This is a genomic window from Mediterraneibacter sp. 210702-DFI.5.30 (genome assembly GCF_020560115.1).
Lineage (GTDB): Bacteria > Bacillota > Clostridia > Lachnospirales > Lachnospiraceae > Mediterraneibacter > Mediterraneibacter faecis.
Genome location: NZ_JAJCME010000002.1, coordinates 288,358 through 346,028 on the forward strand (window position 1 = coordinate 288,358; position 57,671 = coordinate 346,028).

Consider the following 57,671-nt stretch of genomic DNA (forward strand, 5'->3'; position numbering starts at 1 on the left):
CATTCAAAAATTCCGGATTCTACTACATTCACGTAGTAGAATCCGGCAATCCCTTTTATTATCTTTCCCTGCATATACTTGCTCTCTGTTATCATTGATTCGTGTTCTCTTCTGTCCCGGAATCATTTCCTGAATTTCCACTATCCGGGGCTGATGGTTGAGATCCTTTGCTGACCATATACTGAACAGTTGTTCCTTTTTCTACCTGCGTACCAACGCTGACAGACTGATAGAACACCTGTCCTTCTGGATATTCATCACTATAATCTTCGCCAATATACTCCGGTGTAAGTCCTGCCTGCTTCAACAGTTTTTCCGCTGTATTCTGGTCTTTATAGGAAAGATCCGGTACTGTAACCACCGTCATCTTTGGTCCTTTACTCACCACATATCCGATTGTTGTACCTTTAGATACTTCTTTTCCGGCATCTGTATCCTGTGAAATAATAACTCCTTCTTCTACAGTATCACTGTAATCTTCAGTTGCATTTCCGGACAAACCTGCCTGTGAAAGTGCTGCTTCAGCATCCGACTGGGACTTTCCGGTAAGTTTAGGAACTGTTGCCGGCTGATTTCCCTTGCTTATTACAAGAGTAACTGTTGTTCCTTCTTTTACTTCTGCCCCTTCACTTGGACTGACTGAAACAACTTCTCCCTGTTCCACATCATCACTGTAGACCGGATCACCTTTCTTCACAACAAGATTCTTATCCTGAAGTGCTTTTTCTGCATCAGCTTCTGCCAAACCAACAACACTTGGAATCGTTGTCATCTTAGCTTCTTCACCACTGCTGATCACAACATTGACTGTTGTATGCTTCTTTACTTTCTTTCCATCAGCAGGATCCTGGCTGATAATCTTTCCTTTTGCAACAGTATCGGAAGGCGCAGTTGATTTATGGATTCCGAGATCATATTTGTTCAGTTCTTTCTGAGCTTCCTCATATGTCTTGCCTGTCACATCCGGTACTTTTACCATCTCTGAATCTGTTTGTTGTGTAGTCGTTCCTTTTCCACCTTTAAATACGCCCACTGCATTTCCTACAAGGAACATGATCAAAAGTGCGATCACAACACCGGCAACAACCATAAGAATCTTCATGATCTTCTTCGTGTCTTTATTCACTTCATTCTTCTTACGGCGATCATCATAGCGGCTTCTGCGGCGATCATCATAATCATCGTCATCATCATAACGACTTCTGCGGCGGTCGTCGTAATCATCGTCATCATCATAACGACTTCTGCGGCGGTCGTCGTAGTCATCGTCATCATCATAACGGCTTCTGCGGCGGTCATCGTAATCGTCATAGTCATCCTCGTAATCGTCGTCATAATCATCATTATAATTCTGACGATTCTTCATACGATTCAGTTCATCCTGTGACATAACAACCGTGGTCCGTCCTGTATCCTGAGATGCTGCCGGCATACGTTTTGTCACACCATCAAGAACTACAAAATCTCCATCCGGATCTACCAGTGAGTGCTTCAGATCCTGAAGCAGTTCCTCACAGCTCATATATCGTTTATTCGGCAGTTTCTGTGTACATTTCATAATAATGCACTCCAGACTGTACGGAATATCCGGTACTTCTTCTGCTGGAGACTTAATCACTTCATTCAAATGTTTCAAAGCAACCGTTACTGTCGAATCTCCGTCAAACGGAACATGCCCGGTGATCATCTCATACATCGTGATACCTGCTGAATAGATATCACTCTTCTCATCTACAATACCGCCTCTGGCCTGTTCCGGAGATGTGTAATGTACAGATCCCATCACCGTTGTTGTTACTGCCTGCGTTGCCGTTGATGTCGTAGCCCGCGCGATTCCGAAATCAGTAACCTTAACCTTTCCATCTTTGGAAATAATAATATTCTGCGGCTTAATATCCCGGTGAATGATATGGCAGTTATGCGCTGCCTGAATGCCTGTCACCATCTGAATAGAAATACTGATCGTCTCTTTTGCTGAAAGCTTTCCTTTCTTCTCGATATAATCCTTCAGCGTAATTCCTTCTACAAGCTCCATGACCATATAATAAAGACCACGATCCTGCCCTACATCATAGACATTGACTACGTTTGGATGCATCAATCCTGCTGCTGCCTGAGCTTCGCTTAAAAACTTCTTAATAAACGTCTCATCCGAACGATATGTGCTCTTCAACACCTTGATCGCAACAAAACGATTCAGCTTATGGTCCTTGCCTTTATAGACATCTGCCATTCCGCCAGAACCGATACGACCAAGTATCTCGTATCGTTTCCCTAAAAATACTCCTTCTTTAATCATACACTCACCTCATCTGCAAATGGCTCAAACAATACCACTCCGATGTTATCTGTTCCTCCATTCTCTTTTGCTGCTTCCACCAGCATCTCACCTGCCTCGACGATATCCCGGCTTCCCTGCACAATATGGAAAAGTTCTTCATCTTCCACCATATTACTTAATCCGTCTGTACACATCAGAATGATGTCTCCCCGTTTCAGACGGTGTTCATAAAAGTCCACATCCACATCAGCTTTTGCACCGATCGCTCTTGTGATAATATTCTTATCCGGATGATGCTTCGCTTCTTCCGGCTTAATTCCACCGAGACGAACCATCTCTTCTACAAGAGAATGATCCTTACTTAGCTGTTGGATTCCCTGATTGATCAGATACAGACGGCTGTCTCCCACATTGGCAAAATACAGCATCTGTTCTTTCACAGTAGCGGCAACAACCGTTGTTCCCATCCCCTTCAGATGTTCGTCACCGGATGCTTCTTTGATAATCTCACGATTGGCAGCCTTGATTGCTTTCACAAGAACACGTTCGATATCCTCACCCTCGCTCTTCGCAATCTCTTTGATCATCACTTCCACCGTACACTTGGAAGCATAATCTCCTGCCTGATGGCCACCCATACCATCCGCTACCACGAACAGGTTCTGGAGAATACCCAGTGGTTTTCCCGTCGTAAAGACGTAGTCCTGATTTACCTGTCGCACCATTCCAACATCTGTAATTGAAAATGTCTTCATACCTTCTATTCTCCTTCAGTTTCTACGTAGCGGCGCCTGAGCTGACCGCAGGCTCCGTCAATATCAGAGCCCATTTCCCTTCTTATAGTAACATTTATTCCGCTTTTTTCAAGTTTATTTTTGAAATTCAAAGCACTTTTCCGGCTTGGACGAACAAAATCACGCTCTTTTACCGGGTTGACCGGTATCAGATTGATATGACAGTTCTTATGCTTTAATAAATGAATCAGTTCCTGTGCATCTTCATCCGTATCATTCACACCATGTACAAGACTGTACTCAAAGCTCACTCTCCGGCCGGTTTCTTTGAAATATTCGTCACAGGCTGCGAGTACTTCTGTGATATCATATTTATTTGCAACCGGCATCAATTTTCTTCGTTTTTCCTGATTGGAACCGTGAAGCGAAAGTGCAAGTGTAATCTGTAAATGCTCTTTCGCCAGTTCTTTCATCTTTGGAACTATTCCACAGGTTGATACGGTGACATTTCTCTGACTGATATTCAGTCCATGCTCATCTGTAAGTAAATGAATAAACTTCAGGAAATTATCGTAATTATCCATCGGTTCTCCGGTTCCCATGATCACCACATTCGAAACCCTCTCACCACTTATCTTCTGAATCTGATAGATCTGTCCAAGCATCTCAGACGGAGAAAGATTTCTCACCAGACCTCCGATCGTTGATGCACAGAATGCACATCCCATCCTGCAACCGACCTGGGAGGAAATACAGACAGAATTTCCATGCTTATATTTCATAAGAACACTTTCGACTACATTTCCATCATGGAGACGGAACAGGAACTTGTTCGTACCATCAATCTGGGAAATCTGTCTCTCCAGCATAACAACCGGGAGAATCTCATAATTCTCTTCCAATTTTTCCCTCAAAGCCTTTGAAAGATTCGTCATCTCATCAAAATGATCTACCAGCTTCACATGCAGCCATTCATAAATCTGTTTTGCACGAAATGCTTTTTCTCCGATCGTCGCCATCTCTTTCTGTAATTCTTCATATCCATAAGCACGGATATCCTTCTTCATCTTAAAGTTTTCCTCCTGTATTTCGTTTTTTCTGTGAGTTATTCACATTATTTGCCTGTTTTTTCTATTTTTTCACATTTCCTGAAAATCATGCTTTTTTCTTTAATCTTGCAATAAAGAATCCGTCACACTCGTGAACTCCCGGGAAGAATTGGATACATCCCTTCTCTATCACATCACTTCGTAACTCCTTGCAAAGATTTTCTGTGATATCGTCCAGTTCAAATTGTGGGTATTCTTTCAAGAACCAGTGTACATTGTCCATGTTTTCTCCTGGATTTACGGTACATGTGCTGTACAGCAATGTGCCGCCATCCTTGACGATTGCCTGTGCGCAAGTCAGAATCTTTCTCTGCAAATCTGCAAGTTCTTCAAGATCTTCCGGTTGTACGCGATATTTCAGATCTGGTTTTTTGCCAAGAACGCCAAGACCTGAACATGGAAGGTCTGCAATCACAAGATCCGCTGTTTCCTTATCATACTCATCAAATACAGAAGCGTCCTTGCATACAGCACAAATATTTCCAAGTCCGGAACGGTCGATATTCTGCCAAATCAGATCTGTCTTATATTCAGTCAGATCTCTTGCTTCAACCCGTCCTGTCTTTTCTTCTGTTCCATTCTCTCTCGCCGCCACTTCATCTGCCAGCTGAAGCTTCTCTGCCACATGAAGTGATTTTCCTCCCGGTGCTGCACAGACATCAATTACATGATCGCCGGCTTTTGGATCTGCCAGTTCTCCGACAAACATAGAACTGATATCCTGTACTGCAAAGAGTCCTTCCTGAAAACTTTCCAGACCTTCCAGATAATCATAATCTGAAAGATAAAATGCATAAGGAAGATACGGATGTGCTTCTACTTTCGCTCCTTCTGCTTCCAGTTTTTCTTTCAATACTTCCGGTGTAACCTGGTTCATACAACATCGGATCGTAATCGGCTTCTCTTTCTGAAAATCTGCTGCCATCTTTTCTGTGATCTCTTCCCCATATTCTTTCTTCCATAAAGAAAGAATCCATTCCGGGAGAGAATATTTCACAGACAATCTCTGTACATCTTCTTTTGGATACTCGATCTCGTCCATCTTGCGGACAACATTTCTCAGAACTCCATTCACATATCCCCGCAGACCAGAAAATCCTTTTCGAACCGCAAGCTTTACTGCCTCACTGCACACCGCATGATCCGGTACGCTATCCATATATTTCAGCTGATAGACACTGCTACGAAGAAGATTACGGATAACCGGTTTCATTTTCTTAACCTTTGTCTTAGAAATCTGATTCAAAATATAATCAATTTCTATCATATGTTCCAGAGTACCTTCCACAACTCTGGTAATAAATGCACGCTCACGTTTCTCAAGATATTGATATTTTGACAGAACATCGCCAAGAATCTTATGACTATATGCTCCATTCTCTGTTATTTCCATCAAAATCTCAAGAACGACCTCGCGTTCATTGATCTGTTTTCCCATAAATAATCTCCTATTCTCCGCATTTTGGAGGTTGGCTCTGAACAGTTACAGCATTTTTTCTTTTTGTCAGTCATTCCTTCTTCGTCCATTTGTCAGAATCAACAAACGTAAAAGCTGTAAAATCATTGCGGCCGCACTTGCCACATATGTCATTGCTGCTGCCCGAAGTACCTTCTTCACTCCACCAACTTCGTCTTCACGGAGCATTCCTGAATTTCCAAGTACCTTCACCGCTCTTCTGGAAGCATTGATTTCCACCGGAAGTGTTATAAGATGAAATGCCACAGCTACCATAAAGAGCAGAATTCCGATATCAATAAGGAAGCTGGACATCTGGCCATTCATAAACAGGCCGATAATGATCAACGGCCAGGAAATCATGGAACCGAAATTTACGACCGGCACAAGTGCCCCACGGATTGATAAAGGTGCATACCCTTCAAAATGCTGTACTGCATGACCACACTCATGTGCCGCAACTCCGATTGCTGCTACAGAAGTTGAATTATAAACCGGATCAGAAAGTGCCAGTGTCTTGTTTCTCGGATCATAATGATCGGTCAGATTTCCCGCGATATGAGTCACCTGCACATCATAGATTCCATTTCTTCTGAGAATCTGTTCTGCCGCTTCTCGTCCTGTCATTCCTGAATAACTGCGGATCTTCGAATATTTTGCAAATGTTCCTTTCACCTGGGACGATGCGAGCAGGCTGAGAACCACACCGATCAGTACCAGTATATAAGTCCAGTCATAATAAAATCCATAATACATACTAAAACTACCTCCTGTTATCTATCTGCAGTCCCCCTCCAGAAGTCCTCTTATTCCTGTGTAAATTTAACTCCGCTTTCAATTGTGTATCCCCTTAAGAAAGCTCCTGTATCCATCCTCTTTTTCCCCGGAATCTGAAGTTCCAGAACTCGTAAGACGCCATCCCCTGTCTGAACAGTAAAGGAATCTTTCTCTACACTCAACACTGTTCCAGGCTCTGCTTTTACCGTGCCATCAGCCTCTGCTTTTGCTCTCCAGATCTTCACTACCTTTTTGTCCCAATGTGTGTAAGCACTTGGCCAGGAATTCAGGCCACGCACCAGACGTTCGATCTGTACTGCGGATGTATTCCAGTCAATATTTCCAAGCTTCTTATCGAGCATTCTGGCATATTCTGTCGGGCTTTCTCCCTGCTTCTCGAAAGTTGCCGTATGATCTTCAATAGCTTTCAGAGTCTCTACACAAAGCTTTGCTCCTGCCTCTGCCAGTTTGTCATGCAGGCTTTCTCCTGTCTCATCTTCTGTGATCGGCACTTCAACCTTCTGGATCATGTCGCCTGTATCCAGTCCTTCGTTCATCTGCATTGTTGTAACACCTGTCACTTCCTCGCCATTGATGATAGACCACTGGATTGGCGCGGCACCACGGTATTTCGGAAGTAGAGATGCGTGTACATTAATACATCCGTATGGTGTCATCTCCAGAATTTCTTTCGGAATGATCTGACCAAATGCAATGACAACCATCACATCTGCATTGTATTTTCTCAGTTCTTCTACACATTCTGGATCACGGATCTTCTTTGGCTGATAAACCGGAATTCCATGTTTCAGCGCAGCTTCTTTCACCGGAGTTGGCTGCATCTCTTTACCGCGTCCCTTTGGTTTATCTGGCTGGCTCACTACGAGACATACCTCATGTCCTGCTTCCACCAGTGCCTCCAGTGTTCCCACGGAGAAGTCCGGTGTTCCCATGAAAATTATTCTCATCAATTATTCCTCCACTTCGTATTCCATATCTTCCTCGTTGTAGGCCGGTGAATCATGCAGTTCTCCTTCTACTTTCTCTACATAAAGGTGTCCTCCCAGGTGATCGATCTCATGACAGAACGCTCTTGCAAGAAGTTCTTCTCCTTCTATCTCAAACTCCTCCATATTTTCATTAAGTGCACGTACTTTTACATAATTCGGACGAGTTACAATTCCCCATTTTCCCGGCACACTTAAGCAACCTTCTTCGCCTGTCTGCTCACCGGATGTCTCAACAATCTCAGGATTGATCAAAACGATCGGACCCTCTCCGACATCAATCACTACAATCTGTTTGAGAATACCAACCTGCGGTGCTGCAAGACCCACCCCCATCTTCTCATACATCGTATCAAGCATATCTTCAATTAAAATCTTTGTACGAAGTGTCATCTTCGTCACTGGTTTACACTGTTTTTCAAGAACATCATCGCCCATCTCTCTTACTTCTCTGATTGCCATTATTCTTTCCTCTCTTTTCTATAAATTCATCGGGTTAAAATCGAATTGGATTTTCATTTTCTGAAACCCTGAGTTAATTTCTATATATTGTTCCATCCTGTCTTTTAATACAACTAAGGTTCGGTATTCCGGCGCTTTTACGTAAATCACTCTCCGGTAAATATCTTTGATCTTATCCACTCCCGGACTTGCCGGGCCGATCACATCGAGCTGTGCCTGACCTTTGATCCGCAAAATGTATTCCTTCAGATACTTGCACGCTTTCTCTAAAAGTACCTCATCTTCACATGCTGCAAGTACTGCCATCAGGTTCTCCACCGGTGGATATCCCATCAGACTGCGGTAACGGATTTCTTTCTCATAGAATGCTTCATAATCCTGCGCTGCTGAAGCTTTGATCGCATAGTGTTCCGGATCGTAAGTCTGAATCACGACCTCACCCGGTCTGTCACCTCTTCCGGCACGGCCTGCTGCCTGTGTCAAAAGCTGAAATGTTCGCTCACCGGAACGATAATCATCTGTATAAAGTGACATATCTGCTGCCAATGCACCGACTAATGTGACCTTTGGAAAATCATGTCCCTTTACGATCATCTGTGTTCCCACAAGAATATCCGCCTCTTCATTCGCAAATGCAGATAAAATCTGCTCATGGGAATCCTTTTTCTTCGTCGTATCCATATCCATACGGAGCACTCTTGCCTGTGGAAATCTTGCCTTCACCATGTCCTCGATCTGCTGGGTTCCTGCGCGGAATTCTCCGATATAACGGGAACCGCATTCCGGACACTCCGTCACCTTCGGCTGTTCATAACCACAGTAATGGCAGACCATTTTTCCGCCTTTGTGTACCGACAAGGAGACATTACAGTGTGGGCATTTCACTACATGGCCACATTCTCTGCAGGAAATAAAACCAGAATATCCTCTGCGATTCAAAAACAGCATGATCTGCTCTTTTGCATTCAGTCTGTCTTCAATCAGTTCCTGCAACTTCTCACTCAAGATGGAACGGTTTCCATTCTTCAGTTCCTTTCGCATATCAACTGTATGCACAGTCGCCATCTGTTGCATATGAGAACGATTCTTCATCTCGTAAAGCTGATACTCACCAAGCCTTGCCCGATACATTGCCTCCATTGACGGAGTTGCACTTCCGAGCACAACGCTTGCATCTTCTACTTCTGCCCTGTGGACTGCTACTTCTCTTGCATGATAACGTGGCACCTGCTCACTCTTGTAGGTTGGTTCATGCTCTTCATCAATAACGATCAGCCCCAAATCCGGAAATGGAGTAAAAAGTGCAGAGCGTGGTCCGATCATCACATCGACCTCGCCCCTCTTTGCACGCATCATCTGATCGTAACGTTCTCCGGCAGACAGTCTTGAGTTCATGATAGAAACTCTGTCGCCGAAACAACGGTAAAACCGCATCACTGTCTGATAGGTCAGTGCGATCTCCGGAATCAGAACAATTGCCTGTTTTCCCTGGTCAACAACCGTGCGGATCATCTCCATATAGACTTCTGTCTTTCCACTTCCGGTCACTCCGTGAAGCAGATAAGTTCTCCTTGTTCCACACAGATAGTCTTGCCGGAACCCCTGGATCACATGCTGCTGTTCTTCCGTATAGATGATCTCCTGTTGTGATTTCTTTGCCTGTTTCACCGGATTACGGTATACCTGCTCTGACTCTATCTTCAACACGCCCTGCTCTTCCAATGCCCGGATCACAGGCAGTGTCACATTTAATTTTTTCGTCACCAGCTCATAATCCAGAATTGGGGCTTCCTTCAAAGCTTCCAAAAGCCTTGCTCTTGCTTTCTGATTCTTCTTCTGATAAAAAGCCAGCTTCTCCTGACTCTCTTCCTCAGTAAGCAGCAAACGGAGATGTTTCTTTACCTTCGCATTCTCCTTCTGCTTGATTGGCAGCACTGTCTTAAGCGCCTGGATCATCGTTCCGCCATACTGCTCTTTCATCCACGCCGCCAGCGCAATCAGTCTCGCTTCGATTGCCACACTGTTTCTGGAAATGTCTGTGATCTCCTTCACCTTTGACAGATCATAATTGCAAGTCTCTGATAATGAAGTCACATAACCTTTGATCTGCCGGTTTCCTTTTCCAAAAGGGATAATTACTTCCATCCCCGGATGCAGCTCGTCTTTCAGTCGTTCCGGTATTCGGTACTGAAAGATCTTATCCAGTTTTTCATGTTGTATATCTACAATAACATCTGCAAACACAATCTTATTTCTCTTTTAATTCTTCCAGAACTTCTTTGATCAGCACGCGCTCATCCATCGGATGCTTCACGCCGCAGATCTCCTGATAGTCCTCATGTCCTTTTCCTGCCAGTACAATAACATCACCTGGTTCGCCGTGTTCGATCGCATATTTGATTGCCTCTTTACGATCACAGATTTCCACATATTTTCCATCTGTCTTTGCGATTCCGGTTTTGATATCGTTAATAATATCCTGTGGTTCTTCAAATCTCGGATTATCTGATGTAATGATTGTCAGGTCTGCCAGTCTTCCGGATACCTCACCCATCTCGAATCTTCTGTCTTTAGAACGGTTTCCGCCGCATCCGAACAGACATACAAGACGCTTCGGATTATATTCCTTCAATGTTGTCAGAAGACTTTCAAGACTCATCGCATTGTGCGCATAATCGATCATCAGTGTAAAATCATCAGACACCTTGATCATCTCGATACGTCCTTTTACCTTTGCCTTCTTAAGTGCATCTTTGATCATCTCAACCGGCACCTGGAAATGGCGGCAGACTGAGATTGCAGTCAGTGAATTGTAAACACTGAACTTGCCTGGAACATCGATTTCCACATCAAAGTCCATCACGCCTGCAACATGGTATGCAACACCAAGATATCCTGGTCTGGATACCAGTTCTACATTCTCTGCGCGAAGATCTGCCTCCGGTGAAAATCCGAATGTCTCAATCTTACATGTAGACCCTTTAAATACATCTTTGAAATACTTGTCATCCACATTGGCGATTCCGAGCTTACACTGTTTGAACAAAAGCCCTTTGCATCTCTTGTAATCATCAAAATCCTTATGCTCATTCGGACCAATATGATCTCTTCCAAGATTTGTGAAAATACCGATCTCAAATGGAATTCCCGCTGTTCTGTGAAGCATCAGTCCCTGTGATGAAACTTCCATAACAACACAGTCACAGCCAGCTTCTACCATCTCTGCAAAATATTTATGGATTGTATAAGACTCCGGTGTTGTATTACATGACGGGATCTTCTTGTCTCCGATAATTGCCTCGATTGTACCGATCAATCCAACCTTGTGTCCTGTCTCTTCAAGAATAGACTTGATCATGTAAGTTGTTGTTGTCTTTCCTTTTGTTCCTGTAATACCGATGACTTTCATCTTATCTGCCGGATATCCAAAGTAAGCCGCTGACATCAGAGCCAGTGCATAACGAGTATCCTCTACCTTAATTACAGTCACATTGTCCGGCACTTCGACATCTTTCTCTACAACAACAGCTGCCGCACCTTTCGCCGCAACGTCCGCTGCATATTTATGTCCATCAGATACTGCTCCGCTGATACACACGAAAACAGATCCTTCTTCCACTTTTCTTGAATCATTGATCAGTGTTGTTACTTCCGTAGAATCACTTCCCTGTACTACTGTGTAATCCAGGCGTTCTAATAATTTATCTAATTTCATGATCTAACCCTCCTGTTCTGAACTGGTGTATTGCATCATTGACTTTCAGGCAAATAACGATTGTCTTAACCTTTATAGAATAACATAATCTCAGCACATATGCAAAAAAACCTACATAATCTTTCGTCCTGTTTTCGTCTTTCGAATCAGCCAGACACATCCAAATGACAATAACACAAGTCCCACACTCACTACCGGAATCATGATCCAGGCTGAAAATGTCTCTGGCTTAATATTTCTCTTATAAACATCAAGAAACATGATATGGATCAAATAAATCCCAAAGGAACATCCACAAAATCTGTCAATCCACTTCTTTGCCTGTTCGGACGGATTGAATTCGCTCTTTTTCAATCGTACTAACATAAGAAATGCCATCGATGCTGCCAGTGCAAGCAGTGGATTACCATATTCCAGCAGACGTTCATAATGTTCTCCATCCTGCAAGGTTGCCGCATAAGTCAGCCCATAATTTAATGCCATGCATACTACAAAAATACCTGCCGGAATCATTTTCCCCTTCATCACATGCTTACGATATTTATATATATAATATCCGATAAATACATAATAAGAATAGATTCTGTCCCCCACCATTGGGACGGAATAATACATCTTTTCATCAAAAAATGTGGAAATATAATTGAACAAAACAGCCGCCGTAATCACCACAAGAAATGCGCGTTCCATCCGAAGGTTCATCCCTTTACACATAACCTGGAAAAAAGGAAGTACCAGATAGATCGGAATCATTGCATACAGATACCACAGATGCTGTTCTACCGGCTTATATAATAAATCTTTGATTTGATAAGGATCCCTCATATAAACTGCATTCCAGATCATATATATTACACTCCACACAAGCAGAACAATTAGAAAACGAAAGATTCTTTTTGCATGTTTATGAAGTGATTCCTGTCTTCCAAGCAGAAGTGCTCCTGTAATCATGAAAAAACATGGTACACTTATCCTTGCCAGCAGATTTAATAGCAGTGAAAAACTGTACTCCCCAATCGTAATATCGCCATAGGCTCTGCAGTAATAGTTTGATACATGGATCACAATAACAAATATAAAAGAAATCATTCGAATCAATTCCAGATTATAATTTTTCTCTTTCAATGCACGTTCCTCTTTCTATCTCTTCTGATTTTCATCTTTTTTCTTGTTTCCGTCCGGTTTATAAAATGTGCCTTTCACAACCGCACCCTTTCCATAACGGTTGTTCAGCTGTTCCAATGCAGCATTTAATTTCTTATGTTTCTCATCCGGTTCTTTTGGAAGTTCTATATCAAAGATTGTCAGCTGCTCCGGTGCATTCTCTTCTACTAACTTTGACGTTCGGATTCCAAGCAGACGGACAGGTTCTCCACTCCAGCTTTCACGGAACAAATTACATGCTGTCTCACATAAGATAACCGAATCATTCGTCGGCTTTTGAAGTTGCACCTGATGCGACATATTTCTGAAATCATAGTAGCGTACCTCCATACTCACCATCCCGGCTTTCTTGCCTGCCTTCTTCAGCCTGCTTCCCACGCTCTGTGCAAGCTCACGAAATACATCTCTCGCTTCTTCATAAGTCGTTGCATCCTCTGACAGAGTTGTTGAATTTCCTACTCCCTTTGCCTCTTCCGGTTCATACTGTACCTTATCGTCCCCGATTCCATTTGCGAAATTCCAGAGCATCCGGCCATGACTTTTTAAATGCAGCGTAATTACATTTACATCCGCATGAGCAAGATCTCCAATTGTATTGATTTCAAGTTTCTTGAAGACCTCCACACTTGAACGCCCTGCCATAAAAAGTTCTCCAATCGGAAGCGGCCACATTTTCTGCGGAACCTCTTCCGGAAATAATGTATGGATCCGATCCGGTTTCTGAAAATCCGAAGCCATCTTCGCTAGTAACTTATTACTGGAGATTCCAATATTCACCGTGAATCCAAAACGCTTCTTCACTTCTTCTTTGATCTCCATTGCACCGTCCACCGGTGTTGGATATCGCCCGACAAGCTCTGTGAAATCCATATAACATTCATCGACGCTGACCTGCTCAATCTTCTTCGTATATGTACGTAGGAAATCCATCAGCATCCGGCTCTTTTCCCTGTACATCTTATGATTTGGCGGTGCTGTCACAAGATTCGGACATTTTCGAAATGCATTTACTACAGGTTCACCCGTCTGAATCCCATAGGATTTGGCAAGTGATGATTTTGCAAGGACGATTCCATGACGCGAGCTCTGATCTCCGCCAATAATCGCCGGAATCTCCCGCAGATCCACTTTTGATCCATTTTTCAATTGTTCAACCGCCGTCCAGCTTAAAAATGCTGAATTAACGTCGATGTGGAAAATAATGCGCGCCATGGTAGCCTCCTTTCTAGATTCTGCCTGAGTTCTTTCTTAGTATTAATTCTTGTTGTATGCATATGCATTCTGTCAGTTTCTTATTTTAACATAGAGTCTGCTCTTGTATCAATTACTTCGGTGAACGAAAAAAAGGCTGTGAAAAACTCAATTTTCTAAAAATCTCCAGAAAATTTTCATTTTTCACAGCCCTACATATTATATCGTTACTATACTAGTATTTTATTTCTTCACACCTGCTGTCAGTTTACCGTCCTTCACATCGATCAAGATCGTGTCTCCACGTCCCACATCTCCTGCAAGGATCAGTTTTGCAGCTAATGTCTCTACATTCTTCTGCAAGTAACGTTTCAGTGGTCTTGCACCGTACATCGGCTCATATCCACCTTCCACAACAAAGTCTTTCGCTGCATTTGTCAGCTCAACACTCAGTTCACGTTCTTCCAGACGGCGATTCACATCAGCAACCAGAAGGTCAATGATGGAACGTACATTTGTCTTTGTCAATGGTTTGAACATGATAATCTCATCCAAACGGTTCAAAAATTCCGGTCTGAAATGTGCTTTCAGATCACCCATTACCATCTCCTGACTCTGTTCGTCGATCGAACCATCGTCCTTAATTCCTTCCAGCAGATAGTTTGCACCAATGTTGGAAGTCATGATCAAGATTGTATTCTTGAAGTCAACTGTACGTCCTTGGGAATCTGTGATTCGTCCATCATCCAGTACCTGCAACAATACGTTGAAGACATCCGGATGTGCTTTCTCGATCTCATCGAAAAGTACAACAGAATATGGTTTCCTTCTGACTGCTTCTGTCAGCTGTCCGCCTTCATCGTATCCAACATATCCCGGAGGAGCTCCGATCAGTCTGGACACGGAATATTTCTCCATGTACTCACTCATATCGATACGAACCATGTTGTTCTCATCATCAAACAGGCTCTGGGCAAGTGCCTTTGCAAGTTCTGTCTTACCTACACCTGTAGGTCCAAGGAACAGGAAGGAACCGATCGGTTTTGTCGGATCTTTGATACCTGCTTTGGAACGGATAATTGCTTCCGTTACAAGCTCAACACCTTCATCCTGACCGATGACACGCTTATGCAGTTCATCTGCAAGGTGAAGAGTTTTGTTTCTCTCGCTCTCGTTCAGTTTTGCAACCGGGATACCTGTCCATCTGGAAACGATCTTTGCGATCTCATCGTCTGTAACAGATTCATGCACAAGTGAAAGATCTTTTGCTTTTACCTTCGCTTCTTCCTCTTCCAGTTGTTTCTGCAACTGTGGAAGACGTCCATACTGGAGCTCTGCTGCCTTATTCAGATCGTACTCTCTCTGAGCTTTCTGAATCTCCTTGTTCACATGCTCGATCTGCTCACGGATCTTCTGCACATGCTCTACGGAATTCTTCTCATTCTCCCACTGTACTTTCTTACTTGCATACTGCGCTTTCAGTTCTGCCAGTTCTTCCTGCAAATGTTCCAGGCGCTCTTTACTTAAGCGATCTTCCTCTTTCTTAAGTGCAGACTCTTCAATCTCCATCTGCATCACACGACGGCGAAGCTCATCAAGCTCTGTCGGCATAGAATCAAGTTCTGTTTTGATCAATGCACACGCCTCGTCCACAAGGTCGATTGCTTTATCCGGCAGGAAACGATCAGAAATATATCTGTTCGAAAGTGTAACTGCCGCAACAAGCGCACTGTCAGTAATCTTAACACCATGGAATACTTCATATCTCTCTTTGAGTCCTCTCAGGATAGAGATTGCATCCTCAACGGTTGGCTCATCTACCAGAACCGGCTGGAAACGACGCTCCAATGCAGCATCCTTCTCAATATACTGACGATACTCATCCAGTGTTGTTGCACCGATACAATGCAGTTCACCTCTGGCAAGCATAGGCTTAAGCATATTTCCTGCATCCATCGCACCGTCTGTTTTACCGGCTCCGACGATCGTATGAAGTTCATCGATAAAAAGAATGATCTTTCCGTCACTGTTCTTCACTTCTTCCAGAACGGCTTTCAGACGCTCCTCGAATTCACCACGATACTTCGCTCCTGCTACCAGTGCTCCCATATCCAGCGAAAAGATTGTCTTATCTTTCAGGCCTTCCGGTACATCTCCGCTGACGATTCGCTGTGCAAGTCCTTCTACAACCGCAGTTTTACCTACACCAGGTTCACCGATCAGCACCGGGTTATTCTTTGTCTTACGGGACAGGATACGAATCACATTACGGATCTCTTCATCACGTCCGATGACCGGATCCAGTTTCTGATCTCTTGCTTTCTCAACAAGATCCTGACCGTATTTATTCAATGTATCATAAGTTGCTTCCGGATTGTCAGAAGTAACTCTCTGATTTCCTCTTACTGTTGACAGCGCATGGAGGAACCCCTCTCTGCTAATGCCATATTCACGGAAAATCTGCTTCAACTCACGGCTTGCATACTTCAGCATTGCAAGAAACAGATGCTCAACAGAGACATACTCATCTCCCATCTGCTTTGCTTCATCTTCTGCATGGATCAGCACATTATTCAAGTCCTGACCGACATAAGCCTGACCTCCCTGTACCTTCGGTCTCTTGCCGATTGCCTGCTCGATACTGTTAATAAAGAGCTGGCCCTGAATGTTCATCTTCTCAAATAATTTTAAAATCAGACTGTCATCCTGTGTCAGCAGCGCATACAGCAAATGCTCCTGCGCCAGTTCCTGATTCCCGTTATCCGCAGCAATCTTCTCACAGTTCTGAACTGCCTGTAATGAATTCTGTGTAAATTTATTGATATTCATGGTCTTTCCCTCCTTTGAACCACAAATTTGCTTTTCCTGTGTTCTATTAGGAATATAGCACGTATTGTTAGCACTGTAAAGGGTTGAGTGCTAATTCTTTTCTAAAAATTTTGTGAAGTCCTTATTTCATGGGCTTCACAAAATTTTAAATTTACAATTACACTCAATTTGTAATGATTTAGACCATTCTATCTTGGCCATCTCTCTTTTTTATTCATTAATGGTTTAAAAGCCTGATGCGGTTCACTCTGATACCAATATGCTACACTGGCAACATCATCCTGTCTTTCAAATAGTCCTTTATAACATACACCGATCTGCTGGATAGTAACTTTTAAATTTTCTTCAAAGCAAATCGGATCCATCAGATGCCATCTATAAAATCCTCTCATTGGCGGACAATCATCATTATGATATGGATTATGCACCAGTTCATCGTGTGCTGAATAATACGGATATCCTAAAAATGGAGAATTATAAGTCTGTTCTACCGTCTTTCCGTTTACCTGGTGAGCAAAACTCCATGACCCGCCAAAATAGTCCTCTGTTCCCGTGCCACATATTGTAGGATATTCTTCATCTCCGTCAATATAAAATTTAACTTCGCCTTCTCCCCACCAGTATCTTTCAAGTGTTGTCAGAGCAAGATATGTACCAATATAATGGCCTTTTCCTTTCACATTATCCAAAATAACATAATCCTTTGCCAGTTCTGTTATTCTTTGACGTCTCCACTGTGCATGAAAATAAGCTGTATCTTCTGGTAACTCATCATACAAACAATAGTCTACCTGATAAAAGAAATCAGGAATTGGATTATCATGTTGATTTTCTAAAGTAATTCTTGCTTTTTTACGAAATGGCATTTGAAAATAGCTATTAAAACCTCTGTTTGGAATTACGGATATTGGCATAGATGTAACAAGACATTCTCTTGCAAAACCACAGCAGAAGAAATCACCTAAAGGACTTTCAACCGATGGAACTTCCTCATCATCCCAGTACATGCGGAGTACTAAATCACGGAGTACATAACAATCCGCATCTGATGTTTTATTATTAACCGTAATCCATATATGCTGAATAATACCCGGTCCATCCATTTCAGCTAATACTACCGTTTCATTCGGCATAATATTTTTCAAGCACGGACTACCTTTTCTTGAAGGGCCAAGATGACTTGCTGCAATTCCACCCTTTCCTTTTTCTCCAGTTGGATTTTCAGCATTTATAGCTCTCGATCTTCCATTTCTTAATCTGAAAATATCTGACATTATTCACACCTCCACTTATTGCTTAACGCCGCCAGCCATAACACCTTCCATGATCTGCTTCTCAAAAATAAGTACGAAAATAACTATTGGCAGCAGGATAATACATCCAACTGTACTTATCAAATCCCATGGCATACTATATGATGTCTCCCTTGGAATAGTTGTAATAGCAACACTTAATACTTCTATTTTTTGTGCAAAAAACAATGGAGTGAATAAATCATTAAGGCAATTTATAAAATTAATGATTAATATTGTTGCAATAGCCGGTTTCATTAAAGGCAACGTGATATAAAACAGTTTCTGAAACATATTCGCTCCATCTATTTCTGCTGCTTCATCTAATGAAATAGGAATTTCACTTAAGAAATTACCTAAAATCAACATAGTAAATGGAATCAATGCACTTGTATACATGATGATCAAGCCAGGAAATGTATCAACTAATCCAAATCTTTTCATCAGATCATATAACGGTCTTGCTGTTACAATTCCCGGAATTAAAGCAGATGCCACTATCGCTGCATATACAAGTGTAAGTCCTTTTCCTGAATAACGAGTAAATGCATAAGCTGCCATTAAGCAGATAACTGTTGATAAGATTAACGAACATACAGTAATAATTGCTGTATTTAAAATCTTCTCACCCAAATTCATCTGCGTGAAAATTCTAATATAATTATCCAGTGTAGGATGTTTTGGCAGATAGTGAATCGGTGAACTAAACAGCTCAGAAGCAGGTGAAATAGATGATGTAAAAATCCAAAGTAATGGAAGTAAAATAATAAAAGCAACTATTAAAATCAAGCCCCATTTGAATATCGGTGCCAAAACTTTTTTTGTTTTTGGTTTCATTGTCAACCTCTCCCTTCTATATTTTAATCAAACTTTTTGATTGCTCTAAGCTGTATAAAACTTAAAATTGTCATAACAATAAACAGGCAGACAGCTATTGCAGACGCATATCCGAGATTCAAATTAGTAAAAGCCTCCTGCATAATTCGATATGCTAACAAAGATGTTGAATCCCCTGGACCTCCTGATGTCATAGCATATACTAAGTCAAAACTTGTCAATCGCCACATTGTAAAGAAAATAGAAAGGCTCAGTATTGTCTTCATTATATTTGGCAGTGTAATTGAGAAAAAAGCTCGTACCGGTCCTGCTCCATCGATTTTTGCTGCCTCATAAATATCTGCTGATAAAAACTGTAATGCGGCAAGCACCAAAATTGCAAAGAAAGGTAAGTCCTTCCATAAATCAACTGCAATAACTGCTCCTTGAGCTGAATTTGCATGCACAAGCCAATCATAATGAAAATCCGGTACAAATCTTCTAATCAAATCATTGATTAATCCATATTGATCATTAAACGCCCATCTTGCAGCAAGTCCCGCTACTACCATGGGCATTGCCCATGGTATAAGTACTATTGTACGCAGGAATTTTTTACCTTTGATCTTCATATTTAACATTAATGCAAGAATCACACCTAATACTAAATGGAAAAACATTGATACAACCGTAAATTTCACAGTAAATCCGATAGAAGATAATAATTTTTGATCTTCAAATATTCTAAGATAATTTTCTAATCCTATAAATTGAAAGTTATTGCCTTTTAATAAACTCATATCATAAGTACTGTTTATAAAGGTCATGATAATTGGATAGAGCGTAGTAAATGCTCTTACAATCACTACCGGAAGTACCAGAAGCCATGCAATCCACAATCCTTTTGTCTTCTTTTTCATTGTCCTTACCTCCCGTAAAACACGTAAAACAATATATTAATTATTTGACTACATATGTATCAACTGCCTTTTGTGCTTTTTCACAAAATGAGTCTAATGTTAACTCGTCAGATACATACTGCTGGAATAAAGATCCCATCTCACTAATAAACTCCATCGCCTGCGGTGCCATAGGACGTGCAAGAAGTTCTGTATTGTCCACGTACTCTTTTATTTCATCTAAACCAGGCAAATCCATTGCTGCTAATTCATCACTTTCCAACACGTCTGTTCTTGCCGGAAGTCTGGATGTCATTTCTGTATAATCAAGTTCTCCCTGCTCACTTGCAGCATACTTGAGGAATTTCTGCGCCGCTGCTTTATTTTTTGAAGCACTATTCAAAACATATCCCCATGTAGAAATATAAGCTGCCTTATTTTCAAATGTCGGCATAGGGGCAATATGCTGTTTATCCGGACCATACTTTCCTGAATTAACAAAAGACTGTATTGCTCCTACATACATAAAGATAGAAGCATATTCTCCATCAAAAAATTTCTGCATCATTGGATCGTACTGATCTGCCAGCTGAGAAATAGGTGTCTCTTTTTTCTTCATCATATCATACATGAATTTTACAGCTTCCTGAGTTTTAGGATTTGTCCAATCGTAGTAGTCTCCACCAAACAAATTCACAAATGTTCCGATAGAGTTAAATACATATGTTTTTTCCCACGCATCTCCATATCCGTATTTACCGTCCGATGAATTAGCTTCTACATATTTTTCAAAATCCTCTTTTGTCTTAATCTCAGTAAGACCTGCATTTGCCATCTTTTCCTCATCAACCCAGAAAGCAAGAACATCCATAAAGCAAGGAACTGAATAAACATTGTCTCCTACCATTGTCATTTCCTGCATATATTTCTGTGGAAAATTTTCCATGATCTCCGGTGTCATGACGGTGTCTTGAAGCGGTTCTAGATAACCTGTATTTTTAAATCCACTCATCATTTCATCATTAATTGTAACGACATCAATGCTATCATCACCTGAAGATAATATAGTTGTTATTTTTGCCTGACGATCATCTGTATTTGTCGGGCATGCGATTGTTTCAATTTCCAGTCCCGTTGCTTCCTCCGCTTTATGGATATATTCATCAAAAGCTTTTCCATAAGTTGTATCCTGTGTCATCAAGGTGATTTTGTTTGAATTCTCGTTCTGCTTAACCTCTGTGTTTCCTCCGGACTTCCCGCATCCACTAAAAAGTCCAACAGACATTGTTGCTATAAGTAATACACTGACTATTCTTTTTTTCATTTCTTTCCCTCCTGCGTTTTAATATGCAACCTAATATCTACAACTATTTGTTAATATCATCATAGAAAATAATGCTTTAAAAATAAATATATTATTTTGCGCATACTTTATAATTTTTTTATTTTTCAAATCAAATTATTGCGTTTTATTATTTCTTTTATTAGAATGAAGCTGAAAGGAGCGGTTCCATAATATGAAGCTATTTACGTCACTAATCAATACTATAAAAGAACACTTTCGCTTAAAACTAATCATTTGCTTTATTCTTTGCGCCATACTTCCCCTTCTTATATTGGGAACAATATCTTATAAAATATCTTATAATATAGCTAAAGACAAGATTCTGAAAGAAACAGCAATTTCTTGTGAAAAAAATCAGCACCTGCTTGAAAATCGAATGACTCAAATAGAAAATTTAGAAGATTCTATTCATTTTAATTTATGTATGTTATGTACAACAGCAGAACAACCTATGTCAAATTATCTCGACAAACTTTCTGCGGTTCGGAATAATATTGCTTCAACAGCTGATTCTTTTAATATTTATCATGTAAATATCTTTTTACCTGATGATAGTTTTGCTTCAAAAGAAGGTCTTACTTTCTGTTCTTTATCAGACCTTAAAAAATATAAGGTACAGTTGAGCGATTTTTCAAAACAAGGGCTTACTCCTAATTGGATTTTTCGCAAAGACATTAACTTCCCTTATATGGTCAGCAAAGGTGAAGAACCTTCCGGAGTACTCTCCTGCTATAGGTATGCAAAAATCAATTCACAAAAAACTTGTTTGGCTGTTCACATAACAAGTGAAGAATTAAGCAACTACTTAAACACATTTTCTGAAGGCAATCCTTCTCTTTCTTATATAATAAATTCCGAGGGTGTTGTATTATCAAGCACAGATAAGAAACAAATTGGGGGTTCTTTATCCAATGAAAAACTTCATGCAATCACACAAAACTTGAGACTATCACATTTCTCATATGATAAATGTGAGATAATTTCCACACCGGTACATAACCAGCTATTTCTTGTTACTGAAACTCCTGATTATTATATACGCCAAAGTTCATCCTTTCTCGTAAAAATGATTTTCATTTGTTTCATGATTATTGTCCCTCTGACTATGCTCTCAATTATCTGGGTGGCTGATCAAATGACAAATAAAATCAATCATTTGTCTCATTCTATGTCGGAAATCAAAATGGACGATGTCATAGATTCGACGCAGATCGACAAGTTAGTTCCATCTTCTTCAACTCACTTGGATGAAATAGATTCACTAACCGTCACCTGTGCTAACATGATTTCAGAATTGAATTCAAGCTTTGAGAATAACCTTCAATTAAAAATACAAGAGGAAAAACTAAATTATCAGTTGCTGCAATCACAAATCAATCCTCATTTCCTATATAATATTTTAGCATCTGTTCAAAATTTGTTGTCATTTGGTGAAATCACGAAAGCGAATAAAATGCTTGCTGATTTATCGCTTTTTTATAAAGGATTGTTACGCACCTCCAATGATCTGATTCCTATTAAAAAAGAATTAGAAATTGCACAATTATATATGGAAATGGAAGCATTATGTAAAGATAATTTATTTGATTGGAATATAGATATGGAAGAAGGAATAGAAAACTTTCTTATTTGTAAGTTCACACTACAGCCTATATTGGAAAATTCGATTCAACATGGTTTTAAAGGAAATGGAATCCATATGCATATCGATATTTCTATTAGATATGATGATGATATGATAGAAATCATGATTTCTGATAATGGAATTGGTATGTCTCCTGAGAAACTAAATGAACTCCGTGAAGGTATTGTTTCCAAACAAATTCACTACGAAAAACATTTCGGTATAAGTAACATTAATTCACGTATATGTTCCTCTTTACAGGGACATGGTACACTCAGAGTTGAAAGCAACAAAGATACTGGAACCACAATTTATATAAGAATTCCGCAATTACTGGAGGACTACTAATGTACAAAATTATGATTATAGATGACAACCATATATCTGTTGATGGTATTTGCCACAACATTGACTGGTCTGATTTAAATGCAGAAGTCGCTTGCAAAGCCTATGATGGACAGCAGGCTCTTGATTATCTGCAAAATAATATGGTTGATTTAATTATTTCCGATATAGAAATGCCACAATTAGACGGTTTATCTCTTGCACAAAATGCACTAAAGATTAATTCATCTATAAAAATAATACTTATCAGTGCATTTGATAAATTTGAATATGCCAAACAAGCTATACGACTCGGTGCATTTGACTATATAGAAAAACCGCTTGATTATTCTTATCTAAAGAAAATCATTCGCAATGCTCTTAGTATGCTTAATAAAGAACAGAGGAATCTTGAAATATTAAAACAAAGCCGCCCTATAATGATCGATAATTTTTTTCATAAATTAATACAATCTTCAAGTGATGAAGCTCGATATACACTTTCAAATTATGCCGATTATCTTCAGTTGAATCTTGACTATCATTATTATCAGGCCATTGTAATTCAAATACAAAATGCAACAGACATCAAAGAAAAAAAAGGCATTGAAGAGTATCACATAAAACTAATGAGTATGTCTGATACCATAAAAGAACTTTTCAATGAGCACTTTTCACTGATTCATACTTTAACAAGTTTTGACGAAATCGTATTGGTGATTGCTCACAATTATTCTAATCAGAAATACTTCTATAATGCATCTTATGAACTGTTAACAGAATTATTGCAACTTTATAAAAACAGCTTTTTCGAATTAAATATCGGAATAGGAAACATCGTCAAATACTTGTGGACTTTATCTGTTTCGTATTCCAATGCATTAAAGTCACTGGAATACCGTTTTTTCTTTCCACAGAAAAACATATTTACACTGGGTGATACTATAGACAACGATTACTCTGCTGAATTATATGAAGTTTCCGGTCATGAAAAGTTAATACAGCTTTTATGCGAAAATGACCTGGACGGAGTAGAAAAGTGGATTCTTTCATTTTCAGAAGAATTAACACAAAACTACAAAAACAAACAATTTATATTTATACGTATCTATCAGCTTTTGGGACATTTACTAAAATTTCTCTGCGATATGGGCATTAGAAGCAATGACATGGAAAAAGACATTATTAAAACCTATCAACACCTTGACTCTTTTTCAACAAGTACTGAGATCTTCCAATGGCTTTCTAGTTTATGCCAGACAATATCTGATAAAATTAATCTTTCAGCACAGAGTCGTCAAGAACATGTTTGTACTGCTACTATCAATTATATACACCAACATTATCAAGACAACACCTTATGTCTAAATGAAATTGCTAACAATGTTCATATTAGTCCGGCTCATCTTAGTGCTCTGTTCAAAAAACAACGCCAGCAAAATATTTCGGATGTAATCACAGATATTCGGATTGAAACGGCCTGTAATCTATTGAAAAATACGAACCTTTCACTAAAAGAAATAAGTGCGAAAGTAGGATATTCAAATCAATACTACTTCAGTTCTTGTTTTAAAAAGAAAACCGGACAGACACCTTCATCCTATAGATAGTAGAATTTATACACTTTTTATTATTGTTTATCCGTGTTATAATCTATAATTGTTTCATAAAAATACGGTTGCTGACGCCCATAGTGCGACAGTAACAAAAGACTTAAGAGAGGAAACTATCATGAATTTTATTCAAAAAAATTTCAAAGGAATTCTGGTCTGCTTTCTGATTGCGATTCCATCCTGGCTGATTGGAAAAGCATTTCCGGTAATCGGCGGACCTGTCATTGCGATTCTCGCCGGAATGATGATCACCTGCTTTTGGACTGAAAAAGGAACAGCCGAATCAGGAATTAAATGGACATCTAAAATTATTTTACAGACTGCTGTTGTTCTGCTTGGATTCGGTATGAATCTCGGAGTTATCTTACAGACAGGAAAGCAGTCTCTTCCTATTATCGTCAGTACAATTTCTACCTCTTTGATCATTGCATGGCTGCTCCGCAAGGTGCTGAATGTTCCTTCCAACACATCTATCCTTGTTGGTGTCGGTTCTTCCATCTGCGGTGGTTCTGCGATTGCTGCTACAGCGCCTGTCATTGACGCCGATGACACAGAAGTCGCACAGGCGATTTCTGTTATCTTTTTCTTCAATGTTATCGCTGCTGTACTTTTCCCGGTGCTTGGAAATGCACTCGGCTTCGACACAACAAGCGGAAATGCTTTCGGTGTCTTTGCCGGAACTGCGATCAATGATACTTCATCCGTAACTGCTGCCGCCTCTACCTGGGACAGCATGTGGAATCTTGGAAGTGAGACACTTAATACTGCTGTCACAGTTAAACTGACACGTACGCTTGCAATCATTCCGATCACACTTGTGCTCTCACTGATTCGTGCGAAATCAGCCGCAAAAGACGGAAAATCATCCGGTAAGTTCAGCTTAAAAAGAGCTTTTCCAATGTTCATCCTGTACTTTATCATTGCGGCTGTCATTACAACTGTATGCATGAGCCTTGGGGTAAATGCGGATGTATTTGCTCCGCTGAAAGAACTGTCTAAGTTCTTCATTATCATGGCTATGGCTGCGATCGGTCTGAACAGCAATGTTGTGAAGCTTGTCAAATCTGGTGGAAAGCCAATCCTTCTCGGTGCTTCCTGCTGGGTTGGTATTACAGTAGTCAGCCTTGCAATGCAACACATCATGCATATATGGTAAAATATTGACAATATTGAACTCTAAAGTTTCTATTCCTGATACAATAGTGACTTTGGATTTCTTATTGCTTTTTCCTTTACACGAGATGTATAATCTTCTTTGACTTTAAAACTATTTAGGAGAAAATCGTTATGGACATGAAATCAAATTCTCAGGCGATGGAAACAGAAAAGATTCCGCGCCTTCTGGCACAGCTTGCAATTCCTGCTGTTGTCGCCCAGATCATCAATCTTCTATATAACATTGTAGACCGAATCTATATCGGACACATTTCCGGTGTTGGAGCCGCGGCATTAACCGGCGTTGGATTATTTACACCGATCCTTATGCTGATCAACGCTTTTGCTATGCTTGCAGGTTCCGGTGGTGCTCCGCGTGCTGCAATATCTATGGGAAAAAAAGATAATAAAACAGCTGAAAAAATCCTTGGAAACTGTTTTGCACTTCTCATCCTTATGGCTGTCATACTTACTGTAGTCTTCTTTACATTTGCGCCACAGCTGTTGACACTTTTTGGAGCCAGCGAGAAGACACTGCCATACGGAGTAGCATACGCAAGAATCTATATCCTTGGAAGTATCTTTGTCTTAATCGTGATGGGAATGAATCCATTTATTACAACACAGGGATTTGCCAAGATCAGTATGATGACTACTGTGATCGGAGCTGTGATCAATATCATTCTTGATCCGATTTTTATCTTCGTATTCAATCTTGGTGTAAGAGGTGCCGCACTTGCCACTGTTTTAAGTCAGGCTGTCGGTGCAATTTGGATTCTTCGTTTCTTATCCGGGAAGAAGACGATCCTTCATCTTAGAAAAGAAAATTTCAGATTACAAAAGGATGTTATCTTACCATGCCTTGCACTTGGTATTTCCACTTTTGTCATGCTTTCTACAGAAAGTATTCTCTCCATCAGCTTTACTTCCAGTCTGTCAAGATATGGTGGGGACCTTGCTGTCGGAGCCATGACGATCATTACGAGTGTCAGCCAGCTTGCCACGCTGCCACTGCAGGGAATCTGCCAGGGCGGTCAGCCGATCATGAGTTATAACTTCGGTGCCGGCAATAAAGAGCGAGTAAAAAAAGCCTTCTTTACACAATTTAAGGTTTGTACGATTTTCACCAGCTGTTTCTGGCTGATCATGCTGCTGTTTCCTAAGCTGTTTGCAGGAATCTTTTCCAACAATACGGATCTGATCACTTATACTGCATGGGCGCTGAGAATCTATATGGCAGGTATTTTCTCCCTCGGATTCCAGGTTTCATGTCAGCAAAGTTTCATGGCATTGGGACAGGCAAAGGTCAGTCTGCTGCTCGCCTGCTTAAGAAAACTGATCTTGCTGATTCCGCTGATCTTTATCCTGCCACTTTTTATTCAGGATAAGGTTTTTGCAGTCTTTCTTGCAGAACCGATCAGTGATATTGTTGCAGCCACAATCACAACAATCACATTCATGAGCCGCTTTAATGGAATTCTGAATAAAGGCAGTAAAATGAAAACCGTAGAATAAATTTTATCTAACTATTCTTTTGACTCCATTTCATGATATAATTAATTTATCTGAAATTTATGAAACGGAGCCGTTAATATATGAAAAAGCTAAAACTTTTATGGATGATCTTAAAACGCACGAAAGCAACCCAGATTCTTTCCGGTTATATCGTATTTCTCTTTGTATCCGCAGCCATCATTCAGCTGGTAGAGCCTGACATCAACCACTATGGAGATGCCCTCTGGTATTGCTATGCGGTACTTTCTACCGCCGGGTTCGGCGATATTGTTGCCATAACTTTCATTGGCAAACTGGTTTCTGTACTTGTCACAATCTACACGATCTTCGTTGTTGCAATCGTTACCGGTGTTGTTGTCAATTATTACGGACAGATTGTAGAGATGCAGCGTCGTGAAACGGCAATGATGTTCCTGGATAAATTAGAACGTCTCCCGGAACTTTCCAAAGAAGAACTGGAAGACATCTCAAAAAGGGTAAAAAAATTCCGCTGAGTTTTCACTCAACGGAATTTTTGTTTTCCACTTTTCTCTTATCAAATAAGGATAGGCATTTGCTGCCTGCTGCCGCAGCCACAAAAATCCATACGAACAATTTCACCGGATAGCATAGAAACAGAAGCATTGTAACGGCTAACGGCTTTTTCATCGTTCCACCTAGAAGCGCCGCTGTAACAATTGCAGATGCGAAAACAAGATGACTCTCTGCATTTCCGCAGATCAGCATTCCCACGCCATATCCCATGCATACACCTGCGAAGATAACCGGGAAGAAATGTCCTCCCTTCAAACCGAACTGTATACAAATATTTGTGAGAAGCACTTTCAAAAATGCAACTCCGATCAGTGCTAACGGAAGGTATTGACTATACTCTTTCATCAACACTCCCATCTGTTCTTCTCCCGAAAACATAACTGCCGGGATTAACATTCCACAGATTCCAAGACAAATTCCTGCGAGAACTTCTCGAAGAACTGCCGGTACCTTTTTCGCAGTTTTCTTCGTTATCTGATGTGTCTTTTCATAAAAAACAGCTAACACGCATCCTGCAATAATATAGAGAAGTATTAATGCATAGTCCATCTTTCCGATCTCAACTGCCTCAAAGCTTGGAAAACCCGAAAGTCCTGAACCGAATACTTCGGAAAGTCCTGCATAAATACCTGTTGCAGCAGCAATTGCGATTCCATAAATAAATATCTTTGATGAAATTCCTGCCGGAACAACAGTTTGTTCTGAATTATTCTCTTCTAAAGTGTTCTCTTCCACTTCAAACAATCCAAATAGCGGAGCATGGAATAAAACACTTAAGGATGCTGCTACCCCGATCTGGGAGTATTCCTTCGCATGCTGTCTGGCAAACTTCAGATTATCTCCTGCCCAGTAACACATTCCGACGATAATTCCGGTAAGCCCGGCTTCCGGACCTACACTGCTTCCGATTAAAAGCGGCAGCACTGCTGCGATCATCATGACAAGCATATTTTTATAATCATAATGCTTCTCCGTTTTCACTTTTGCCATAACAGTTTCCATTTCCTCCGGATAATCTCCGAACATCTTCCGGAAGACACCGACAAAAAATGCACCGATCACACAGACCACTATCGTATAGTATGGTAATGAAAAATGTTCCGGAACCCATTCCCAGATAAGATTCATCCCGACTGCCATGATCTTCAAAAGTGCCCAGACCAATCCGCCGGCAACTGCACCGATAATTGCACAGAACAGCCAGAGCTCTAACTGATTTTTTATCTTTATATTTCTAATTTCTTTTTGACTGTTCATCAATCTGTCCTTTACGTTTTCTATTTTTCAGATACTTCTGCATCCGTATCTCTCACCTGTGGAATTAAGGAAGCTGCCAGTTTTCCTTTTCCACGATGTTTCAAATATAAAATTCCAATCACAGAAAATACAACAGCTCCGACAAAATTCACCATAAGATCTTTCATTGTATCTACGATTCCAATGTCAAGATATCCGCCCAGATTCCAAGTCTCACCGTTGATCACAACAGACTGAACATCTACATGGATTGGGATATTTGCTCCTGTCGGATTCAGCTTCACTGAATTGATTGCCGGAACGATCCAGTCTTTCTGCATATCCAATCCGAAAAACCAATCCATACTGAATTCAAAGAACTCCCACAAAACACCAACTGTCATTGAAAAACAAAATGCAAAAAATGCCACAAAGTATGGGGACATCTTAATTGAGAATCGATCACTTCGGTTGAATAAATCAATCAGTGCAAACCCGATTGCCGCCATCAGGAATCCATTCGTTGTATGCAAAATAGTATCCCATACCGGAATCTTTACATAAAATGCATTGATTTCTCCAAGTATCTCTGCTGAGAAGATAAAGATCAGAATAACCGTTTCCAGACCAACCGGGATTGTCACTCCAAGTTTCTTGTCGATAAACTGTGGCACCATAAACAAAATCAATGTTAGAATTCCAAGAAACATATTGTGATAGTTTCCCAGAAAGAATTGTCTGATAACGGAAACAATAACCAACATTGTCAGTACCATCTGGACCCTTGTTCTATTTCTTGCTTTTTTACTTAATTCACTCATTTCTCACTCTCCTTTTCTCTCAACACATTGCGGTCAGAAACACTTTTTATTACATGTTTAAGATATACCGCATCTGTTTTCATAATATACTAATTTCATCTTTTTTTCAATAAAAGGTGTCAGGCCGAAGTTTAAAATAACAGCTTCCCCATATGCCTGACACCTTTCTATCTATCGTTTATAGATTCACTTTAATTTTACTTCTGTTTTCTTCTTCTAATAACATAAATCATTCCACCGATCACTGCAATTGATCCTGCAGTCATCAGAATCCAGATGTAGCTGATGCTGTCTCCTGTCTTTGCTGTTTTCACCTGTTTTCCTGACACTGAAGTTCCTGTTGGTTTCTTTCCTGCAGTACCTGTCGATGTTTCCTTTGAATCGGTTGGATTCTTTGTTTCTTCTTTCTTCACAATCTGGTAATCTATCTGATAGTCTGTATCCTCTCCGTGAAGCACATAATTATCACTCTGTTCACCACTCATTCCGACAATGGTGGCTGTATATGTTCCGGTCTTGATTTCATTTCCACCTTCTACAACCGCCTTGCAGTCATCTTCGAACAATACCCCTGTAAATTCTGCAGACACATTTGCTTCTTTCCCTGTATAAATCACAGTTCCGTCCGTATTCCATGCAACGCCCAGAGGTTTTGGCTGTACCTGCAGTGTCCCTGGTTTAAACAGTACTGCGTAATTCGCATTATCTGCTGTCAGCGGAGTTTTTTCTGTAATATCATAAAGACCGACCGTACAGTTTTCTTTTTCTGCATCTCCTGCGGTCAATGTGACATTTATTTTCAGATCCTCTATCTGATCATCTCCTGCCAGACTTCCCTCACTGATTGACCAGGTATACTCTGTGATTGTCTGTCCATATTCTTTCTCCGTACGGTCCGGTCTGATCGTAATGCTTCTCGGTTTTACTGTTACAGAAATATTTGACGTAACTGTCTTGTAGTTCGGATTAGCCGGTGTGAAGATCATCTCTTGTTCACTTTGATCCTCTGCTACTGTAAGCATTGTCGTATCGTCTGCAAAACGGAATACACCTTCTCCCGACTGACTGGAAAGTGTTGCTTTCTTTAAGCTGTCTCCATAAATCACTTCTGCTGCTGGGAAAGTCACTTCCGGATCTGCCTGCAAAATCTCATATTCCCATACATGCACGCGGTTTGTGCCGGAAAAGATATAGTTTTCATTGGTCAAACCTATTGCAAGCGCCTTGTAATTTCCAACTTCTGTATGATCTGCATTGAGCAGTTTTTTAATCGCACAACTATCCTTTTCTAAAAGGCTGTCTGCTTTCACGTTTGCCTCTATTCCACATGCATTTCCTGTATATGTATACTGTGCTGCCTCATTCCATTCTATCTCTGCTTCCTTTGGTGATACATTAAGGAATGCCGGAAGAACTACAACATCATAATTCGTATTTGTCGCATTGTCTTTCAGGATAACATATCTTCCTGCATTTCCATATGCGCCAAGAATGTCATCTCCATCTGCATCTGTTGTGCTTCCTGTCAGAATATCTTCCGGTTCGATGGTTGTTGCTTTCAATGTCAGTCCGAGACTTTCAACAGTATCTCCTGGAAGAAGTTTCGCCCTTTCTGAATCACTGATCGTAAATGTAAGATCTGCGCTGGTCAACTCATCTCCATATGTCTTTGTTTTCTTTTCTGCACGGACAATGATTCTCTGTGCACTACTGACTGCTCCATTTTCGAATGTAGTATTTTCTGCTGTGCTGCTTTTGGAACCTGTTGTTTCCATTGTGTTCACTGGATTGATATCAAGATCGTATTCTTTCAAATGAATCCAGTTTACCTTGAATCCGCCTACTGTTTCCGGACAATCAATCTTATAGCTTCCTGCATCGATTATCTCATTTAATGACTGTCCTGTCTCCTGGATTCTCATTTCATCCGTAACATTTGCAAAAAGTTCTTCCACTTCATCTGCGCTCAGTGTTTCCGTTGGTGCAACAACGTATGACATCTTCGGAGTTTCACCATAGGAAATTTCTTCATATCCGAGATACGCTGTGATCACTTCTGACTTATTCACTGTTTTTACCGGAACCCACATAGTAACATTTTTGTATTTTTTATTATCTGCCGGCAGGAAGGTCAATTCAAATTTTGTCTGATCTGTTACTTCCTGATCTGTTACAACATGGGTTGCATCTTCAAACTTCCATGTTCCTGCCGGTGCATTTTCAATCCCCTTCAATGTAGCTTCTGCCAGTGTCTGACCATATTCAACCTCTACTTCCGGTGTAGGAAGTTTTGGTTCAAATATCATGTTGCTGTTTGTCTCATAGATCAACCGTGACATTGGTTCATCAATAAAGTTAAGCATTACTGTTCCAAGGAATCGGTTATCGATACAATTCTCCTTATCTTTATATAAATCCGAATTGATATCTCTTGTCATATTCAACGGAATTCCATTTGCACAGGAAGTATAATTAAATACCCATGAATTAGAATCAATTGGATGACTTGTATCTATTCCTGTTGTCTGTTTCATTGTTCCTGCTATATATTCCCACTTCTTTGAATAAATATCACAGTCATATGTATTATATGCATCCTGGATATACACTCGATTTTTTCCATCATCATATGTTTTATATGCATACTTATAATCTCTATAACTCACATCATCCCAATTGGTAAGATCAAGTCCCATTGCACGCGTCTGCCAGGCTTCATAATTTTGAGTTAATTTAAATCTTCGGATAAGTACAATTTTTCCACGAGCTTCCTTCATTGATGGAATGTCTCCCTCAGTGTACACTTTATCCTGATGATTTTTCACAAATTCTGCAACTGCATGCTCCATTCCTACTGTAGAACCATCATCCGGTTTTATCGTAAGAATAATTGTTTCTGAAGGATGTTTTTCCAAAAAAGCAAGTGATGTATTAAAGATTGACTGTAATGTAAGATCACTTCCGTCTTTTTCCTGACACTGCCATGTATCGCCTCCATGTATAATCTTCACGTCTGCCGCAGAAGCATCGTCTTTTGTTGCATTTCCACGAATATCAAAACTACGTGCTCCCACATTCAACTGCTCATCATAATAAAGATTCTGACAAGATGTGAGTGATAAACTTGCAACAAGGTCTTGTACAACCCCTGCTGTTCCTGTATCATGTGTTGCCGGAATATTTACAGAAGATAATAGTGCATCATCTGGAATATCTGCCATCCATTCATCTGCGTAACCGTAAGCCGTATCATTTGTACTTCCTGCCAAAATTGACACATTCATAGCCGTCGCTGTATGACCAATCCATGTCTCGCCAATCCCCTCTTTTAGATACATACCGCTTCTGGCATTCATGATTTTATATGTTCCATCATCCTGTCTAAAGAAGCGCCACAGTTGGCTGGTATTTTGATTTCTGTCAAAACTTTCCTTATTCCAGATATGTACTATTGTATTTGCACAACCTGATTCTCCCAGAACATCTATCGCATAATTGGTATCTTTCTCTCCATCCGATATAGCTTCAATTCTATATGCCTGATAGTCTGGATACCAAACCAGTTTCCATTTACTGGCGATCCCCTGTTCTAGAAAAAGTAACTGTGTTCCTGGGAGTGACTCATTTGAAGGCCTGTTTATTGCTTCATGTGTTTCTGCTTTATAGATTTCAGAAACTACACTTTTATCTCCATCTTTTAAAATCTGAGTTTCCTTTCCTGTGAGCGGAACCACCGATTTTGTAACCAGCCAGACTTTTCTATCTTTTTCTTCTGTCTGAATAATATTGGGATTATTATTATTCAAATTTCCTGAGTATCCAAGCCATCTTCCACTTTTTCTATTCTTTATATAATATCTTTTATTTCCGTTTGCATCATTTCCAAGATAATAAAATGCAAATTGACGATGCTCTTTTCCTTTGACTTTCTCATCATTACTTTCCCATACATGTATCTTTGCACCGCTATCTTTACTTTCATCTTCTACATCTGCGAAACGATCTGTTCCATTCACCTTAATGTGTTTAATTCCATACCATCCGTTTTCTATTTTATCCAGACGAAAACGGCAATTACCGCCTTCTCCGGTATCCAAATGTACATCGCTTCCTTTCTCGCCACTGTCATTTACATTCCAACGATAATCTGTATTTTCTTCCAATGTAATAAATAATTCACTGTTCGTCTCCATATTTGTGTCCAGCGTTCCACTGGAATCTGCCGCTTTTACACTGATTGGAATCCCCGTAAGTGCTATCGTCATACATATGAGCGCTGCCATTATCCTTTTTATTGTTTTCATATCCGTTTTTCCTCCTCATTTGTATTTTGCTATATTATCGGCAATCATATTTCTTATTATTATATTTTTGATACCAGATTGTTCAATATTTTTGACATGAACTGTCTGAAAATGGCACGAATCGTCATTCTGTGGTATACTAATCCTATGTCAAAACGTTTGTATTTAATATGAACTGTGCAAACCTGCACGACAACACTTTATGGATTATCTATTTCAAAAGGGGGGATTTTGATGCGGACTTTAATTTTCCAAACTTTGGAATTTACAGTTTTGATTCCTGGTATGCTGCTTGCCTATCTGCCGGTAAGATCATCTCTGAAACAAACACCTAAGAAGCTGGCTGTCTGGATGCTCCCGCTTCTTATTATATGCTCTTGTTTTTGTGGTTTTGCATGCTATAGATTCCATTTGTCAACAAGATCTGTTCTTCTTCCTCTTCTATTTGTTCTACTTGTTCTATACCATAACACTTTGTTAATTTCACTTTGGAAATCTGTCAGCATCTATCTTGCCGTCTGTGCAGTTTTTTCCTGCTTTAACAGCCTTTCCAGAGCTGCTTCTGCAATGTTGAATTTTGGTTCTGGACACCTTGCATTTTCCGGTTTTTCTACTTTTGGAATCCTGTATAATCTTTTCTGCATTCTTTTCGTCCTTCTCGTATGGTATCCAGCCTCCCATTCAGTCAAAGAAATAGTAGAAGATGAAAATCTTGCTCCGACCTGGTATGTTTTCTGGATTCTCCCGGTTCTGGTCATCGGATTGAACCTTGCTTTGATTCCAAAATATAATACCATCCTGCACACGCAGCGTTTTCTGCGTGGATACATTGTGATTGTTTATGCTCTTCTACTCATCCTTGCATTATTTTACTCGATGTTTTTAATGATGGCTAATATCCTGAATAAAAACAAAAAACTTCAGCAGGAAAATCTTTTTCTTTCTGTACAGCAGGAACGATATGAGAATTTAAGAAGTGCGATTGAAGATGCCAGACAGGCTCGACATGATATTCGTCATCATTTTATACAACTTTCCACCATGGCCAAAGACGGTGATTTAGAAAAGATCAAAGAATACCTGCAAAATGCAATGGATAAAATTCCAAACCTTACTTATCACTTCTGTGAAAATCAGTCTGTCGATAACGTGATTGGATATTATTATGCGCTTGCTCAAAAAGAAGAAATTCCATTTGCTGCCCGTGTTGATCTTCCAAAAGAACTTTCCGTAGATGAAATGGATCTCTGTCTTATTCTTTCCAATCTATTAGAAAATGCATTGGAAGCCAGTCGCAAAACTACCGCTGCGCAGCAGCAGATATCGTTGGAAATCTATCAACATTCTGCTTCTATTCTTTTAATCCGGGTAGAAAATAATTTTGACGGAACGATCAAAGAAAAGAACCATCTGTTCCATTCCACCAAGCGAAAAGGTCTGGGAATCGGTACCCAGTCTGTCCGCAGAATGGCAGAAAAGAACGATGGTTCTTGTAATTTTACTTATAAAGATGGAGTCTTTACCGCAAAGGTTATGCTTCGCGCTGACCTTTAAAAGGCTATGCTTTCTTTCTTCCTCTTACTGCTGCCACGATCATGCAAAGAAGAATTGTCAAAACCATATCCGGAAGTGTATTTCCAAGCAGCATATCAATATTCATCAGAACACGGTATAAAATGAAGCCGGCCAGCCAGATCAACAGATTATACCAATCGAATCCGGTTTCCGATTTTTTCTTTTTCAGAATAAAGAAATCTGCAATCTGCACTGCGATCATTGGCGCAAATACAGAGCCGATCAGATACAGGAAATCTGTGATATCGTCCATCGGATAGACAATTGCTCCGATGGTACCGATCACTGTTACAACTACAGCAACGTATTTTCCTTTAAGTCCTGCAAAGATGGATTCACTTGAAATTCCTGCTGAATAAGCATCCAGGAAAGTGGTTGTAACTGTTGAAAATACAATAATCAGAAGACCTGCGATTCCAAGTCCTGCTTTTACCATGATCTGTGCGATATCACTTTCTCCTGTGAACAATGCAGCACCCATTCCGACCAGATACATAAAACAGCTTACAACTCCATAAACAACTGTACTGACTGCGGTTGCCTTCACAGGTTCTTTCGCCTCTCTTGTATAATCACTGATCAACGGAAGCCAGGACAATGGCATTGCAACCGCAAGTTCTACTGCTGCTCCAAAGGAAAATGTCTCATCGGTAATGGATGCAACTACAGTTCCATCAAAGAAAATAATCTTAAAAAGAATCAATGTAAGAATAAAAAGTGCTGCCATCGCAACTGTATTTACCTTTCCAAGATTTGTAATTCCGATCAGAATCCATACAATGATCAATGCACCTATTACCAGACACCATACCCAGTGTCCCACTGTAAAGATGCCTCCTGCTGCCAGTGCTCCATCATAGATCATAATTGCAGTCCATCCGACAAGCTGAAGCACATTCAGGATTGCGAAAAGCTGTCCTCCATGACTTCCAAAGCTGTCTTTTACTGTCTCCATGGCACTTTTTCTTGTCTTACCGCCAATCACTCCAGCCAGAAACAACATGATACATCCAATCACATGTCCTACCAGAATGGCTGCCAGCCCTCTGCCAAATCCAAGAGCTGCAAAATATGTCCCTGTAAGAATCTCAGCAATGGAGACTCCTGCTCCAAACCAGATTAATCCGTTCTCAAATAATGATGTTCTTTTTTCCATAGTTTATGCCTCTGCTTCTTTTGTATATTCATTCTGGATAGCAAATCCATGATCCATTGGACCGCTTCCCTTCCCAAGGTCAAGCATTGCTGCAAGTGCCCCAGAGATATACTCTTTCGCACGCTCCACAGACTCCTCCAAGGAGAATCCTTTTGCAAGATTAGAAGCAATCGCAGAAGACAATGTACAACCTGTACCATGAGTATTCGGATTATCAATTCTTTTTCCGTTAAACCATCGATACGCTCCATCTGCATATAGCAGATCATTCGCATCATTTAAGTTATGTCCACCCTTGCAGAGTACTGCACAGTGATATTTTTCTGAAATTTCTTTCGCCGCATCGATCATCTCTTCTGCACTTGTGATCTTTCTTCCGATCAACTCCTCTGCCTCCGGAATATTCGGAGTCAGTACACTTGCAAGCGGGAATAATTCTTCCTTCAATGTATCCGCCGCATCATCACTGATCAGCTTCGCTCCGCTTGTTGCTACCATAACAGGATCTACTACAATATTCTTTGCTTCATACTGACGCAGCTTCGCTGCAATAACTTTGATCAGTTCTTTATCTGAAACCATCCCGATCTTTACGGCATCCGGATAGATATCTGTAAAGATACTGTCAAGCTCCTGTCCTAAAAATTCCGGTGTTGCATTTAATATAGAAGTAACACCTGTTGTATTCTGCGCTGTCAATGCAGTAATCGCACTCATTGCATATACTCCATTGGTGATCATTGTCTTGATATCAGCCTGGATTCCTGCGCCTCCGCTAGAGTCACTTCCGGCGATTGTAATTGCTGTTTTCATGTTCTTGGCCTCCTTCTTTTTTAAAAACGGGTACAAAAAAAGCGGGTGATGGGAATCGAACCCACGTATCCAGCTTGGAAGGCTGGTGTTCTACCATTGAACTACACCCGCGTGTCTTGTGTTATCTCTGACACGAGTTATATCTTATCATACGTATCAGAGATATGCAAGCACAAATTTAAATTTTTCTAAGTTTTTTTAATTTTTTGTATCTACCTTATTACAATTTTTGCAATTCCATCAATTTCTTTCTTAATCTCATATTTTCCTCTTCTGCTTTATCAGCTCTTTGTTTTTCTTCTTCTGCTCTTTGTTTTTCTTCTTCCGCTCTTTGCTTTTCTTCTTCTATCTTTTGCTTCTCTTCTTCTAGTTCTCTTGCAATGCTCTCCTTCGCTTGAGCCACCTGTTCGGCTACCTTCTCTGCCACTTGTTCTTCGACCTGTTTTGCAACACTTGCCTTTACTTGTGCCAATTCTTCTTCCATCTCGTCAATCATCAACTTTACTGTATTACGATCCAAAATCTCAAGTTCTTTCGAAAACATCTCCATCATTCCTTCCATATTAAGACAGAGTGTATAGATTTCTTCATAAATCTTCTGAAAATCCGAATTTTGATTCAAAAGTTTTATAATCATCTCCGGATCATCCTGACTGAGAAATACGAGCCACTCTTCCAATCTGTTTTTTATCTTTCTGTTTTCATTTTGAATGATGTCACTAAAAATGTCAAGACATATAAAAGTATATTCTTGCAGTAAATTCACTTCTACTCCTGTATCACTTTTTTGTTCGCAATGGTGAATATATATTTCTTTCGAAAACCTGCGGAAATCAGCGCTGCTCTTTTCAAATAATACAATTGTATAGACTTTCTGAATTCTCTTATAAGTAAATGAATTTCCTAATTCTGCGCGCACTCGTTTATACTGTCGTAACAATAAATCAGAAGAATAACAGGCACTTCTCTGTCCGGGAAATAAATATCCCATTTTTTGTACTTCAACATTTGCTATACTGCCATCTTCAAACTGAACAACAATGTCCATAATCAATAAGGAGCTCTCTGCTGCAATACGCGCTGATTCATTCGGAAGTACTTTTAAAATTCTAATTTTTCTTCCCAGTATTTCTGATAGAAAATCATTTAACCTTTCGGGTCTGGTATCCGGATTCATAATAACTTTAAAATAGGTATCATAGAGAAGTTTTACACCTTTTACACCAGTGCAAATGTCAAGATATTCCTGTTGGTATTTTTCTTCCCAACCGCAAAATGTCTTCCACATTTTCGGGCTATTCCGGATTTCTTCAAGCACTTGTCCTTTGGTTCTGATCATTGGGAAATAGTTTTGTAATTTGTTTTTCATCGTTTATTTTGATGCGATATTTAAAATAAAACAGTCCTCTTACCTGCCCAACACCAACTTCATGAATTGGTATGTTCTCAGAATATCCCAGTCCACTTTTAATTGCAATGTGTTTCTTGTTTATAACTCATCTTTTTTGTTGATAATTTGTGGATAACTTTACAAATCAATATTTTTTCAATTTTTATTGTCATTTTTGCCAAAAAAACATTATAATACAATTAATTTATAGTCATTTTTTGTCCAAAACGCCATAATTCAAAAAAGCGGAGAAAAAATGTCACATGGCCTTTTAATGTATCAGCTTTTCTCTCTATAATGAATAAAAAGGAGGAGGAAGATTCGTGGATTTATTTAATAGCTTACCACTTAAAAAGCAGGAATATATGAACCGGCTTTTCAGAAACTGTACGGAGGAAGTCAAGTATTACATGTCCGTAATCGATGTGGAAGCTGACCAGACTTTTATCAAAGCCGGAGAAGAATGCAAGTACATATACATCATTTTATCAGGGAAAGTAACCGGAGTCGAATGGCCGATGCATGAGAAATCTTATTTCTTTAAGGACTTTGGACCGGGTGACTTCTTTGGTGAGATTGAATGTTTTGCCGGGCTTACAAGATACCGAATCAGCATTCTGTCTTCAACAAAATGTCGGCTGCTTGCCATTCCATCTATTTATTATATGGAGTGGATGCGTATGGATGTTGATGCACTGTTCATGAGAACACAGGAAAATATCAGCCGCCTCGTTCTGCAAACTGCGGAAGCCAGGAAATATCTGTTTATGGAAGGAAGAGACCGATTAATGGTTCATCTGGTCCGTAAATATGAACAAAAGATCCCGGCACCGGAGATTCTGGTACTTAACCAGACACGAGCGCGCATTTCCGAAGAAGTGGGGATTTCTATTAAAACTCTGGACAGAAACATCAGAAAGCTGGAAGAGATGAATCTTCTGACGCTAAATAAAGGAAAGATCGTGATTACCCAAGCCCAATATCTTCAGATGAAACAGGATATTGATTTTTACGTAAACGGTTGATCCAAACTTATGTTTAAGGAGGGGATAACATGTATGTAGGAAAAAAGGTTACTCGTGTAGATGCCTACGATAAAGTAATTGGACGTACAAGGTATACAGATGATCTCTGTGATAAGAGTGCCTATATTGCACGTATTTTACACTCTACAATTGCCAACGGACGTGTTCTTTCTATTGACACATCTGAAGCCGAGAAGATACCTGGAGTTGTAAAAGTATTTACCTGTTTTGATTTAAAGGAAAAACATTATTTTCCAACTGCCGGACATCCATGGTCCACAGATGAATCACATCAGGATGTTGCCGATCGTCTTGTACTTACAGACCGCGTCAGATTTTATGGGGATGATATCGCTGCGGTTGTAGCAGAGGATGAGGTTTCCGCTGCACAGGCACTTCGTGCGATCAAAGTAGAATATGAAGAATATCCATTTGTTCTGGATGTTCTGGATGCTATGAAAGAGGATGCTCCTCAGCTTCATGAAAAATATCCGAACAATATTCTCAAGCATACAACAATCAGTAAAGGAAATTATGAAGAAGCCATCAAAGAACCGGGACTGATCAAAGTAGAAGGCTGGTACAGCACACCAACTGTTCAGCACTGTCATATTGAGAACTTCATCTGCTACGCTGAGATGGAAGGAGACCGCATCAAGGTTGTAAGTTCTACTCAGATTCCTCATATCGTGCGTCGAGTTGTCGGTCAGGCACTTGGAGTTGAATGGGGTAAGATCCGTGTCATCAAGCCTTACATCGGCGGTGGTTTCGGAAATAAACAGGATGTTTTGTATGAACCACTTTGTGCATGGCTGTCCATGCAGCTTCACGGACATCTTATTAAACTTGATGTACCAAGAGAAGAGACCTTTGTTTCTACTCGTGTACGTCATGCGATCAAGAGCCACATCATTTCATGGGTTCGCCCGGATGGAACATTTGCTGCAAGAAAACTGGAAGCATTTTCTGATCAGGGTGCTTACGCATCTCACGGTCACAGTATCTGTGCCAAAGGTGTCGGCGCGTTCCCGCAGCTTTATCCTTGTGATAACGTAGAGGCTGATGCTTATACAATATTCACGAACAAATCCGTTGCCGGTGCGATGCGTGGTTACGGAATTCCACAGGCAATGTGGGCTGTAGAATGTCATACAGAAGACATTTGTGCAAAACTTAACATGGATCCGCTTGAATTCCGCCGCAAAAACCTGATGCCGGTCGGATTCAAGGATGCATTTTCTAAAAATGAATTATACAGCGACACATTCAACCAGTGCCTCGACAAAGGAATCGAAGTTACTGATTACCTTCGTAAATACAAAGAATATCAGAACCAGACAGGAGATATCCGCAGAGGTATCGGTATGGCAGTCTTCTGGTACAACACAGCTGTATGGCCAATCTCACTTGAGACATCTTCCTGCCGTATGGTATTGAATCAGGATGGTTCTCTTCAGGTTCAGCTCGGTGAGACAGAGATCGGACAGGGTGCTGATACTGCATATTCACAGATGACTGCAGATATTCTTGGCGTTCCGCTTGAAGCTGTACACGTTGTTTCCTGTCAGGATACAGACGTTACACCATTCGGAACAGGTGCTTATGCATCCCGTCAGACTTATACAGCCGGATTCTCAATTCGCCAGACAGCACTGCTTCTGAAAGAACGCATTTTGAAATATGCGCATGAACTGACAAGAATGCCTGAATATAACCTGGATATCATTGACGGACAGATTGTTCGTATCACAGATAACCGTGTTCTGATGTCTCTTGGAGATCTTTCAACAGAAGCACTTTACAGCCTTTCACACAGTGAGCATCTGTCAGCTGAAAGTACAGCACAGATTAAGTCCAATGCTTACTCCTTCGGATGTACATTTGCAGAAGTTGAAGTTGACATCCCGATGTGTAAGGTAAAACTGCTTGATATCGTCAATGTACATGACGCCGGAACTCTTATCAACCCGGCACTTGCTGAAGCTCAGGTACACGGTGGTATGAGTATGGGAATCGGATTCGGACTTTCTGAAAACCTGCTCTTTGATCCGAAGACCGGAAGAGCATTAAATAATAACTTGCTCGATTACAAGTTATCCACATTTATGGATCACCCGAGACTACGCGCTTATTTCGTAGAAAATGCGGAGCCTACAAGTGCATTCGGAACAAAATCTCTTGGTGAGCCACCGACATGTTCCATTGCACCTGCAATCCGTAACGCAGTTTATCAGGCAACAGGTGTCTATGTAAATGATGCACCGGTGAATCCTCACCATCTGTTCCGCAGTATGAAGGAACAACATATGTTTGAGGAAGGAGGAGAAGCAAATGTATGATCTTAAAGCACTTTATGAAGCTGAAAGCGTAGCTCATGCTATACAGCTTTTACAGGAACATCCGGAAGCACAGATCATTGCCGGCGGAAGTGACGTTCTTGTACAGATGCGTGAAGGACGCCGCGCAGGAAAAGAACTTGTAAGCATTTATAGAATTGATGAAATAAGAGGCATATCTTATGAAGAAGACGGTGCGATCCGCATTGGCTCTCTGACCAGCTTCTCTCATATTACAAAGGATCCGATCATCCAGAAGCATATCAACGTACTTGGGGAAGCTGTTGATATGGTTGGTGGACCACAAATCCGTAACATCGGAACGATCGGTGGAAACACATGTAATGGTGTTACATCCGCTGATTCCGCTTCAACACTTCATGCATGGGATGCAATTGTTGAGATTACAGGACCGGACGGAGTTCGCAGAATCCCGATCCATGACTTCTATATTAAAGCAGGAGTCGTTGATCTGAAACCGGCAGAGATTCAGACAGCGATCATCATTCCGAAGGAAGCATACGAAGGCTACCACGGACATTACATTAAATACGCAATGCGTAATGCAATGGATATCGCAACAACAGGATGTTCTGTCAATGTAAAACTCTCTGAGGATAAGAAGACGATCGAGGATGTCAGAATTGCTTACGGAGTTGCAGGACCTGTTCCGATGCGTGCACCTTCTGCTGAGGCAAAAGCAAAAGGCAAACCGCTTACAAAAGCTGTTGTTCATGAATTTGGTCAGGCTGTTCTGGAAGATATCAATCCACGTGACAGCTGGAGAGCATCCAAGGCATTCCGTCAGCACATCGCTACTGTTCTTGCAGAGCGTGCACTGACAGAATCTATCAGATTGGCAGGAGGTGTGATCGATGAATAAACAATACAAATTACTTACCTGCACGATCAACGGTAAGAAAGTCGAGAAAATGATTGATGTCCGTGCATCACTTACAGATGTTTTAAGAGATGACTTCCGTCTGACCAGCGTAAAGAAAGGCTGTGAAGTCGGAGAATGTGGAGCATGCAATGTAATCATTGATGGGGAATGCTTCAACTCCTGTATCTATCTCGGTGTATGGGCTGAGGGAAAAGAAATCCTTACTCTTGAAGGTCTCGCCGGACCAAATGGTGAGTTATCCGATATTCAGCAGGCATTTATTGATGAAGCAGCTGTTCAGTGTGGCTTCTGTACACCTGGATTCATCATGAGTGCAACTGAACTTTTAAATGCCGGCAAAGAATTCTCAGATGATGAGATCCGTAAAATGATGTCCGGTCATCTGTGCCGCTGCACAGGTTATGAAAACATTTTCCGTGCAGTCAAGAAGACAATGCTTCGCAGACTCGGAAAAAATGAAGAAGCAGACGCTGTCTAACTATCCAATATGGAAGATTGGTTCAATCCTGTACGAAGGAATCAAGATGCTCAAAGACTGCGAGTTCAATGACCGCACAATGATCATTGTATCTCTCGCTTTCTGCGTCGGCGTTGGTCTTACACAAACAGATGCGAACTTCTTCAGCGCTTTCCCACAGGCTGTGGGAGATATCTTCAACGGAAATGCTGTTGCAGGTGTGTTCGTAGTATCACTGCTGCTCAGTCTGATTCTGCCGAAAGATAAAAGTGAAAAAGTAGAAGAATAACGAATAAGAAGAAAATAACAGCTGTAATTGAAAAATATTTCTCTTACAGCTGTTATTTTTCTTTTTTTAAAAGGTTTTCTTTTACCATCCAGCTTCCGGAGCAGCCATCACCTTGATTATTTGGGCTTCCTTCTGCATATTCCGCTCACTCCTTTGTGCTGATCTTCTCCAGACATGCAATCAATTCTGCCTCACTTCTTACCACTGCATCCGGCTTTACATCACCTGCTGCCTGATGTCCACGATGATTATACCAGATTGCATTCCATCCCGCAGCTTTTGCCCCAACAATATCATTTTCAAAAGAATCTCCTACATAGCAGATCTCTTGCGGCAAAATCCCCATTCTTTCCGCCGCACGACTGAAAATCCTCTTGTCCGGTTTTGCTACCCCGAGTGCTCCTGATATAAATACATGACCTACTGGAATCCATTCCGTTACACCAAGCGCATTCACTTTATCCCATTGATGCTGCGCCGGACCATTTGTAACGATTCCCAGAGTCACCTTCTCTTTCAAGTTCTGCATCAACTGTCTCATTGCATCTGTCATCTTGATTTCATGCTGTTTTTCTTCATAAATTGCTTGGAATTCCAATGCCTTGAGTGCATCAATCTTCTTCCCATAATCAAGAAATGCATTTTTGAATCGATAGATATACATCTCTTCCATCGACATCTCACCACTTAAACAGCGTGCATACACGGAATCACTGTATCTTCTGCTTGCCAAAAATGCGCCTTCCAGATCCAGATCTTTATCTTCCGGGAAAACCTCCCTGCATGTTTCCTTAAATGGAGTTGATAAATCATATAATGTGTCGTCTACATCGAATACAATTGCTTTCATTATTCTCATCCTGTCCTTTTCCCACTCCCTGGTAAACTGTTTTGGTTACTACTCGCACTACATACGACTGACAATCCATTCTGACAGATACCATGCTTGTTATCTTTTTATCAATCTATTGATAGTCTAACATAGTTTATTTTGTTTGACTAGGTTCAATTTTGTCCACTATTTTATAAATCTTATAAGTATACGCTAACCATAAACCTGATTATCCCTTGCATCACCGTGTTATAATTAAAATTAAGGTGGTTAGAAACATTTACCATCTGCTAAGGATTTTGAAAGAAGGCATTTTAATGAAAACTTATGTTACACACTACTTTAACTTTGAATACATCGGAATCTACCTGCTCGTCTCGCTGATCGGGCTGGCCGTTGTGATCGGTATTGTTCTTGGCGTAGCCAAATTGAAAACACGCCAGCGACTGCAAGATGACTCCCTGTCTCACAAAGCAATCCGTCGTATCAACCGCCATCACCAGGAGCGCAAGAGAAGCATTATTGAAAGTTTCTTTGAGATGGTCTTCGCCAGCACCTCCGTGCTGATCTTTCTGTCTCTTTACTATGTTATCGACGAGAGGATTCCAGGCGTGTCCATCTATTGGCAGAAGTATCAGGACATTATCCTGTTACTCTTCCTTTGCTTCTCCGTTATCTTAAATGGATGGCTTGATATTGTATTTGTACCATTGGAAGAAATAGATTCCAACCAGAAGGCGTCCATTCGACTGGTATCTTCCTTTTATATTATACTGATACTTCTGTATATTAAGTTTATTTACAATGATGACAACTACGATTCACTGATGATGTACTTCATCACACTTGCTGTTGGTCGTTTTATCTACTTCGATTTTACAATGGATGACTTTTTAAGCACACTTCACGGCTTCTGGGAAGAATTGCCACTGCTTATCCTGATGGCAAGTTACTCCGGATTCGTCTGCTGGTTTGGATTCTATACCGGATTCCTGCTTACGTCTAACGGTGTGATCGTCAGTACACTGCTTGCACATCTTTTTATGGTATGTTCGATTTTTATATTGGATAAGACAAGAGTGCTGAGATTGGTGATGTGAGTATTATATTATAATGTTTATAAAAATTGACAAATTTATGTTATTTTGTATAAAAGTTAAGCCTATACACAAAGAAGCAGAATCATTTTCCCTCATGATTCTGCTTCTTTTATATCCTTATTATATTCGTAACTGTTCAGAGCCAACCTCCAAAATGCTACGCATTTCGTCGGTATGGTGTATCCGCCAAATAAAATTTCAAAAACAGCCTCAAAAATGCAAGCCTTTTATACCTGTTTTTTGAAATTTTGCTTGGCTCTGAACAGTTACTTATATCCCAGACACAACCTTAACCAATAACAGTACCAGCACGATCAGAATAATCGGCTTGATCACTTTCACCCCATTATTCACAACCATTCCTGCACCTACGTAATGCCCTGCGATACTGAAACAGGATGCTGCCAGTCCCAGTCCCCACAGGATTTTCCCTGCCAGGATAAATGTGATCAGCGCTGAAATATTGGAAGAAAGATTCACAATCTTCACATTTCCTGTCGCTTTCTCCAATGGTATCTTCGCAAGCTTGGTAAATACAAGCAGCAAGAAGGTTCCTGTTCCCGGACCGTAGAATCCGTCATAACAACCAATCACCAAAGAGCATACAATTGCGATCAGATACTGCTTGTTCTTTGTCATTCCGACCGGAACTTCCACATCCATGTTCTTGTCTCTCAACACACAAAAGGCTACGATCGGCAGGATCACAACCAATACCATTTTCAAAATATGGTCGCTGATAATCAACGCCAGATTCGCCCCTGCAACAGAACCAATCAACGCTCCGATCACCGTTCCGGGTACGAATCCCCAGTCTACTTTCTTATTCTTAATCAGTCTCGCTGTCGATACTACCGTTCCTGTTGAAGATGACAGCTTGTTCGTCGCGATTGCATTATGCACCGGAATCCCGGCAAACATATATGCCGGAAGCGAGATAAGTCCACCGCCTCCTGCAATTGAATCAACAAAGCCCGCCAGAAACACCAGCGGGCATACAATCAGATAAATCCCCATTTTCCTTGTTCCTTTTCTTCTATAAAATTAGATATCAGAGACAAACGCCCCGACTTCCTATTGTAACGGTTTACAAGGAATCTGTAAATATCATTTATTGTTGTTTTCCTCCGAGATGGCGAATCATCGCTAACATGGATGTGCTTGCATGAAGCGGTGTAATCTTTATCTCCGGATGCTCTTCCTGAAATACACGGAACACTTCATCCGCAAAACCGCGCCCCATGAATTCAATTCCCCGAAAATCAATCACAAGCTCCTTGTATCCTTCTGCATCTTTCAGAACTCTTCTCGCATGGGATCTTGCCACCGGATCCACAAAAGGCAATACATCCTTCAGTATTATTGTTTTTACTTCTTCCATTCTACCGCCCGCTTTCCTGGTATTTTCTATATCTATTTTTACCATATTTTATCAAAATTTTCAAGTTGTACAGCATTTTTATTTACTCTATTCTACAAAAAACTCCTCTCAGACTGCATCTTATCACAACTGAAAGGAGTTCTCCTATTATTTGCAAGCAGTGTAACTACTCTTTATTTTAATTGTTCCGGCTCTTCGACTTCATAATCTGACCAGCTGAAATCTTTTACTTATTCTCTCACAAGAACCTTCACGATCTCACCCATATACATTGTATGGTAATCTTTGCCCGGATACCATTTTTCATCCGGTCCGTCTACTGTAAAGCACTCCGGTTTCATCTCCTGTGCATAAAGCTTTCTGCAGACAAAGATCAGATCTGCTTCTTCATACGCTGTTGTTCCGTCTGTGTAATACGGTATCAGACCTGCTTCTTTATCTTTATCACAGTCGCGACCTGACTTGGAACCACAAAGATTTAATGCTTTTCTATAATCTTCCTTAAAGAAAGAAAGTGTAAACATCTCTTCTGCATCTACGAATTCCTTCGTATATCTCTGTGGACGAATATATGCTGTAGCCACATTCATCCCCCACATAATTCCAACACCACCCCAGCTGGCTGTCATTGTATTATGCTTCTCTTCATCTCCTGCTGTGATCAACATCCATTCCTTGCTGATTTTTGTAAAAGGGTTAAATGAAAGTTCCTCAATCTTTACTTCTTTAAATGCCATTTTTGTTTCCTCCTTATAAGAAGCGGCCATTACTGTATCCAACTTAATGCTACAGTAACAGCCACTATTTCTCTACTTCATTTCAATTATTTTGCAACAACTCTGCGGAAGTTTTTCTTTCCTTTTTTCACGATCTTTCCTTCTCCGTCGAAGTCTGCCGGAGCATATGTTGTTGTAATGTCTGTTACTTTCTCTCCGTCTACAGAAACACCACCCTGTGTTACGGCACGTCTTGCGTCAGATCTGGAAGATGCCTGTCCGCTCTTTACGAGAACTGCAAGGATATCAATCTTTCCATCCTGGAAATCTGCTTCTTCCAGTTCTGTTGTTGGCATGTTATCAGCATTTCCCTGGCTGAACAGTGCACGTGCACTCTCCTGTGCTTTCTTCGCTTCTTCCTCACCGTGAACAAGTTTTGTCAGCTCATATGCAAGGATTTCTTTTGCTGTATTAAGCTGTGCACCTTCCCAAGTATCCATCTTGTCGATCTCTTCAAGTGGAAGGAATGTCAACATACGGATACATTTCAGAACATCAGCATCTCCGACATTTCTCCAGTACTGGTAGAAATCGAATGGGGATGTCTTGTTCGGGTCAAGCCATACAGCACCTGACTGTGTCTTACCCATCTTCTTACCTTCGGAGTTCAGAAGCAGTGTGATTGTCATAGCGCTTGCATCTTTACCAAGTTTACGACGAATCAGCTCTGTACCTGCGAGCATATTGCTCCACTGATCATCTCCACCAAACTCAAGGTTACATCCGTAGTTCTGGAACAGCTCGTAGAAGTCATATGCCTGCATGATCATGTAGTTGAACTCAAGGAAGCTAAGTCCTTTTTCCATTCTCTGCTTGTAACACTCCGCTGTCAGCATTCTGTTTACTGAGAAATGAGGTCCTACCTCACGAAGTACATCAATGTAGTTCAAGTCAAGCAGCCAGTCCGCATTGTTTACCATAAGTGCTTTTCCATCAGAAAAATCGATGAAACGGCTCATCTGCTCTTTGAAGCAGTCACAGTTATGCTGGATCTGCTCCGGTGTCATCATGCTTCTCATATCAGTTCTTCCGGATGGATCTCCGATATATCCTGTACCACCACCGATCAGTGCGATTGGCTTGTTTCCTGCTTCCTGCAGACGTTTCATCAGGCACAGTGCCATGAAATGTCCTACATGAAGACTGTCTGCTGTCGGGTCGAATCCAATATAGAATGTAGCCTTTCCATTATTTACAAGTTCTTTGATTCTCTCCTCATCTGTCACCTGGGCGATCAGGCCTCTTGCCTGAAGCTCTTCATAAATTCCCATCTTTCTTCTCCTTCTCTTTTCGTTTTATTTTTCTGTAACTTCTACAGAATATTCATAACATGTCTCTTGGCACAAAAACTGTGACCAGTAGCATTATAACGCATCATTCAGCTTGGCCTTTTTATATATCCGAAAAGAACTTTCCTAACATATAAAAAAATCCTTACTGCATGACGCAATAAGGACGATCTATCACCGTGGTACCACCTTAATTCACCGACAACATTTTTTCGGATGTAAGTATAAAATTCTTACCTTTATGTCTGTCAGTCTCATTCGTGCAATAACGAGCACAACTCCGTCACAGCCTACTCTCTGTCTGATCTGCTGTCCATATCAATCGTTGAACTTTCATCATCAGATTTCGGTGTGAAGCTCCGGGATGTATTCGCAGTCAGTCATCTACGCGCCTCTCATCAGCCGGCAGCTTTCTGTGTGTCTGTTCTGTCTGTTACTTGTTCCCTTCACAGCCTTCCATATATAACTTCTATATAAGAGTCAGAATAAACTCTCGTAGTCTTGATGATAGACTATTGTAATCCTTTTGTCAAGTGGTCTTGTATATATAACAAAGAATGTGCCTTGGCACATTCTGGCGCCTGCGGCAGTCGCTTGCGACACCTACCTTGTACGCCGCAGTGCGCATCCCTAGCGGAGCGTTTTTATATATTAGGAAAGAACTTTCCTAATATATAAAAAACGGAAGTGTCCCCGGCTCTTCGCCGATTCCACTTCCGCTTTTGAAAAGGGATTATTAATGTGTGTGTTATCCGTATTCTTTCACATCATTATCCCGGATAACCTAATTATCATTTAAACTTATTTGCAAAGTTTCTTGAACTCGTCAGCTACAAACTGAACTTTTGTTCCAATGATTACCTGAACGTCTTTCTGAGATGGACGAACAACACCTGCAACACCTGCAGATTTGATCTTCTTCTCATCAACCTTTGTGTAATCTTTGATTACAAGACGAAGTCTTGTGATACAGTTGTCGACAGACTCTACGTTATCTTTTCCACCAACACCCTCAAGAACGATCTTAGCTACTGTTGTGAAGTCATCGTTTGCAAGAACAACTTTTGTTTCATCATCATCGTCATCTTCACGACCTGGTGTCTTCAGATCGAATTTAACGATTGCGAAACGGAATACAACGTAGAATACGATGAAAGCTGCGATTCCAAGAGGAATGATAAGCCATGTCTTAGCTGCTGCCGGAAGGGAAGCAGAGAAGATAAGGTCTGTAAGTCCTGCTGAGAAGCTGAATCCTGCACGGAATCCAAGAGCTACTGTGATTACTGTAAAGATACCATACAGTAATGCGTATACAACGTAAAGTGCCGGAGCGAGGAACATGAATGCGAACTCGAATGGCTCTGTAACACCACAAACGAATGCGGAAATTGCTGCAGATGCGATAAGTCCGATTGCAACTTTCTTCTTATTGCTCTTTGCAGACTGAATCATAGCAAGAGCTGCTCCAGGGATACCAAACATCATACATGGGAAGAATCCTGACATGTACATTCCAAGACTCCAGGAAACGTCTGCAGATGTTTCTCCATTCCAGAAGTGTGACAGGTCTCCAAGTCCGATTGTATCAAACCAGAATACATTGTTCAGTGCGTGGTGCAGACCGAACGGGATAAGTAATCTGTTAAAGAATGCATAGATACCAGCTCCAAGAGCTCCCATTCCTGCGATTCCTTTTCCAAGTGCAACCAGTCCTGCAAAGAGTACCGGCCATACAAAGAGCAGAACTGCAGATACAATAATAGAAACAACACCTGCAACGATTGCTACACAACGCTTACCACTGAAGAATGACAGCCAGTCAGGAAGCTTAGTTGATTTGAATCTGTTGTAGCAAAGTGCACCGATGATACCGGCGATGATACCGATAAATGGGTTTTCGATTTTGCTGAATGCGATAAATGCTGTTGATCCTTCTTCCAGTGTTCTAAGAACAGATACTGCTCCAGTAGAAAGAAGGTTTGTGATCATCAGCCAGGATGCAAGTGCAGCAAGACCTGCTGTACCATCATGGTCATCAGACATACCAACACCAACACCGATTGCAAAGAGGAGTGCCATATGATCGATCAAGGCACCACCAGCTTTTACAAGGAAAAATCCGATCTGCTGAACAATACCAGTTACATCTCCACCCTGCATAGTAGATGGACACATTGCGTATCCTAATCCCATCAGGATACCACAAATCGGAAGACAAGCAACAGGAAGCATAAGAGCTTTTCCTAATTTCTGTACGAATTTCATAGAATTCCCTCCTTAATAATCTCTCATTTTTAATCCCTTTTTATTTTAACCGGCAAATGAGTCCTCCGGTCAAAATCAACTCTGATCCTCCGGGTCTTCCACAAACCAGAGAACCATCTATGACAAAAGCGCCTTGCGCTAAAGTCCGATTTTACAGTAGCTGTTCCCTAATACAGCCATTTCTTTCGTTACCGTTCAAAGCAACCCTCTATTCGTCCTCCGAATCCGCCATCGCAACACGGCGAATATGGAGCGTCAGATACAAAACTTCCTCTCCTGACAGCTTGCAGTCTGCCGTCTTTTCTATGTAATCTGCAACTTTTCTGCTGCAAGAATACTCTCTCGGATACTTTCTCTGCATCATCTCTGTAATCTCGTTCTCTTCCTCTTCAAGTAACTCCTTGCGGTAAATCCTCTGAAGAAGGAACTTCACGTGTGTCAGAAATCTTTCATAATGCAATGAGCCTTCATCCATCTCAATCCCAAGTTCATCTGCTACGATTCCAAGAATCTCTTTCACCTGATTCGGAAACCGTACTGCATCCCGAATATCAGTCCCATACTCTGCGTTGACAAAATGTAATGCAATAAATCCTGCTTCGTCCTCAGGCATCTCTACATTCAGTCTTTTTTTCACAAGTTCTACCGCATATCTTCCGAGTTCAAATTCCTGTGGATAAAATCTTTTAATCTCCCACAGCAACGCATTCTCAAGATGAATCCCCTTTTTACAGCGGCTGATTGCAAAACTGATATGATCTGTCAATGTAACATAGATGCTCTGATTTAACTTCAGCTTCATTGTCTTCTTTGCATAGGAAATGATCTCGTTCGAGATCTGAACCTGCTCAAGCGGCATCTTCGCCAGCAATTCCTTGAGCTGTTCTGCTATGCTCTGACTCTTGATACGGAAAACCTTCTCTATCTTCTCTGCAGGAACTTCCTGTCCCCGCTTCATCTGGAATCCGATTCCGCGGCCCATGATAACAACTTCTAAGCCTTTTTCGTCAAATGCAGATACAATATTGTTATTAATTATTTTGTCTATAACCATCCGATTGGCCTTTCTCTAACTTTGGGAAAAACTCCCTCATAATAAAAAAGCCAAACTTTAAGGCATCCCCCTTGATTTCTTCGGTGACGCTCATAAAATCTGGTTTTGCCTGCCTAACAGTAACAATCCTTCTTTAATGATAACAATTCGTCAATGTTATCTCTTTTCTACGTGATTCAGTATAACAAACCTGCACATAAAAGTCAATCAAATATTTTATAATTTGTTAATAATATTTATATTTTTTTTATACTTTTACATAATACGCGATTTTTTTCGTTATTCTTTACAAAAACAAATTCCAGGCATACGTTTAAAATTCGTCTCTGCCTGAAATTTGGTTCTGTCTACTGACAATCACCACACTGTCTAGTCTAACAGCGAAACGGTTCATTGTCAACCTTTACAAAAAATTATTTGCTTTTTTCATCAAGGTAGTCAATTTTAACAAGTGTTAGTCCCTGTGGTGGAACTGTCATTCCTGCTGCCTGGCGATCCTTCGCCTCAAGAATGGCCGGAATCTGTTCCGGATCAATCGCTCCTCTTCCGACTCCGATCAACGTACCTGCAAGGATCCGGACCATATTGTAGAGGAATCCATTTCCACGGACACGAATTGTAATAAGCTCTTCCTCTTTCTCTACTTCCAGATCATAAATCGTGCGAACCGTATCTTCCACCTGAGTATGAACATTACAGAAGCTCTTAAAATCATGTTCCCCTTTCAGATATCCTGCTGCTTCTCTCATCTTCTCAAGATCCAGGTCAAAAGAAACATGATACGTGTCTCTTCTTCTCATCGGATCCGGGAACTTGCTATTTAAGATCTTGTATTCATACGTTTTCTCCGTATCACAATGTCTTGGATGCCAGTCTGCTTCCACCTCATCTGATGCCACAACCACGATATCTTCCGGAAGCAGTGGATTCAATGCATAAGCAAACCGGTCTGCCGGGATTGTAGACTCTGTGTCAAATACAGCAACGTTTCCCTTCGCATGGACTCCAGCATCTGTGCGGCTTGCCCCGATCACGATAATCTCTTCCTTCGTAAGTCTGGAGATCGCCTGATTCAATTCACCTTCAATCGTCGGCACTTCCGGCTGCACCTGCCAGCCACAGTATGCTGTCCCGTCATACGCCACTCTCAATCTGATTCTTCTCATATCTGTTCTTTCTCCTATACTATGAGAAACACGCTCCGCGAGTTTCTCAAGTTATCGCGGCAGTCGCCAAGTTCTCGTGCAAGCACGGACTTTGGCTCGTTGCTCGCGTAAATAAAAGGGACAGAAATCTCCGTCCCTCTTCTCTATTTATTTTATTCTAAAAAATCCACAATTTAAACGGCACAAATCTTCCGATCACTACAATCGCGATTAGATATCCCAATGTGATTGCATAAGCAAGTCTGTCCTGATAATGATATTTCAAAGGCTTCATCTTTGTACGCCCCTCGCCACCATGATAACAGCGGGCTTCCATTGCCATCGCCAGATCATTCGCTCTTCGGAACGCAGACACGAAAAGCGGAACAAGGATTGGAATCATTGCCTTTGCTCTCTGGATAATATTTCCTGATTCAAAATCAGCTCCTCTTGCAATCTGCGCCTTCATGATCTTGTCTGTCTCTTCCAGCAGAATCGGAATAAAACGCAGTGCAATAGACATCATCATCGAAATTTCGTGTACCGGTACATGGATTCGGTTCAGTGGATGAAGCAGCTTCTCCAGTCCATCCGTCAGTCCGTTCGGAGTCGTTGTAAATGTCATCAAAGAAGATCCTGCAACAAGCAGTACAAGACGAACTGCCATGAACACAGAAGTACGAAGTCCTGTCTCTGTGATCGTAATGATTCCCCAATGGAATAACACTGCACCGCCTCTTGTAAGGAACAAGTTCATAGCCACTGTAAACAATAACAAGATCACAATCGGCTTAAGTCCTTTTCCGATAAACTTTGCCGGGACTTTAGAAACGTGAATCATGCACGCAAGAAATACAAATGCCAATGCATATCCAAGCACACTGTTCTGCACAAATAAAGAAATCAAAAAGATCAGTGTGCAGACAATCTTCACACGCGGATCCAGTCTGTGAATCGGACTCTGTGCTGGATAATACTGTCCTATCGTAATATCTCTGATCATGACTGCACCTCCTGTCTCTTCTTCAGGAAGTTGTAGATCTCGTCCGCAGCCTCTTCCACAGTTGTCGCATCTGCTGATACATCAAATCCTTTTTCTTTCAGATCATGCATTACATATGTTACCTGTGGTGCTGCCAGTCCAACAGCCTCAAGCTCTTTATAATGGCGGAACACTTCTTCCGGTGTACCGTCAAGCATCTTTTCTCCATCATTCATCACGATCAGGCGCTCCACGTATTTCGCAACATCTTCCATGCTATGGGAAACAAGAATTACTGTCATTCCGGTCTTCTCATGAAGCAATTTTACCTGATCTAAGATCTCATCTCGTCCCTTCGGATCCAGTCCGGCTGTCGGCTCATCCAGAACAAGTACCTTCGGATGCATTGCAAGAATTCCCGCGATTGCCACACGACGCTTCTGACCTCCGGATAATTCAAATGGGGACTGCTTATAATATTTCTCCGGAAATCCTACAAGCTTCAAGGCTTCTCTTGCCTGCTTCTCGCACTCTTCCTTGGAAAGTCCCTGGTTCTTCGGTCCAAAACACACATCGCTTAACACATCAACTTCAAACAACTGATACTCTGGATACTGGAACACAAGTCCTACCTGTGTACGCAGTTTCTTCATATCATATCCGTCCTCGTAAATGTTCTGCCCCTCATAAAGTAATTTCCCTGAAGTTGCTTTCATCAGACCGTTCAAATGCTGGATCAAGGTTGATTTTCCCGAACCCGTGTGTCCAATGATTCCGACGAACTGTCCCTGTGGGATCTCAAGACTGACATCCTTCAGCGCATGATGCTCATATGCAGTTCCCGGGCTATATACATAACTGATATTTTCTAACTTAATTGACATAAGGCATCCACCAATTCTTCCCTTCTAAGAATTCCTTTCGGCAGCGGAACTCCTTTTTGAATCAATGCGTCTGCCAGCATTGTCACCTGTGGTACATCCATACGGTACTTCTTGAGTTCATCCACCCGGCTGAAGATCTCTTTCGGTGTACCATGCATCACCACATGCCCTTCATCCATTACAAATACCTGATCCGCATCGATCACTTCTTCCATATAATGTGTAATCAGGATCACCGTAACATTCTTCTCTTTTCGAAGCTGCTCTACCGCTTCAATCACTTCTTTTCGTCCATTCGGATCAAGCATCGCTGTCGGCTCATCGAGCACGATACACTTCGGCTCCATTGCGATCACTCCTGCGATCGCCACCCTCTGCTTCTGACCGCCGGACAGTTTATTCGGAGAATCCTTTCTGCGCTCCAGCATACCGACTGCACGCAGACTGTTCTCTACCCGTTTCCAGATCTCATCCGTAGGAACTCCTAAGTTCTCCGGACCGAATCCTACTTCCTCTTCCACAACAGTTCCGATAATCTGGTTATCCGGATTCTGAAATACCATACCGGCGCTCTGTCTGATGTTCCAAAGCTCATTCGGATCTTTCGTATCTCTTCCGTCCACCCACATCGTTCCACCTGTCGGGACGAGAATCGCATTCATATGCTTCGCCAGGGTAGACTTTCCTGAACCGTTATGTCCAAGAATCGCCACAAAAGACCCCTGCGGGACATCAATGTCAACTCCGTCAATGGCGCGATGGGATCCGATCACATTACCTTCTTCGTCTCGTTTATCATATTCAAATACAAGCTTTTCAGCACGTATCATTCCCATGGAATATACCGCCTTTCTTATTATGAAAATGCATAAGAAAATAAAACTTTCTAATGTCTCTGTATCGTTATTAGTTGCATAAGGCGAACTGCTGAAAAGCAATTCAAAATTTATTTTACGGTATCACAAAAAGATTTGCAAGCATGCATACAGTAAAATACAGTAAAATGCGAAAATTTAGTTATTACAGCACCTTTCGTCCATTGAACCTCCATTCCGATTATGATATTCTTATCTTATTAGAATATAGAACAGAAATGGTTACTGTTCTGAGTAATACTAGAATGAGGAGGCACATATTATGTCAAAATACGTTATGGCATTAGATGCCGGAACCACAAGTAACCGCTGCATTTTATTTAATAAAAAAGGGGAAATCTGCAGCGTCACACAGAGAGAATTCACACAACATTTTCCGAAACCGGGCTGGGTTGAGCACGATGCGGACGAGATCTGGGCAAGCATGCTCGGAGTTGCTGTGGAGGCTATGAACATCATCGGCGCAGAACCTTCTGATATCGCTGCAATCGGTATCACGAACCAGCGCGAGACAACGATCGTATGGGATAAAAATACCGGCGATCCTATCTACCACGCGATTGTCTGGCAGTGTCGTCGTACTGCTGAATTCTGCGATTCTTTGAAGGAAAAAGGACTGACAGAAAAGTTCCGTCAGAAAACCGGCCTTGTACTTGATGCTTATTTCTCAGGAACAAAGATCCGCTGGATTCTCGACAACGTTCCGAAAGCAAGAGAACGTGCCGAGCGCGGAGAACTGCTCTTTGGTACAGTAGAGACTTGGCTGATCTGGAAACTGACGAAAGGCGCAGTACATGTTACAGACTACTCCAACGCATCACGAACCATGCTTTTCAATATCAATACATTAGACTGGGATGACGAGATTCTCGAAGAACTTCAGATCCCACGCTGTATGCTTCCGATACCAAAGCCTTCCAGCTACATTTACGGAGAGACA

The 57,671-nt window shown here is 41.0% G+C and carries 46 protein-coding genes, 1 tRNA gene, 1 pseudogene and 1 other annotated feature (2 of these 49 only partly in view); of the genes and pseudogenes, 13 read left to right on the top strand and 35 right to left on the bottom strand.

The features are described from left to right. The 17 genes from rsgA to LI126_RS03440 form a co-directional block, all read right to left on the bottom strand. On the bottom strand, positions 1 to 74 hold the beginning of the coding sequence (gene rsgA, locus LI126_RS03360; protein ID WP_055146417.1) for a ribosome small subunit-dependent GTPase A. Its footprint begins 805 nt before the window's first position; only the first 74 of its 879 coding nucleotides appear in the window; the start codon lies at positions 72 to 74; its stop codon lies beyond the left edge, outside the window. Between the two features lie 17 nt (positions 75 to 91). Continuing rightward, positions 92 to 2,299, bottom strand: coding sequence for a Stk1 family PASTA domain-containing Ser/Thr kinase (gene pknB, locus LI126_RS03365; RefSeq protein ID WP_055158337.1), 2,208 nt, complete (start codon positions 2,297 to 2,299; stop codon positions 92 to 94). Continuing rightward, complete coding sequence (locus LI126_RS03370) at positions 2,296 to 3,036, bottom strand: Stp1/IreP family PP2C-type Ser/Thr phosphatase (RefSeq protein ID WP_020436380.1); 741 nt, start codon at positions 3,034 to 3,036, stop codon at positions 2,296 to 2,298. Before LI126_RS03370 ends, pknB begins: the two co-directional genes overlap by 4 nt. Before the next feature lie 5 nt (positions 3,037 to 3,041). Then, positions 3,042 to 4,082, bottom strand: coding sequence for a 23S rRNA (adenine(2503)-C(2))-methyltransferase RlmN (gene rlmN, locus LI126_RS03375; RefSeq protein ID WP_227164809.1), 1,041 nt, complete (start codon positions 4,080 to 4,082; stop codon positions 3,042 to 3,044). A gap of 88 nt (positions 4,083 to 4,170) precedes the next feature. Next, a complete protein-coding gene (gene rsmB, locus LI126_RS03380; protein ID WP_227164810.1) occupies positions 4,171 to 5,562 on the bottom strand; it encodes a 16S rRNA (cytosine(967)-C(5))-methyltransferase RsmB in 1,392 nt (463 codons plus the stop codon). Between the two features lie 66 nt (positions 5,563 to 5,628). Continuing rightward, positions 5,629 to 6,336, bottom strand: coding sequence for a zinc metallopeptidase (locus LI126_RS03385; RefSeq protein WP_015528375.1), 708 nt, complete (start codon positions 6,334 to 6,336; stop codon positions 5,629 to 5,631). Between the two features lie 50 nt (positions 6,337 to 6,386). Further along, a complete protein-coding gene (fmt, locus tag LI126_RS03390) occupies positions 6,387 to 7,325 on the bottom strand; it encodes a methionyl-tRNA formyltransferase (RefSeq protein WP_227164811.1) in 939 nt (312 codons plus the stop codon). Positions 7,326 to 7,328: 3 nt separating this feature from the next. Continuing rightward, positions 7,329 to 7,826, bottom strand: coding sequence for a peptide deformylase (gene def, locus LI126_RS03395; protein ID WP_015528377.1), 498 nt, complete (start codon positions 7,824 to 7,826; stop codon positions 7,329 to 7,331). Between the two features lie 18 nt (positions 7,827 to 7,844). Continuing rightward, positions 7,845 to 10,070, bottom strand: a complete 2,226-nt coding sequence (gene priA / locus LI126_RS03400) for a replication restart helicase PriA (RefSeq protein ID WP_227164812.1) — start codon at positions 10,068 to 10,070, stop codon at positions 7,845 to 7,847. Positions 10,071 to 10,074: 4 nt separating this feature from the next. After that, positions 10,075 to 11,541, bottom strand: a complete 1,467-nt coding sequence (locus LI126_RS03405; RefSeq protein ID WP_227164813.1) for a UDP-N-acetylmuramoyl-L-alanyl-D-glutamate--2,6-diaminopimelate ligase — start codon at positions 11,539 to 11,541, stop codon at positions 10,075 to 10,077. A 111-nt stretch (positions 11,542 to 11,652) separates the two neighbouring features. Beyond that, a complete protein-coding gene (locus tag LI126_RS03410; RefSeq protein WP_081021318.1) occupies positions 11,653 to 12,666 on the bottom strand; it encodes an acyltransferase in 1,014 nt (337 codons plus the stop codon). A 15-nt stretch (positions 12,667 to 12,681) separates the two neighbouring features. Next, positions 12,682 to 13,917: a Y-family DNA polymerase gene (locus LI126_RS03415; protein WP_055172374.1), complete on the bottom strand. Its 1,236-nt coding sequence runs from the start codon at positions 13,915 to 13,917 to the stop codon at positions 12,682 to 12,684. Between the two features lie 222 nt (positions 13,918 to 14,139). Then, positions 14,140 to 16,725: an ATP-dependent chaperone ClpB gene (gene clpB, locus LI126_RS03420; RefSeq protein WP_227164814.1), complete on the bottom strand. Its 2,586-nt coding sequence runs from the start codon at positions 16,723 to 16,725 to the stop codon at positions 14,140 to 14,142. 188 nt (positions 16,726 to 16,913) lie between these two features. Next, a complete protein-coding gene (locus LI126_RS03425; RefSeq protein WP_055160890.1) occupies positions 16,914 to 17,999 on the bottom strand; it encodes a glycoside hydrolase family 172 protein in 1,086 nt (361 codons plus the stop codon). A 15-nt stretch (positions 18,000 to 18,014) separates the two neighbouring features. Then, positions 18,015 to 18,854 carry a carbohydrate ABC transporter permease gene (locus tag LI126_RS03430; protein ID WP_054751448.1) on the bottom strand — a complete coding sequence of 280 codons (840 nt, stop codon included), beginning with the start codon at positions 18,852 to 18,854 and terminating at the stop codon, positions 18,015 to 18,017. 23 nt (positions 18,855 to 18,877) lie between these two features. Beyond that, positions 18,878 to 19,753 carry a carbohydrate ABC transporter permease gene (locus tag LI126_RS03435; RefSeq protein WP_227164815.1) on the bottom strand — a complete coding sequence of 292 codons (876 nt, stop codon included), beginning with the start codon at positions 19,751 to 19,753 and terminating at the stop codon, positions 18,878 to 18,880. 40 nt (positions 19,754 to 19,793) lie between these two features. Beyond that, positions 19,794 to 21,056, bottom strand: coding sequence for an ABC transporter substrate-binding protein (locus LI126_RS03440; protein ID WP_055160884.1), 1,263 nt, complete (start codon positions 21,054 to 21,056; stop codon positions 19,794 to 19,796). A gap of 193 nt (positions 21,057 to 21,249) precedes the next feature. Between LI126_RS03440 and LI126_RS03445 the strand changes: the two genes are divergently transcribed. The 5 genes from LI126_RS03445 (at position 21,250) to LI126_RS03465 (ending at position 27,802) form a co-directional block, all read left to right on the top strand. Then, positions 21,250 to 23,049, top strand: a complete 1,800-nt coding sequence (locus tag LI126_RS03445) for a sensor histidine kinase (RefSeq protein WP_227164816.1) — start codon at positions 21,250 to 21,252, stop codon at positions 23,047 to 23,049. Then, the gene (locus LI126_RS03450) at positions 23,049 to 24,635 is read left to right on the top strand and encodes a response regulator (protein ID WP_055160878.1); all 1,587 of its coding nucleotides are present in this window, start codon (positions 23,049 to 23,051) and stop codon (positions 24,633 to 24,635) included. The genes LI126_RS03445 and LI126_RS03450 overlap by 1 nt, the downstream gene beginning before the upstream one ends. A gap of 121 nt (positions 24,636 to 24,756) precedes the next feature. Further along, positions 24,757 to 25,794 carry a YeiH family protein gene (locus tag LI126_RS03455; protein ID WP_227164817.1) on the top strand — a complete coding sequence of 346 codons (1,038 nt, stop codon included), beginning with the start codon at positions 24,757 to 24,759 and terminating at the stop codon, positions 25,792 to 25,794. Positions 25,795 to 25,925: 131 nt separating this feature from the next. After that, positions 25,926 to 27,308, top strand: coding sequence for an MATE family efflux transporter (locus LI126_RS03460; RefSeq protein ID WP_196020086.1), 1,383 nt, complete (start codon positions 25,926 to 25,928; stop codon positions 27,306 to 27,308). Positions 27,309 to 27,388: 80 nt separating this feature from the next. Continuing rightward, on the top strand, positions 27,389 to 27,802 hold the full coding sequence (locus LI126_RS03465) for a potassium channel family protein (RefSeq protein ID WP_015528383.1): 414 nt from the start codon (positions 27,389 to 27,391) through the stop codon (positions 27,800 to 27,802). Between the two features lie 4 nt (positions 27,803 to 27,806). Here LI126_RS03465 and LI126_RS03470 read toward each other — a convergent pair whose 3' ends face one another. The 3 genes from LI126_RS03470 to LI126_RS03480 form a co-directional block, all read right to left on the bottom strand. Beyond that, entirely contained in the window at positions 27,807 to 29,099 is a 1,293-nt protein-coding gene (locus tag LI126_RS03470; protein ID WP_196020085.1) for a chloride channel protein, read from the bottom strand. 20 nt (positions 29,100 to 29,119) lie between these two features. Continuing rightward, a complete protein-coding gene (locus LI126_RS03475) occupies positions 29,120 to 29,899 on the bottom strand; it encodes a hypothetical protein (RefSeq protein ID WP_227164818.1) in 780 nt (259 codons plus the stop codon). Positions 29,900 to 30,096: 197 nt separating this feature from the next. Further along, positions 30,097 to 34,203 carry a phosphatidylinositol-specific phospholipase C domain-containing protein gene (locus LI126_RS03480; RefSeq protein ID WP_227164819.1) on the bottom strand — a complete coding sequence of 1,369 codons (4,107 nt, stop codon included), beginning with the start codon at positions 34,201 to 34,203 and terminating at the stop codon, positions 30,097 to 30,099. A 234-nt stretch (positions 34,204 to 34,437) separates the two neighbouring features. Between LI126_RS03480 and LI126_RS03485 the strand changes: the two genes are divergently transcribed. Then, positions 34,438 to 35,757, top strand: coding sequence for a sensor histidine kinase (locus LI126_RS03485; RefSeq protein WP_227164820.1), 1,320 nt, complete (start codon positions 34,438 to 34,440; stop codon positions 35,755 to 35,757). Between the two features lie 4 nt (positions 35,758 to 35,761). Here LI126_RS03485 and cytX read toward each other — a convergent pair whose 3' ends face one another. From cytX to LI126_RS03505, 4 genes are all read right to left on the bottom strand, one after another. Continuing rightward, positions 35,762 to 36,934, bottom strand: a complete 1,173-nt coding sequence (cytX, locus tag LI126_RS03490; RefSeq protein WP_226866202.1) for a putative hydroxymethylpyrimidine transporter CytX — start codon at positions 36,932 to 36,934, stop codon at positions 35,762 to 35,764. Between the two features lie 3 nt (positions 36,935 to 36,937). Next, the gene (thiD, locus tag LI126_RS03495) at positions 36,938 to 37,747 is read right to left on the bottom strand and encodes a bifunctional hydroxymethylpyrimidine kinase/phosphomethylpyrimidine kinase (protein WP_015528392.1); all 810 of its coding nucleotides are present in this window, start codon (positions 37,745 to 37,747) and stop codon (positions 36,938 to 36,940) included. A 40-nt stretch (positions 37,748 to 37,787) separates the two neighbouring features. Next, a tRNA-Gly gene (locus tag LI126_RS03500) sits at positions 37,788 to 37,858 on the bottom strand. 109 nt (positions 37,859 to 37,967) lie between these two features. Next, positions 37,968 to 39,035 (bottom strand): Rpn family recombination-promoting nuclease/putative transposase, encoded by a 1,068-nt coding sequence (locus LI126_RS03505; RefSeq protein WP_226866203.1) that lies wholly within the window; start codon positions 39,033 to 39,035, stop codon positions 37,968 to 37,970. Between the two features lie 425 nt (positions 39,036 to 39,460). On the opposite strand from LI126_RS03505, the gene LI126_RS03510 reads away from it, so the two are divergent. The 5 genes and pseudogenes from LI126_RS03510 to LI126_RS03530 all read left to right on the top strand — a co-directional run. Beyond that, positions 39,461 to 40,162, top strand: a complete 702-nt coding sequence (locus LI126_RS03510; RefSeq protein ID WP_117497723.1) for a Crp/Fnr family transcriptional regulator — start codon at positions 39,461 to 39,463, stop codon at positions 40,160 to 40,162. Between the two features lie 29 nt (positions 40,163 to 40,191). Further along, on the top strand, positions 40,192 to 42,501 hold the full coding sequence (gene xdhA, locus LI126_RS03515) for a xanthine dehydrogenase subunit XdhA (RefSeq protein WP_227164821.1): 2,310 nt from the start codon (positions 40,192 to 40,194) through the stop codon (positions 42,499 to 42,501). Beyond that, entirely contained in the window at positions 42,494 to 43,381 is an 888-nt protein-coding gene (xdhB, locus tag LI126_RS03520; protein WP_227164822.1) for a xanthine dehydrogenase subunit XdhB, read from the top strand. Before xdhA ends, xdhB begins: the two co-directional genes overlap by 8 nt. Continuing rightward, complete coding sequence (xdhC, locus tag LI126_RS03525) at positions 43,374 to 43,880, top strand: xanthine dehydrogenase subunit XdhC (RefSeq protein WP_020437186.1); 507 nt, start codon at positions 43,374 to 43,376, stop codon at positions 43,878 to 43,880. The genes xdhB and xdhC overlap by 8 nt, the downstream gene beginning before the upstream one ends. 16 nt (positions 43,881 to 43,896) lie before the next feature. Then, positions 43,897 to 44,148 (top strand): annotated as a pseudogene (locus LI126_RS03530) (purine permease); the annotation flags it as partial. Between the two features lie 145 nt (positions 44,149 to 44,293). Here the strand turns inward: LI126_RS03530 and LI126_RS03535 are convergent. Then, positions 44,294 to 45,007: an HAD family hydrolase gene (locus LI126_RS03535; protein WP_227164823.1), complete on the bottom strand. Its 714-nt coding sequence runs from the start codon at positions 45,005 to 45,007 to the stop codon at positions 44,294 to 44,296. Positions 45,008 to 45,297: 290 nt separating this feature from the next. On the opposite strand from LI126_RS03535, the gene LI126_RS03540 reads away from it, so the two are divergent. After that, entirely contained in the window at positions 45,298 to 46,080 is a 783-nt protein-coding gene (locus LI126_RS03540) for a hypothetical protein (protein WP_117890561.1), read from the top strand. 270 nt (positions 46,081 to 46,350) lie between these two features. On the opposite strand, the gene LI126_RS03545 is transcribed toward LI126_RS03540, so the two are convergent. The 10 genes from LI126_RS03545 to LI126_RS03590 form a co-directional block, all read right to left on the bottom strand. Continuing rightward, positions 46,351 to 47,097 carry a TSUP family transporter gene (locus tag LI126_RS03545; RefSeq protein WP_015528406.1) on the bottom strand — a complete coding sequence of 249 codons (747 nt, stop codon included), beginning with the start codon at positions 47,095 to 47,097 and terminating at the stop codon, positions 46,351 to 46,353. Positions 47,098 to 47,191: 94 nt separating this feature from the next. Then, complete coding sequence (locus tag LI126_RS03550) at positions 47,192 to 47,461, bottom strand: STAS-like domain-containing protein (protein WP_015528407.1); 270 nt, start codon at positions 47,459 to 47,461, stop codon at positions 47,192 to 47,194. A 230-nt stretch (positions 47,462 to 47,691) separates the two neighbouring features. Beyond that, on the bottom strand, positions 47,692 to 48,198 hold the full coding sequence (locus tag LI126_RS03555) for a flavin reductase family protein (RefSeq protein ID WP_195937166.1): 507 nt from the start codon (positions 48,196 to 48,198) through the stop codon (positions 47,692 to 47,694). A gap of 86 nt (positions 48,199 to 48,284) precedes the next feature. Next, the gene (gene tyrS / locus LI126_RS03560) at positions 48,285 to 49,508 is read right to left on the bottom strand and encodes a tyrosine--tRNA ligase (protein ID WP_055160831.1); all 1,224 of its coding nucleotides are present in this window, start codon (positions 49,506 to 49,508) and stop codon (positions 48,285 to 48,287) included. A gap of 177 nt (positions 49,509 to 49,685) precedes the next feature. Then, positions 49,686 to 49,985 (bottom strand) — a binding site (T-box leader). 342 nt (positions 49,986 to 50,327) lie between these two features. Beyond that, entirely contained in the window at positions 50,328 to 51,791 is a 1,464-nt protein-coding gene (locus tag LI126_RS03565) for a PTS transporter subunit EIIC (protein WP_227164824.1), read from the bottom strand. A gap of 208 nt (positions 51,792 to 51,999) precedes the next feature. After that, entirely contained in the window at positions 52,000 to 52,845 is an 846-nt protein-coding gene (gene licT / locus LI126_RS03570; protein WP_227164825.1) for a BglG family transcription antiterminator LicT, read from the bottom strand. 413 nt (positions 52,846 to 53,258) lie between these two features. After that, positions 53,259 to 54,011: a tRNA pseudouridine(38-40) synthase TruA gene (gene truA / locus LI126_RS03575; protein WP_227164826.1), complete on the bottom strand. Its 753-nt coding sequence runs from the start codon at positions 54,009 to 54,011 to the stop codon at positions 53,259 to 53,261. A gap of 157 nt (positions 54,012 to 54,168) precedes the next feature. Further along, the gene (locus LI126_RS03580) at positions 54,169 to 54,993 is read right to left on the bottom strand and encodes an energy-coupling factor transporter transmembrane component T family protein (RefSeq protein ID WP_015528413.1); all 825 of its coding nucleotides are present in this window, start codon (positions 54,991 to 54,993) and stop codon (positions 54,169 to 54,171) included. Next, positions 54,990 to 55,856, bottom strand: coding sequence for an energy-coupling factor transporter ATPase (locus LI126_RS03585; RefSeq protein WP_055158353.1), 867 nt, complete (start codon positions 55,854 to 55,856; stop codon positions 54,990 to 54,992). The genes LI126_RS03580 and LI126_RS03585 overlap by 4 nt, the downstream gene beginning before the upstream one ends. Then, a complete protein-coding gene (locus tag LI126_RS03590) occupies positions 55,841 to 56,692 on the bottom strand; it encodes an energy-coupling factor transporter ATPase (protein ID WP_015528415.1) in 852 nt (283 codons plus the stop codon). The genes LI126_RS03585 and LI126_RS03590 overlap by 16 nt, the downstream gene beginning before the upstream one ends. A gap of 301 nt (positions 56,693 to 56,993) precedes the next feature. Between LI126_RS03590 and glpK the strand changes: the two genes are divergently transcribed. Further along, positions 56,994 to 57,671, top strand: partial view of a glycerol kinase GlpK gene (gene glpK / locus LI126_RS03595; protein ID WP_227164827.1) — the start only. It continues 819 nt past the right edge of the window; 678 of the gene's 1,497 nt are visible here — the first part of the coding sequence; its start codon is at positions 56,994 to 56,996; its stop codon lies off the right edge, out of view.

Bases quoted from the DNA above. Each gene is read 5' to 3' on its own strand.
- LI126_RS03465 (WP_015528383.1), top strand. From the start codon at position 27,389: ATGAAAAAGCTAAAACTTTTATGGATGATCTTAAAACGCACGAAAGCA.
- LI126_RS03450 (WP_055160878.1), top strand. From the start codon at position 23,049: ATGTACAAAATTATGATTATAGATGACAACCATATATCTGTTGATGGT.
- xdhB (WP_227164822.1), top strand. From the start codon at position 42,494: ATGTATGATCTTAAAGCACTTTATGAAGCTGAAAGCGTAGCTCATGCT.
- rsmB (WP_227164810.1), bottom strand. From the start codon at position 5,562: ATGGGAAAACAGATCAATGAACGCGAGGTCGTTCTTGAGATTTTGATG.
- xdhC (WP_020437186.1), top strand. From the start codon at position 43,374: ATGAATAAACAATACAAATTACTTACCTGCACGATCAACGGTAAGAAA.
- LI126_RS03455 (WP_227164817.1), top strand. From the start codon at position 24,757: ATGAATTTTATTCAAAAAAATTTCAAAGGAATTCTGGTCTGCTTTCTG.
- licT (WP_227164825.1), bottom strand. From the start codon at position 52,845: ATGGTTATAGACAAAATAATTAATAACAATATTGTATCTGCATTTGAC.
- LI126_RS03565 (WP_227164824.1), bottom strand. From the start codon at position 51,791: ATGAAATTCGTACAGAAATTAGGAAAAGCTCTTATGCTTCCTGTTGCT.
- truA (WP_227164826.1), bottom strand. From the start codon at position 54,011: ATGAGAAGAATCAGATTGAGAGTGGCGTATGACGGGACAGCATACTGT.
- LI126_RS03435 (WP_227164815.1), bottom strand. From the start codon at position 19,753: ATGAAAAAGAAGACAAAAGGATTGTGGATTGCATGGCTTCTGGTACTT.
- tyrS (WP_055160831.1), bottom strand. From the start codon at position 49,508: ATGGGAATTTATGAAGAGCTTCAGGCAAGAGGCCTGATCGCCCAGGTG.
- LI126_RS03580 (WP_015528413.1), bottom strand. From the start codon at position 54,993: ATGATCAGAGATATTACGATAGGACAGTATTATCCAGCACAGAGTCCG.
- LI126_RS03405 (WP_227164813.1), bottom strand. From the start codon at position 11,541: ATGAAATTAGATAAATTATTAGAACGCCTGGATTACACAGTAGTACAG.
- LI126_RS03430 (WP_054751448.1), bottom strand. From the start codon at position 18,854: ATGAAACCAAAAACAAAAAAAGTTTTGGCACCGATATTCAAATGGGGC.
- LI126_RS03545 (WP_015528406.1), bottom strand. From the start codon at position 47,097: ATGGGGATTTATCTGATTGTATGCCCGCTGGTGTTTCTGGCGGGCTTT.
- LI126_RS03470 (WP_196020085.1), bottom strand. From the start codon at position 29,099: ATGAACAGTCAAAAAGAAATTAGAAATATAAAGATAAAAAATCAGTTA.
- def (WP_015528377.1), bottom strand. From the start codon at position 7,826: ATGGCAATCAGAGAAGTAAGAGAGATGGGCGATGATGTTCTTGAAAAA.
- LI126_RS03460 (WP_196020086.1), top strand. From the start codon at position 25,926: ATGGACATGAAATCAAATTCTCAGGCGATGGAAACAGAAAAGATTCCG.
- LI126_RS03475 (WP_227164818.1), bottom strand. From the start codon at position 29,899: ATGAGTGAATTAAGTAAAAAAGCAAGAAATAGAACAAGGGTCCAGATG.
- cytX (WP_226866202.1), bottom strand. From the start codon at position 36,934: ATGGAAAAAAGAACATCATTATTTGAGAACGGATTAATCTGGTTTGGA.
- LI126_RS03385 (WP_015528375.1), bottom strand. From the start codon at position 6,336: ATGTATTATGGATTTTATTATGACTGGACTTATATACTGGTACTGATC.
- xdhA (WP_227164821.1), top strand. From the start codon at position 40,192: ATGTATGTAGGAAAAAAGGTTACTCGTGTAGATGCCTACGATAAAGTA.
- fmt (WP_227164811.1), bottom strand. From the start codon at position 7,325: ATGAGAATAATTTTCATGGGAACACCGGACTTCTCCGTGGGAACACTG.
- thiD (WP_015528392.1), bottom strand. From the start codon at position 37,747: ATGAAAACAGCAATTACAATCGCCGGAAGTGACTCTAGCGGAGGCGCA.
- pknB (WP_055158337.1), bottom strand. From the start codon at position 2,299: ATGATTAAAGAAGGAGTATTTTTAGGGAAACGATACGAGATACTTGGT.
- LI126_RS03550 (WP_015528407.1), bottom strand. From the start codon at position 47,461: ATGGAAGAAGTAAAAACAATAATACTGAAGGATGTATTGCCTTTTGTG.
- LI126_RS03505 (WP_226866203.1), bottom strand. From the start codon at position 39,035: ATGTGGAAGACATTTTGCGGTTGGGAAGAAAAATACCAACAGGAATAT.
- LI126_RS03485 (WP_227164820.1), top strand. From the start codon at position 34,438: ATGCGGACTTTAATTTTCCAAACTTTGGAATTTACAGTTTTGATTCCT.
- clpB (WP_227164814.1), bottom strand. From the start codon at position 16,725: ATGAATATCAATAAATTTACACAGAATTCATTACAGGCAGTTCAGAAC.
- LI126_RS03370 (WP_020436380.1), bottom strand. From the start codon at position 3,036: ATGAAGACATTTTCAATTACAGATGTTGGAATGGTGCGACAGGTAAAT.
- LI126_RS03535 (WP_227164823.1), bottom strand. From the start codon at position 45,007: ATGAGAATAATGAAAGCAATTGTATTCGATGTAGACGACACATTATAT.
- LI126_RS03415 (WP_055172374.1), bottom strand. From the start codon at position 13,917: ATGGCGCGCATTATTTTCCACATCGACGTTAATTCAGCATTTTTAAGC.
- LI126_RS03440 (WP_055160884.1), bottom strand. From the start codon at position 21,056: ATGAAAAAAAGAATAGTCAGTGTATTACTTATAGCAACAATGTCTGTT.
- LI126_RS03425 (WP_055160890.1), bottom strand. From the start codon at position 17,999: ATGTCAGATATTTTCAGATTAAGAAATGGAAGATCGAGAGCTATAAAT.
- LI126_RS03445 (WP_227164816.1), top strand. From the start codon at position 21,250: ATGAAGCTATTTACGTCACTAATCAATACTATAAAAGAACACTTTCGC.
- rlmN (WP_227164809.1), bottom strand. From the start codon at position 4,082: ATGAAGAAGGATATCCGTGCTTATGGATATGAAGAATTACAGAAAGAG.
- LI126_RS03555 (WP_195937166.1), bottom strand. From the start codon at position 48,198: ATGGCATTTAAAGAAGTAAAGATTGAGGAACTTTCATTTAACCCTTTT.
- LI126_RS03590 (WP_015528415.1), bottom strand. From the start codon at position 56,692: ATGGGAATGATACGTGCTGAAAAGCTTGTATTTGAATATGATAAACGA.
- LI126_RS03585 (WP_055158353.1), bottom strand. From the start codon at position 55,856: ATGTCAATTAAGTTAGAAAATATCAGTTATGTATATAGCCCGGGAACT.
- LI126_RS03480 (WP_227164819.1), bottom strand. From the start codon at position 34,203: ATGAAAACAATAAAAAGGATAATGGCAGCGCTCATATGTATGACGATA.
- LI126_RS03540 (WP_117890561.1), top strand. From the start codon at position 45,298: ATGAAAACTTATGTTACACACTACTTTAACTTTGAATACATCGGAATC.